The organism is uncultured Tyzzerella sp., from assembly GCF_963558545.1.
GTDB lineage: Bacteria > Bacillota > Clostridia > Lachnospirales > CAG-274 > Tyzzerella.
In genome coordinates this window covers 1-57,671 of the sequence record NZ_CAUWHO010000008.1, presented here as the reverse complement: position 1 = coordinate 57,671, position 57,671 = coordinate 1, and the positions used below count along the sequence as shown (strand labels likewise).

Annotated in this window: 50 protein-coding genes, 1 tRNA gene and 1 riboswitch (1 of these 52 running past the window's edge); of the genes, 42 read left to right on the top strand and 9 right to left on the bottom strand. The window is 27.5% G+C overall.

Translation table 11 applies throughout. The features are described 5' to 3' along the window. From R5Z65_RS01980 to R5Z65_RS01955, 6 genes are all read right to left on the bottom strand, one after another. Positions 1–34, bottom strand: the start of a protein-coding gene (locus R5Z65_RS01980; RefSeq protein ID WP_317366731.1) for an ATP-binding cassette domain-containing protein. The gene continues 1,589 nt to the left of window position 1, outside the view; only the first 34 of its 1,623 coding nucleotides appear in the window; the start codon lies at positions 32–34; its stop codon lies beyond the left edge, outside the window. Positions 35–48: 14 nt separating this feature from the next. After that, positions 49–387, bottom strand: a complete 339-nt coding sequence (locus R5Z65_RS01975; protein ID WP_317366729.1) for a zinc ribbon domain-containing protein YjdM — start codon at positions 385–387, stop codon at positions 49–51. Positions 388–402: 15 nt separating this feature from the next. Next, positions 403–894, bottom strand: coding sequence for a DUF1877 family protein (locus R5Z65_RS01970; protein ID WP_317366727.1), 492 nt, complete (start codon positions 892–894; stop codon positions 403–405). A 1-nt stretch (position 895) separates the two neighbouring features. After that, positions 896–2,821, bottom strand: coding sequence for a YgiQ family radical SAM protein (locus R5Z65_RS01965; RefSeq protein ID WP_317366751.1), 1,926 nt, complete (start codon positions 2,819–2,821; stop codon positions 896–898). 4 nt (positions 2,822–2,825) lie between these two features. Beyond that, on the bottom strand, positions 2,826–4,187 hold the full coding sequence (locus R5Z65_RS01960) for an RsmB/NOP family class I SAM-dependent RNA methyltransferase (protein ID WP_317366726.1): 1,362 nt from the start codon (positions 4,185–4,187) through the stop codon (positions 2,826–2,828). Positions 4,188–4,294: 107 nt separating this feature from the next. After that, positions 4,295–4,900, bottom strand: a complete 606-nt coding sequence (locus R5Z65_RS01955; protein ID WP_317366725.1) for a transglycosylase SLT domain-containing protein — start codon at positions 4,898–4,900, stop codon at positions 4,295–4,297. A 109-nt stretch (positions 4,901–5,009) separates the two neighbouring features. Between R5Z65_RS01955 and R5Z65_RS01950 the strand changes: the two genes are divergently transcribed. The 13 genes from R5Z65_RS01950 to groL all read left to right on the top strand — a co-directional run bounded on the left by R5Z65_RS01950 (position 5,010) and on the right by groL (position 20,099). Beyond that, the gene (locus tag R5Z65_RS01950; protein ID WP_317366724.1) at positions 5,010–7,391 is read left to right on the top strand and encodes an endonuclease MutS2; all 2,382 of its coding nucleotides are present in this window, start codon (positions 5,010–5,012) and stop codon (positions 7,389–7,391) included. A gap of 98 nt (positions 7,392–7,489) precedes the next feature. Then, on the top strand, positions 7,490–8,176 hold the full coding sequence (locus R5Z65_RS01945) for a response regulator transcription factor (RefSeq protein WP_317366723.1): 687 nt from the start codon (positions 7,490–7,492) through the stop codon (positions 8,174–8,176). A gap of 102 nt (positions 8,177–8,278) precedes the next feature. Then, a complete protein-coding gene (secG, locus tag R5Z65_RS01940; RefSeq protein WP_317366722.1) occupies positions 8,279–8,785 on the top strand; it encodes a preprotein translocase subunit SecG in 507 nt (168 codons plus the stop codon). A 161-nt stretch (positions 8,786–8,946) separates the two neighbouring features. Next, positions 8,947–11,106 carry a ribonuclease R gene (gene rnr, locus R5Z65_RS01935; protein ID WP_317366721.1) on the top strand — a complete coding sequence of 720 codons (2,160 nt, stop codon included), beginning with the start codon at positions 8,947–8,949 and terminating at the stop codon, positions 11,104–11,106. 184 nt (positions 11,107–11,290) lie between these two features. Further along, on the top strand, positions 11,291–13,366 hold the full coding sequence (locus tag R5Z65_RS01930) for an N-acetylmuramoyl-L-alanine amidase (RefSeq protein ID WP_317366719.1): 2,076 nt from the start codon (positions 11,291–11,293) through the stop codon (positions 13,364–13,366). Positions 13,367–13,540: 174 nt separating this feature from the next. Next, positions 13,541–13,619 (top strand) — tRNA-Leu (locus R5Z65_RS01925). A gap of 197 nt (positions 13,620–13,816) precedes the next feature. Further along, complete coding sequence (locus tag R5Z65_RS01920; RefSeq protein ID WP_317366750.1) at positions 13,817–15,271, top strand: TrkH family potassium uptake protein; 1,455 nt, start codon at positions 13,817–13,819, stop codon at positions 15,269–15,271. A gap of 13 nt (positions 15,272–15,284) precedes the next feature. Further along, on the top strand, positions 15,285–15,938 hold the full coding sequence (locus R5Z65_RS01915) for a TrkA family potassium uptake protein (RefSeq protein ID WP_317366717.1): 654 nt from the start codon (positions 15,285–15,287) through the stop codon (positions 15,936–15,938). Positions 15,939–15,944: 6 nt separating this feature from the next. Next, positions 15,945–16,733, top strand: coding sequence for an RNA methyltransferase (locus R5Z65_RS01910; RefSeq protein ID WP_317366716.1), 789 nt, complete (start codon positions 15,945–15,947; stop codon positions 16,731–16,733). 34 nt (positions 16,734–16,767) lie between these two features. Continuing rightward, positions 16,768–17,004 carry a hypothetical protein gene (locus tag R5Z65_RS01905; protein WP_317366715.1) on the top strand — a complete coding sequence of 79 codons (237 nt, stop codon included), beginning with the start codon at positions 16,768–16,770 and terminating at the stop codon, positions 17,002–17,004. A gap of 58 nt (positions 17,005–17,062) precedes the next feature. Then, complete coding sequence (locus R5Z65_RS01900; RefSeq protein ID WP_317366714.1) at positions 17,063–17,929, top strand: DNA glycosylase; 867 nt, start codon at positions 17,063–17,065, stop codon at positions 17,927–17,929. A gap of 237 nt (positions 17,930–18,166) precedes the next feature. Next, positions 18,167–18,451 (top strand): co-chaperone GroES, encoded by a 285-nt coding sequence (gene groES, locus R5Z65_RS01895; protein WP_317366713.1) that lies wholly within the window; start codon positions 18,167–18,169, stop codon positions 18,449–18,451. A 28-nt stretch (positions 18,452–18,479) separates the two neighbouring features. After that, on the top strand, positions 18,480–20,099 hold the full coding sequence (gene groL / locus R5Z65_RS01890) for a chaperonin GroEL (protein WP_317366710.1): 1,620 nt from the start codon (positions 18,480–18,482) through the stop codon (positions 20,097–20,099). A 130-nt stretch (positions 20,100–20,229) separates the two neighbouring features. Here groL and R5Z65_RS01885 read toward each other — a convergent pair whose 3' ends face one another. Beyond that, positions 20,230–22,119 carry an ABC-F family ATP-binding cassette domain-containing protein gene (locus tag R5Z65_RS01885; RefSeq protein WP_317366709.1) on the bottom strand — a complete coding sequence of 630 codons (1,890 nt, stop codon included), beginning with the start codon at positions 22,117–22,119 and terminating at the stop codon, positions 20,230–20,232. Positions 22,120–22,251: 132 nt separating this feature from the next. On the opposite strand from R5Z65_RS01885, the gene R5Z65_RS01880 reads away from it, so the two are divergent. Next, positions 22,252–22,890, top strand: coding sequence for a redox-sensing transcriptional repressor Rex (locus tag R5Z65_RS01880; RefSeq protein ID WP_317366708.1), 639 nt, complete (start codon positions 22,252–22,254; stop codon positions 22,888–22,890). A gap of 291 nt (positions 22,891–23,181) precedes the next feature. On the opposite strand, the gene R5Z65_RS01875 is transcribed toward R5Z65_RS01880, so the two are convergent. Continuing rightward, positions 23,182–23,574, bottom strand: a complete 393-nt coding sequence (locus R5Z65_RS01875) for an SseB family protein (protein WP_317366707.1) — start codon at positions 23,572–23,574, stop codon at positions 23,182–23,184. A 20-nt stretch (positions 23,575–23,594) separates the two neighbouring features. Further along, positions 23,595–25,703, bottom strand: a complete 2,109-nt coding sequence (locus tag R5Z65_RS01870; RefSeq protein WP_317366706.1) for a leucine-rich repeat domain-containing protein — start codon at positions 25,701–25,703, stop codon at positions 23,595–23,597. A 639-nt stretch (positions 25,704–26,342) separates the two neighbouring features. On the opposite strand from R5Z65_RS01870, the gene R5Z65_RS01865 reads away from it, so the two are divergent. From R5Z65_RS01865 to R5Z65_RS01730, 28 genes are all read left to right on the top strand, one after another. Continuing rightward, on the top strand, positions 26,343–29,369 hold the full coding sequence (locus R5Z65_RS01865) for a copper amine oxidase N-terminal domain-containing protein (RefSeq protein WP_317366704.1): 3,027 nt from the start codon (positions 26,343–26,345) through the stop codon (positions 29,367–29,369). A 327-nt stretch (positions 29,370–29,696) separates the two neighbouring features. Further along, positions 29,697–31,943 carry a methyl-accepting chemotaxis protein gene (locus R5Z65_RS01860; RefSeq protein WP_317366703.1) on the top strand — a complete coding sequence of 749 codons (2,247 nt, stop codon included), beginning with the start codon at positions 29,697–29,699 and terminating at the stop codon, positions 31,941–31,943. A gap of 256 nt (positions 31,944–32,199) precedes the next feature. Next, on the top strand, positions 32,200–32,970 hold the full coding sequence (locus R5Z65_RS01855; protein WP_317366702.1) for a CAP domain-containing protein: 771 nt from the start codon (positions 32,200–32,202) through the stop codon (positions 32,968–32,970). A 146-nt stretch (positions 32,971–33,116) separates the two neighbouring features. Then, positions 33,117–33,503 (top strand): hypothetical protein, encoded by a 387-nt coding sequence (locus R5Z65_RS01850; RefSeq protein WP_317366700.1) that lies wholly within the window; start codon positions 33,117–33,119, stop codon positions 33,501–33,503. A gap of 54 nt (positions 33,504–33,557) precedes the next feature. Further along, on the top strand, positions 33,558–35,039 hold the full coding sequence (locus R5Z65_RS01845; RefSeq protein ID WP_317366698.1) for a stalk domain-containing protein: 1,482 nt from the start codon (positions 33,558–33,560) through the stop codon (positions 35,037–35,039). Between the two features lie 105 nt (positions 35,040–35,144). Next, positions 35,145–35,918 carry an RNA polymerase sporulation sigma factor SigG gene (sigG, locus tag R5Z65_RS01840; RefSeq protein WP_317366696.1) on the top strand — a complete coding sequence of 258 codons (774 nt, stop codon included), beginning with the start codon at positions 35,145–35,147 and terminating at the stop codon, positions 35,916–35,918. 8 nt (positions 35,919–35,926) lie between these two features. Beyond that, positions 35,927–37,174 (top strand): pitrilysin family protein, encoded by a 1,248-nt coding sequence (locus R5Z65_RS01835; RefSeq protein ID WP_317366695.1) that lies wholly within the window; start codon positions 35,927–35,929, stop codon positions 37,172–37,174. Continuing rightward, positions 37,164–38,390 carry a pitrilysin family protein gene (locus tag R5Z65_RS01830; protein WP_317366694.1) on the top strand — a complete coding sequence of 409 codons (1,227 nt, stop codon included), beginning with the start codon at positions 37,164–37,166 and terminating at the stop codon, positions 38,388–38,390. The genes R5Z65_RS01835 and R5Z65_RS01830 overlap by 11 nt, the downstream gene beginning before the upstream one ends. 22 nt (positions 38,391–38,412) lie before the next feature. Next, the gene (lgt, locus tag R5Z65_RS01825) at positions 38,413–39,306 is read left to right on the top strand and encodes a prolipoprotein diacylglyceryl transferase (RefSeq protein ID WP_317366693.1); all 894 of its coding nucleotides are present in this window, start codon (positions 38,413–38,415) and stop codon (positions 39,304–39,306) included. Positions 39,307–39,313: 7 nt separating this feature from the next. Further along, entirely contained in the window at positions 39,314–39,457 is a 144-nt protein-coding gene (locus R5Z65_RS01820; protein ID WP_317366692.1) for a Spo0E family sporulation regulatory protein-aspartic acid phosphatase, read from the top strand. A gap of 127 nt (positions 39,458–39,584) precedes the next feature. Next, positions 39,585–39,845 (top strand): 30S ribosomal protein S15, encoded by a 261-nt coding sequence (rpsO, locus tag R5Z65_RS01815; RefSeq protein ID WP_317366690.1) that lies wholly within the window; start codon positions 39,585–39,587, stop codon positions 39,843–39,845. A 206-nt stretch (positions 39,846–40,051) separates the two neighbouring features. Continuing rightward, a riboswitch (TPP riboswitch) is annotated at positions 40,052–40,163 on the top strand. Between the two features lie 134 nt (positions 40,164–40,297). Then, positions 40,298–40,603, top strand: a complete 306-nt coding sequence (locus R5Z65_RS01810; RefSeq protein ID WP_317366689.1) for a thiamine-binding protein — start codon at positions 40,298–40,300, stop codon at positions 40,601–40,603. Further along, the gene (locus R5Z65_RS01805; protein ID WP_317366688.1) at positions 40,575–41,330 is read left to right on the top strand and encodes an ABC transporter permease; all 756 of its coding nucleotides are present in this window, start codon (positions 40,575–40,577) and stop codon (positions 41,328–41,330) included. The genes R5Z65_RS01810 and R5Z65_RS01805 overlap by 29 nt, the downstream gene beginning before the upstream one ends. Positions 41,331–41,338: 8 nt before the next feature. Next, positions 41,339–42,373, top strand: coding sequence for an ABC transporter substrate-binding protein (locus R5Z65_RS01800; RefSeq protein ID WP_317366686.1), 1,035 nt, complete (start codon positions 41,339–41,341; stop codon positions 42,371–42,373). Between the two features lie 21 nt (positions 42,374–42,394). Next, entirely contained in the window at positions 42,395–43,141 is a 747-nt protein-coding gene (locus R5Z65_RS01795; RefSeq protein ID WP_317366684.1) for an ABC transporter ATP-binding protein, read from the top strand. A 58-nt stretch (positions 43,142–43,199) separates the two neighbouring features. Continuing rightward, a complete protein-coding gene (locus tag R5Z65_RS01790; protein ID WP_317366682.1) occupies positions 43,200–44,012 on the top strand; it encodes a hypothetical protein in 813 nt (270 codons plus the stop codon). Positions 44,013–44,186: 174 nt separating this feature from the next. Next, positions 44,187–46,418 carry a bifunctional (p)ppGpp synthetase/guanosine-3',5'-bis(diphosphate) 3'-pyrophosphohydrolase gene (locus tag R5Z65_RS01785; protein ID WP_317366679.1) on the top strand — a complete coding sequence of 744 codons (2,232 nt, stop codon included), beginning with the start codon at positions 44,187–44,189 and terminating at the stop codon, positions 46,416–46,418. A 9-nt stretch (positions 46,419–46,427) separates the two neighbouring features. After that, a complete protein-coding gene (gene dtd / locus R5Z65_RS01780; protein WP_317366678.1) occupies positions 46,428–46,877 on the top strand; it encodes a D-aminoacyl-tRNA deacylase in 450 nt (149 codons plus the stop codon). Between the two features lie 9 nt (positions 46,878–46,886). Then, complete coding sequence (locus R5Z65_RS01775) at positions 46,887–47,528, top strand: MBL fold metallo-hydrolase (RefSeq protein WP_317366676.1); 642 nt, start codon at positions 46,887–46,889, stop codon at positions 47,526–47,528. Positions 47,529–47,542: 14 nt separating this feature from the next. Continuing rightward, on the top strand, positions 47,543–48,988 hold the full coding sequence (gene hemZ / locus R5Z65_RS01770; protein WP_317366674.1) for a coproporphyrinogen dehydrogenase HemZ: 1,446 nt from the start codon (positions 47,543–47,545) through the stop codon (positions 48,986–48,988). Further along, the gene (gene hisS / locus R5Z65_RS01765) at positions 48,989–50,245 is read left to right on the top strand and encodes a histidine--tRNA ligase (protein ID WP_317366673.1); all 1,257 of its coding nucleotides are present in this window, start codon (positions 48,989–48,991) and stop codon (positions 50,243–50,245) included. A 16-nt stretch (positions 50,246–50,261) separates the two neighbouring features. Continuing rightward, positions 50,262–52,043 (top strand): aspartate--tRNA ligase, encoded by a 1,782-nt coding sequence (aspS, locus tag R5Z65_RS01760; RefSeq protein ID WP_317366672.1) that lies wholly within the window; start codon positions 50,262–50,264, stop codon positions 52,041–52,043. A 185-nt stretch (positions 52,044–52,228) separates the two neighbouring features. Beyond that, complete coding sequence (locus R5Z65_RS01755; RefSeq protein ID WP_317366671.1) at positions 52,229–53,263, top strand: rod shape-determining protein; 1,035 nt, start codon at positions 52,229–52,231, stop codon at positions 53,261–53,263. Positions 53,264–53,268: 5 nt separating this feature from the next. Then, entirely contained in the window at positions 53,269–54,039 is a 771-nt protein-coding gene (flgF, locus tag R5Z65_RS01750; RefSeq protein WP_317366670.1) for a flagellar basal-body rod protein FlgF, read from the top strand. Positions 54,040–54,051: 12 nt separating this feature from the next. Then, the gene (gene flgG / locus R5Z65_RS01745) at positions 54,052–54,861 is read left to right on the top strand and encodes a flagellar basal-body rod protein FlgG (RefSeq protein WP_317366669.1); all 810 of its coding nucleotides are present in this window, start codon (positions 54,052–54,054) and stop codon (positions 54,859–54,861) included. Between the two features lie 15 nt (positions 54,862–54,876). Then, entirely contained in the window at positions 54,877–55,245 is a 369-nt protein-coding gene (locus R5Z65_RS01740; protein WP_317366667.1) for a rod-binding protein, read from the top strand. Positions 55,246–55,332: 87 nt separating this feature from the next. Further along, the gene (locus tag R5Z65_RS01735) at positions 55,333–56,562 is read left to right on the top strand and encodes an exonuclease subunit SbcD (RefSeq protein WP_317366666.1); all 1,230 of its coding nucleotides are present in this window, start codon (positions 55,333–55,335) and stop codon (positions 56,560–56,562) included. Continuing rightward, on the top strand, positions 56,549–57,671 hold a 1,123-nt coding region (locus tag R5Z65_RS01730), incomplete at its 3' end, for an SMC family ATPase (protein WP_317366665.1). The genes R5Z65_RS01735 and R5Z65_RS01730, both read left to right, overlap by 14 nt.

Below are 57,671 nucleotides of genomic sequence, written 5' to 3'. Positions count from 1 at the left end.
CAAGCCTTAAAGTTACATTATTAACAGTTAACATTTTAAAACCTCCAATTATGCTTTTTTAACAACAGAAGATTTTAGCTTCATAGCACCAAAACCGTCTATTTTGCAATCTATATCGTGGTCATCAGGAGCATCATATATAAGACGTATATTTTTTACCTTTGTACCAACTTTTATAGAAGATGATGCACCTTTAACTTTTAAGTCTTTTATAACTATAACGCTATCACCGTCATTTAATACGTTTCCGTTAGCATCTTTTATAACATTTTCTTCTTCTACCATATCTTTATTCCATTCGTATGCACATTCTGGGCATATAAGTAAGTTACCGTCTTCATAAGTATATTCAGAATTACATTTTGGGCAATTTGGTAAATTTTCCATTTTTTTATCCTCCATTTACATAATAGTAATTAGTATATTTTTATTTTTGTTGTTTGCTTGTATAAAAAAGTTTTTTAGCTCATCAAAAGCCATTTCTATTTCTTCAAATAAAATCTCTTTATCTTCTTTAAGCCACATATTAGGAAATATTTTATTTTGGTCAAATATTTTTGGGTCAAAATTAAAGTCATTAATATTTATTTTTTCTATTTCTTCAATAATTTTAGATAGTTCATCTTTTTTTATATAAGATATATATTCTTTTGTGTTAAAGACTATATCGCCAAATATGAAAGCACTTTTTGCATAATCTTCAAATAAACCTTTATCATAAATAGGGTCTTTTTTGGAAGATATAAGAAAATAAAGTCCGTTCCATATAGTATCTATATCACAACAAGGGTAAATATCATCATTATCTAGCATATATTCTATTTTGTTGTATATATTGGCATTATTTAATTGTTTTAATAAAAAGTCATCTATAATAAAATAATTAGCTATCATTTTATTTACCTTTCTTTTTATGAACGTTTCTTATTGTTTTTTTATTTTTTAAATTTTGTTTTAAATCTTTAGATTTTTTATTTTTTGTTACAGAGTTTTTCTTATAAAACTCTTTTTCGCTAGCACTTTTTCTAGGTCTTATAAGACAATGTTTATCAAAACCTACTAAATCCATACGGTTAGCTTTTTTTAAAGCCTCTAGCACTAAATCATAGTTTTTAGGCATTCTATATTGCATTAGAGCTCTTTGCATAGCTTTTTCGTGAGGATTTTTAGGTACATAAACAGGAGTCATATTTCTAGGGTCTAGCTCTGTATAGTACATACAGGTAGATAGTGTCATAGGAGTAGGATAAAAATCTTGCACTTGCTCTGGCATATATCCCAAATCTCTTAAATATTCGGCAAGCTCTATTGCAGCATCTAAATCACTACCAGGGTGGCTACTCATAAGATATGGTACAAGATATTGGTCTTTTCCTACCTGATGGTTTACATCGTAGTATTTTTTAACAAATTTTTCGTAAACATTTTTAGATGGTTTGCCCATTTTAGATAAAACTTTATCAGATATATGCTCGGGAGCAACTTTTAATTGTCCACTAATATGATGCTCACATAATTCTTCAAAAAATTGTTGATTATTTTTATCGTGTATAAGATAGTCATATCTAATGCCAGAGCGTACAAACACTTTTTTTACTTTTGGTATTTTTCTAAGTTTTTGTAAAAGTTTTAAATAATCTGTATGGTCTATTTTAAGTTTTTTACAAGGCTCTGGGAAAAGACATTGTTTATGAGTGCAAGCACCTTTATCAAATTGTTTGTCACAGGCAGGGCCTCTAAAATTTGCAGTAGGACCTCCTACATCGTGGATATATCCTTTAAAATCTGGCTCCCATACTAATTTTTCTGCCTCTCTAATAATAGATTGGTGGCTACGTCCTTGCACAACTCTGCCTTGATGAAACGTTAAAGCACAAAAATTGCAACCACCAAAGCAACCACGATTTGATATAAGGCTAAATTTAACTTCTTCGATAGCAGGCACACCGCCATCTTTTTCATAAATAGGGTGATAGCTCCTCATATATGGCAGGCTATAAGAGTTATCAAACTCGCTTGTTGTAAGAGGCATAGTAGGTTTGTTTTGCACAACATAAACATCGTTATAAGGTTCTATAAGCATTTTAGATAAAACAGCGTCTGTATTTTCATATTGTTTTAAAAAACTTTTTGCATATACAATTTTATCTTCACATACTTCTTTATAAGAAGGTAGCATTATATAATCTTCATATATATTTTCTAATGTTTTTGTTTTATAAACAGTACCTTTTATATAGGTTATTTGTTCTATTGGTATACCACTATCTAGGCTTTCTGCAAGCTCAACTATTTGATGCTCACCCATACCAAACATTAGTATATCTGCTTGAGAATCTAAAATAATAGAGCGTCTTACTTTGTTATCCCAATAATCATAATGAGATAATCTTCTAAGGCTTGCCTCTATACCACCTATTGCAATAGGTATATTTTTAAAAGCCTCTCTTATTTTTTGGCAATATACTATTGTTGCTCTATCTGGCCTAAGACCACTTTTACCACCAGGGGAGTATAAATCTTTTTCTCTTCTTTTTTTAGCAACGCTGTAATGGTTAACCATAGAATCTATGTTACCACCTGTAACTAAAAACGCAAGTCTAGGTTTTCCTAATTTTTTAAAGTCATCAGTATTTTTCCAGTTTGGTTGAGCAATTATACCTATTTTAAAGCCTTTACTTTCTAAAAGTCTAGCTATTATAGCAGCACCAAAGGAGGGGTGGTCTACATAAGCATCTCCAGTAACAAGTATAAAGTCAAGCTCGTCCCAACCTCTTTTTGTCATATCTTCTTTACAAATTGGTAAAAAGTCCATATTAATCTCCTTAAATTCTCCAACCAGATAAATATTTATTTTTTAGTCTGCCTTTTTGTACTTTACCCCAACCAATAGGGTACTTATCTATACAAATAAGATGCCAACCATCTTTTTTTGTATCTACTTGAAAGCTTTCTCCTTTTAAATATCTAGTTAAGTTTTCATCGTTTATGTTAAATGAAATTGTATATTTTGCATCATCTTTTTTTAACCCCATAGCAAAAGCTTGAGATGGCTCAAAACGTTTTGTCTTTAGCTCACCTAAATAAAAACCACTTCTTACAACTCTAAGACCACTTAAATCTATTCCGTTAGGTATAGAAAACACACTTGTTTTATGTATTTCTATATTTTCATACATAGGGATATTTAAATTTTCTTTAAAAAATATTTTCATATCTATAAGCTCTTTTTTGTTAGTTTGTTTTATTTTAACTATATCTTGATTTTGTGGTGTTCCTTTTTTTCTAAGTAGGGCTAAAAAATGACCTTCTCCTTTTATTTTATACGGCATAAGACGCCCTGTTTTTTCTATATCAGGCACAATATTATTTTCGTTTATCCATTCTTTTCTACCATTTTCAAATCCAGATGATTTATCAAAATCTATAAGTTCAAAATCTGTATTTTGTAATAAAAATTCATTTATCATTTGTTCATTTTCTTCTGGTGCAAAAGTGCAAGTAGAATAGGCTATTATACCACCATTATCTAGCATATCTTTAGCATAATATAAAATCTCTCTTTGAAGGTTACAACAAAAGTCTGTCTTATGTGTTTCCCAGCTTTTTATAGCCTCTTTATCTTTTCTAAACATACCTTCTCCAGAGCAAGGAGCATCTACTATTATTTTATTAAAGTATCCTTTAAACTTTTTGGCTAAATTTTTAGGTGTTTCATTAGTTATGATAGCATTATACACTCCACTTATTTCTATATTTTTAAGAAGTGCCTTGCACCTTGTAGCACTAATATCGTTTGTAACTAAAACACCAGTACCGTTTAGCTTGCCTGCTATTTGGGTGCTTTTTCCACCAGGAGCAGCACACATATCCAATACTTTGTCATTTTCTTCTATAGGTAACATAGCACCAGTAGACATAGCGCTAGGCTCTTGTATGTAAAACAAACCAGCATTATAATAAGGGCTTTTAGCAGGTCGATTATCTTCATAATAAAAGCCTGTGTTACACCAAGGTATAGGCTCTAAATCAAAGTTTAATAAGTGTTTTAAATCGCTAGGGTTAATTTTTAAAGTGTTAGCTCTAAGCCCTTGATAGTTTTTATCTTTAAAGCTTTTAATATATTTATCAAAATCATCTTTTAAAAGATTTTGCATTTTTTCTATATATTTTATAGGTAAATCCATTTTTTCAATCCTTTTGTGAAAATATTTTTAAAATTAGTATGTAAAATGTGCCTTAGTGTAATAGTAATAATTGCCTATGTTTTAAACATAGGCAATTAATAAAATGTTTATATTTTTTTATTTTTATTATATTGCTGTAGCATATAATCTTTTTGGTAGCCTAAAACTTTTGGCACATAGTTTTGAGTTTCTTTAAAAGGTGGTATACCATTATATTTATTAACGTTACCAGGGCCTGCATTGTATGCTGCTAAGGCAAGCTGTGTGTTATTGTCAAATCTATCTAGTTGTTTTTTAAGATATTTTGTACCACCATCTATGTTTTGCTCTATATCATAAGCATTAGTAACTCCAAGTCCAGAAGCTGTTTTTGGCATAAGCTGCATAAGACCCATAGCACCAGATGATGATGTAGCGTTAGGGTTAAAGTTACTTTCTTGGCGAATAACAGCAGCGATAAGGCTCTCATCTATACCATATTTTGCAGAAGCTTCTGATATAGCATCTTTTATAGCTTGAGAAACATCGCTTTTTGGTATACCATTTTGTTGATAATCATCTAAAATTTGTGTAAAAGATTTTTGTTCTGATTTACTTTTTTCTTCATCTATGTTATTATTGTAATAATATGTTTTATTTGTAATAGGGATAGGTATTTTAGATTCTATATTGGAAATAATTTCGTTATAGATACTAGACACATTAATATTCATAATAATCTCCCTTCATTATTTTTTTAAGCATATATTTTAATTGTAATACAAAATTGTAAAAAATTCAACTATAAATTTATGTATTTGTATAGGAAAAATAGAGGTAAAAATGAACGAGAAAGCTTTAAAAACTTTAGAATTTGATAAAATAATAGAAAAGATAGCTAGTTTTGCAAGCTCTTTTGTTGGAAAAGAAAAGGTGAGAGCTTTAAAACCTAGCGATGATATAAAAGAAATAAAAATTTGGCAAAAAGAAACCTCTCAAGCTGTTAGTATGATATTAAAAAAAGGTTCTTTAAAAATAGGTGGGCTTAGAGATATAAATCCTTTTTTACAAAGGACGGCCGTAGGAGGTAGCTTAAACTTTGAAGAGCTTTTAAATGTTGCAGATTTTTTAAGTGCTTGTAAAAGGGCAAAAGATTATGCTAAAAGTGAAAATAAATACGATGTATATGATGCTTTAGAGCCTAAATTTGAGGTGATAGAGCCAATAGAAAGCTTAGATAAAGAGATAACTAGATGTATAATATCTAATACAGAAATGTCTGATGATGCTAGCCAAAAGCTAAGAGAAATAAGACGAGATATAAAGATAGCTAATGAAAGAGTAAGGCTAGAGCTTAATAAAATAATACAGTCTAGCACATATAAAAATATGTTACAAGACCCTGTTATCACAGTAAAAAGCGATAGATATTGTATACCAGTTAAGGCAGAATATAAAAATTCTTTTTCTGGTATGGTACACGACCAATCGGCAACAGGTGCTACTGTTTTTATGGAGCCTACAAGCGTTGTTATGCTCAATAATAAAATAAAAGAGCTACATTCTGATGAACTACAAGAAATAAACAGAATACTTAAAAAATTATCTGAAATGGTAAATGAGCATAGGGATATTTTACTTAGCAATTTAGTTGTTTTAACAGAGATAGATTTTATATTTGCAAAAGGGGAATATTCTATAAGTATTAATGGTACAGAGCCTATATTTAATGAAAAAGGATATATAAATATTAAAAAGGCAAGACACCCTTTATTAGATAATAATAACGTTGTATCTACCGATATTTACCTTGGAGATGAATTTACTACTCTTCTTATAACAGGGCCTAACACAGGAGGTAAAACGGTATCTTTAAAAACAATAGGGTTATTTACATTGATGGGGCAGGCAGGGCTTCATATATCAGCTTTTGATAATTCAGAGCTTGCTGTTTTTGATAATGTATTTTCTGATATAGGTGATGAGCAAAGCATCGAGCAAAGCCTTAGTACATTTTCTGCTCATATGACAAATATAGTGTCTATATTAGATGAGGTAACAGATAATTCGCTTGTTTTGTTAGATGAGCTTGGAGCAGGGACAGACCCAACAGAGGGAGCTTGCCTTGCTATGTCTATTATACAATATTTACACGATAGGCAAATAAGAACAGCTGTTACAACACATTACAGCGAGCTTAAAGTTTTTGCTATATCAACTAAGGGCATATCAAATGCTTCTTGCGAATTTGACGTAAAAACACTTCGCCCTACTTATCGTCTTTTAATAGGTGTGCCTGGTAAAAGTAATGCTTTTGCTATATCAAAAAGATTGGGTCTTCCTGATTATATTATAGAAGATGCTAAAAATATGCTTAGTAAAGAAGATACTAAGTTTGAAGATGTTATTACAGACCTTGAAATAAACAAAAAATCTTTAATGATAGAAAAAGAAAGAGCCGAAAGTTATAGGCTAGAGGCAGAAAAGCTTAAAAAAGATGTAGAAAACCAAAAGAAAAAAACAAGAGAACAAAAAGAAAAAATACTTTTAAAAGCTACAGAAGATGCAAAAAGAATATTAGCTAAGGCTAAAATAGATGCAGATAATGCTGTAAAAGAGATACAAAGATTGGCTAAAGAAAAAGCAAGTCAAAATGATATTAATAGCCAAAGACAAAAATTAAAAGATAAACTATCTAAATTAGATGAAAGAATAGATAAATTTAATAATAAAAATTCTCAAAAGCGTGTTATACCTAAAAATCTTAAAAAAGGTGATAGAGTTTTTATACATTCATTAAATCAGTCTGGCACTGTAACAAGTGAACCTAACCAAAAAGGTGAGGTAATGGTTATGGCAGGTATTATGAATATAAAAACAAATTTAAAAGATTTGTCAATAGATACAACCTATGTAGAGCCTAAAAAAGAACATATAAAACCTAAAAAGACAAGTAGCTTTAAAAATAATAAAGCACAAACTATATCTTATGAAATAGACCTTAGAGGGCTTTATGTAGATGAGGCAATAGAAAAAGTTGATAAATTTATAGATGATGCTTTTTTAGCAGGTATGGACACTATAAGCGTTATACACGGCAAAGGAACAGGTGCTTTAAGAACAGGTATACACGAATATCTTAGAAGACATAGCAGAGTAAAAAAATATCGTTTAGGAGAATTTGGCGAGGGAGATGCTGGTGTTACTATTGTAGAACTTAAATAATATTTTTACAATATCTATAAAATTAAAAAAATATTCATTTTTACTTAAAATTTGAATAGTAAAATCTTTATAAATAGATTTTAAAGGGGAGAAATTTTATGAGTAAACTAAAAATATTAGTTGTAGATGATGATGAGCATATTGCAGAGCTTATAAGTTTATATTTAAATAAAGAAGGCTATGAAACAAAAGAAGTATATAGTGGTAGAAAAGCTATAGAAGAATTTTCAAACTTTTCGCCACATTTAGTTTTACTAGATATTATGTTACCAGAGATAGATGGTTATCAAATATGTAGAGAGATTAGAAAAATAAGCTCTGTACCTATAATAATGCTTACAGCTAAAGGAGAGATATTTGATAAAGTTTTAGGGCTTGAGCTTGGAGCAGATGATTATATAGTAAAACCTTTTGATAGCAAAGAGCTTGTTGCTAGGGTAAAGGCTGTTCTTAGAAGATTTGATAATAAAGATGATAGTATACAGTCTAACCAAATAGTTGTACCTAATATGACTATAAACCCTTCAACATATGTAGTAACATACCACGGCACACAGCTAGAGCTACCACCAAAAGAATTTGAACTGTTAAACTTTTTAGCACAACACCCAAATCAAGTTTTTACTAGAGAGCAACTACTTGATAAAATATGGGGATATGAATTTATAGGAGATACTAGAACAGTAGATGTGCACGTTAAAAGGATTAGAGAAAAAATGCCTTATGAAGATGTATGGAGCTTAAAAACTGTTTGGGGTGTTGGGTATAAATTTGAAAATAAGTAGAATTTTATAACAATATAACTAGAACCTTTTGTAAAATTTTTATTGATATATATCTTTTAGTATGATAAAATAAAAAAAGTGATTTTTTTAGGAGGTAAAAAAATGAATGATAATGTAGAAAATAACATAGAAGAAACAACAGCAGATAATAGCCAAGAAAATAGCTCTGAAAATACACAACAAGAAGAATTATCTATTGAGCCTAGAGTTGTAGAGGAAACAAAAGAAAAACAAGTTGGTATAGAAGGAGAAATTTTACCAGATGAAACAAGCGAAGCTACAACAAGTACAGAAAATAGCACTGTTGTAGATGAAAGTACAGAAACAACTACATTAACAGAAACAGCTAGCAAGCCTGACAGTATGAGTATACCTTTTATAGGACTTTCTGTTATACAATGTATAGTTGCATTTTTACTTATTGTTGTTGTATTACAACAATCTAAGTCGGCATCGGGTATAACATCAAGCTCTATTGTAGGTGGGGATAGTCAGTCTTATTGGAACCAAAATAAAGGTAGAAGTAAAGAAAGCAAATTAGCTAGACTTACTATTATACTAGGTGTAATATTCTTTATTGTAACAATTGCTTTAGGTTTTGTTAGATAAAAATAATTATAAAATTATTATTGCCTATTTAAGATTATCTTAAATGGGCATTTTAAATATATAAAATTAAAAAATTTATTAAGTGTTGTAAAAATTATAAAAAGATTGTATAATACTTATAGAATTATATAAAATAAAAATAACACATAGGAGGTGTTAAAATGATAGATATAGATAGTAATATTTTAGATGAAAAAAAGGCAAAAATATTAGGTTTTGTTAAATCTAAGGAATATAAGCCTATGAAAATAAACGATATTATGATGTTTATGGAAGTGCCTGTTAAAGATAGAGATTTATTTGAACAAATAGTAAATGAGCTATTGGTAGATGGGAAGCTTGTTTTAACCCAAAAAGGTAAAATAATGCTACCAGAAAGCTTAAATATGGTATATGGTACTTACACTAGTACATCTAAAGGTTTTGGATTTGTTGTAGTAGAAAATGATGACTTATATAACAAAAGAGATATATTTATACACGAAAAAAATACTAATGGAGCTATGCATAAAGACAAGGTGCTTTGCCAAATAACAGAAGAAGAAACAGGCAAAAGGCCAGAAGGTGTTATAATAAAAGTGTTGGAAAAAGGATTTAAACATATAGTAGGAACATTTGAGCAAAGCCAAAGCTTTGGATTTGTTATACCAGATGAAAAGAGAATGTATAAAGATATTTTTATACCTAAAAAATACACTATGGGTGCAGTTACAGGACATAAGGTTGTTGTAGAAATAATAAAACAAGCAGAAGAGGGTAAAAAACCAGAGGGAAAGGTTACAGAAATAATAGGACATATAAATGACCCTGGTGTAGATATTTTATCTATTATAAAACAATTTGAACTACCAACAGATTTTGATGACTTAGTTTATAAGCAAATAGAAAATATACCTAGTGAAGTACTAGAAGAAGAAAAAATAAATAGGCTTGATTTAAGAAATTTACAAACTGTAACTATAGATGGAGAAGATGCTAAAGACTTAGATGATGCTATAACTATACAAAAATTAGAAAATGGACACTATAGCTTGGGTGTTCATATAGCAGATGTTACACATTATGTAAAAGAAGGTACTGCTCTTGATAGAGAGGCAATAAAAAGAGGCACAAGTGTTTACCTTGTAGATAGAGTTATACCTATGTTGCCACATAAATTATCTAACGGTATATGCTCATTAAATGAAAAACAAGACAGATTGGCTTTAAGCTGTATAATGGAAATAGACCAAAATGGTACTATTTGCAATCATCAAATAGCAGAAACACTTATAAATGTAGATAAGAGAATGAGCTATACTATTGTAAATGATGTTTTAACAAACGAAAATAGTCCTTATTTAGAAGATAATAAAGATTTTTTAAATATGTTTAAAACTATGGAAGAACTTAGAAATATACTACTGCAAAAACGTATAAAAAGAGGGGCAATAGAGTTTGATTTTGAAGAAGCTAAAATTATTTTAAATGAGGATAGACAGCCAATAGAAATAAAGCTATATGAAAGAAATGTTGCTACAAGTATAATAGAAGAATTTATGCTTGTAGCTAACGAAACAGTTGCAGAGCATTATTATTGGCTAGAGTTACCTTTTGTTTACCGTTCTCACGAAGAACCAGATGTAGAAAAAGTAGAAGAAATGGCAGAATTTATATCTAAATTTGGATATAAACTAAAAGGGAGCAATATACACTCTAAGGCCTTTCAAAAGTTACTTGATAAAGCTAAAGGAACACCAGAGGAAATGGTTATAAGTAGGATAGTGCTAAGAAGTTTTAAGCAGGCTAGATATACTTTTAGAAATGAAGGACATTTTGGTTTGGCAGCAAAATATTATTGTCATTTTACATCTCCTATAAGAAGATATCCAGATTTACAGATACACCGTATTATAAAAGAAAATATAAATGGAAATTTAAATGAAAAAAGAGTAAATACACTAAGTAAAAAATTACCAGATATTTGCCTAAAGTGTTCTAATAGAGAGCGTGTGGCAGAAGATGCAGAGAGAGAAACTTGCCTTGTTAAAAAAGTTGAATATATGCAAGATAAGATTGGACAAATATTTAAAGGTGTTATATCTGGCATAACTAGTTGGGGTATATATGTAGAATTACCAAACACTATAGAGGGTATGGTATCTCCTAAAAATATTGAAGATGATTATTACTATTATGATGAAAAAAATATGCAATATTTTGGAGAGAAAACAGGTAAAAGATATTCTTTAGGTAATGTAGTTACAGTTAAGCTTATATCTACTGATATGTATGAAAGAACGATAGATTTTAAATTTGTTTTAGAAAATGAAGAAGAATAAGTGTTAAATATTATAATAACAAAAAGTATCTATATAATTTTAGATACTTTTTGTTATTATATACGATTAGGATACTTAAAAATAAAGATTATTACATTTTTATTTCAAATATGCGTAAGTATTGTAATTATATAAAGAAATTTGTTATAATATAAAAATACAAGAAAAATAATGGAGGCTACTTATGTTTAAACAAAAAAATTTTCTATTAGTGTTTTTTACTATGATATTTGTTTTAATGATTAATATTTGTACATTTTCAGCGCCATATGTAAATTTTAAAATAACATATGATAACAAAACATATACATATAATAAAGAACGTGTTTATTTATATGTTAATTCTAAAAAAGTGGAAGATTTACCTCTAGAGCCTATTATAATTAATAATTATACACTTGTGCCAGCTAGAGAAAGCTTTGAAAAAATAGGAGCAAGTGTTACTTGGATAAAAGATAAGGAGCAGGTACAAGTAGTATATAAAGATATGGTTGTTCTTATGAAGATAAATGATGTAAATGCAACAGTAAATGGACAACTATTTAAGATGAGTATCCCACCTAAACTTATAAATAGTAAAACTATGATACCTGTTCGTTTTGTAAGTGAGGCTATGGGACTTGATGTTGTGTGGAAAAATGATGAAAGAATAATAGATATTAAAGAAAAAATATTACAAGATACAACAACAGAAACAACTACATTGGAAACAACTACAATATCTAATCCCCAAATAAATATTGAAGGAATAAATATGCCAGATTCTGACGAAAGAACTTTTAGTATATATTCAAATAAAAAAATTGAAAAGTTTGAACAAGTAATACTAGATAATGGAGCAGTTGCTATAGATATATATAATTCTAAAAATAATATAAACCAGACAAGCATTGATAGTATAACAGAATTTATATCTAATGTTACAATAGAAAATAAAGATAATAACATAACAAGATTTATTTTTAAAACAAAAAGCTCAGTTTTAAACAATAACTTTTTATCAGAAGATGGAAAGACATTATATGTAAATTTTGGAGGAAATCCAATTAAAAAATTAGATATGTATAATGACGGTGTTAATGATATTTTAAAAATATATGGAGAATTTGCACCAGATGTTAACATAACTAAAAATGAAGCTAAGGATAGATTAAATATAGAAATAAAAAATGCAGCTCTTGTAGGATTAACGGAAAATATACAAAAAACAAAGTATATCAATAATTTGGATTATAGTAAAAGTACAGGAGTTAATATTAACATAGAAGCTACACTTAATGAAGATATTAAATTTTCTCACAAAAAGCAAGAAAATACAACAGTAATAACAATATATAAGGAAGAAAACAATAGTAACATTGACACTAACAATGAACTTAACAGTAATATTACATCTAATAGACAATTTAAAATAGAGAAAAAATCTAGTGTGCCTATTAATATAAATAATATTAAACATACAGACAACTATTTAAATAAAGAATATATACTAACATTTGATACAGATATAACACCTTTAATAAATATAGGCGAGCATAGAGTTGATAATGAGCTTGTAAACAAAATAACGGTAGAAAATGTATCTAATAGGACACAAATGATAATAGATTGTAAAAAAATAACAGCCATTAATGTAACAGAAGATATCAATTATATATATATTAATATGCTTTTACCAAAAGAAAAATATAAAAATGTAGTTGTTGTAGACCCAGGACACGGTGGAGAAGCACCTGGTACTACTGGAAATGGGTTAGTAGAAAAAGATATAAACCTTGATATTTCTCTTATATTAAATCAATTATTTGAACAAAACCATAATATTAAAGCTTATTTTACAAGACTTGAAGATGTAAACCCAAGCTTTAACGATAGAACTAATATGTCAAATGAAGTTGGAGATATGTTTGTATCTATACATCAAAATGCGTCAGGAAAAGGTGAACCTGGGCCTAATGGTACTGAAGTATATTATTTAAACCCTAATACAAATGACACTGGACTTACAAGTAAAGATATGGCAGATATTTTGCAAAAAAATTTACTAAAAGAACTTGGTACATTAGATAGAAAAGTAAAAACATCTAATTTAATTGTGCTTAGAAATAATAAAATACCTGCTGTTTTATGTGAAATAGGATTTTTAAGTAACCCTGCAGAAGCAGCAAGAATAAGTACACCAGAATTTAAACAAAAAGCAGCTAAGGCTATTTATGATGGTATTTTAGAAATAACAGAAAAGTTTCCTAGCAAAAGGTAAATTTTATAAAACAAAGATAAGAAAGTATAAGTATAATATTACACTATCTTATCTTTGTTTTATATATTTTTATTATATACATATTATTTATAAATAAGCTTATTTAAAAAAACTAACAAAAGTATTGACATATATATTTATATATGTTATCATATACAAGAAAGTTAAGGATTTGCGGACATGGCGGAATGGCAGACGCGCTAGACTTAGAATCTAGTTCCTAGGAGTGTGGGTTCAAGTCCCACTGTCCGCATAGTTTAAGTCACTATTAATAGTGGCTTTTTTTATTTATATCAATTACGGTATGACTTATATTTTTAAAGAGGAAATATACACAGGGATTGTATTAATCTTTATAAATAAATATATTAATATATATTCTTGAATACAAATTATCCAAAAAAATAATTTATAGCTTTAAAAATAAATATACATAATTATTAAAAAAATATTGCCTTATATTTTAAATATGTTATAATAAAATTGCTAAAGAAAGGGAGAGATAGAGTGAAAACCAAAGAAAAAAGTTTATTTCATTTTAAGCCACCACATATTATAGCTTTTAGTTTTTTTATTGTAGTAATTATAGGGGCTTTTTTATTAAATTTACCAATAGCTAGCCAAAATGGAAAAAGTATTGGATTTATAGATGCACTTTTTACATCAACATCAGCCGTTTGTGTTACAGGGCTTGTTGTAGTAAATACACTTTATCATTGGAGTTTGTTTGGAAAGATTGTAATATTGCTTCTTATACAAATAGGTGGACTAGGATTTATGAGTTTATTTACCATAGTATTAGTATTTTTGGGCAAAAAGATAACATTAAAAGAAAGAATATTAATACAAGAATCATTTAATCTATCAACTTTTAAAGGTATGGTAATGTTTTTAAAAAAAATAATAAAAGTTACATTTATTATAGAGGGCATAGGAGCAATAATATTATCTTTAAGATTTATACCAGAGTACGGATTTTTTGGAGGAGTTTTTAGAGGAATATTTCATTCTGTATCAGCTTTTTGTAATGCAGGTTTTGATATATTGGGGGAAAATAGTCTTGTTCCATATGCTAGAGATTACACAATAAATATAACTATAATGTTACTAATTATATTAGGTGGTTTAGGTTTTACCGTTTTAATAGATATTAGCAAGTATACTAAATATAAAATAGCAAAGTTTAGAAAGAAAAAAGTAGAATTATTTACTATGACAGTACATTCTAAATTGGCATTAACTATGACGTGTATACTAATATTACTAGGTGCTATATTAACATTTGTTATAGAATATAATAATCCCAAAACTTTATCAAATTTTAGGTTTGATGAAAAAATTTTAGCATCTTTATTTCAATCTGTTACACTAAGGACAGCAGGATTTGATGCAATAGGACAGGCAGATTTAAGCTATGGCTCAAAATTTTTAGTAATTATATTAATGTCGATAGGAGGGTCGCCTGGTGGTACAGCTGGTGGTATAAAAACAGTAACTATAGGTGTATTAGCACTAGCTGTTATATCTGTTATAAAAGGTAAAGACTGTATAATAGCTTTTAAAAGGAAAATAAGTGTATCTACTATACAAAAAGCATTGTCTATTATTATGATGATGATGACATTAATTTTTATTGCAACTATAATTTTGACTATGACAGAAGATGGTATAGGTGTAAAATATGAATTTATAGACCTTTTATATGAGGTTTGCTCTGCCTTAGGTACAGTGGGATTATCTACTGGTGTTACTCCAACTTTATCTTTTGCAGGAAAGATTGTAATAATATTATGTATGTTTATTGGTAGATTAGGGCCTATAACAATTGTACTAGCATTATCATTTAGAAAACCTAATAAAAAAAATGTTATACATTATCCAGAAGAAAAGATAATAGTAGGATAATACGGAGGGAAAAATGGGAAGAAATAGACAATTTGCAGTGCTTGGTTTAGGAAGGTTTGGACAAAGTTTAGCTAGAACATTAATAGAAAATGATTGTGATGTTTTATGTTGTGATAAAGATATAGAAATAGTAAATGAAATGGCAAAATATGGCTGTCATTCTGTACAAGCAGACGTTACAGATGTTCACGTTTTGGACCAATTTGGTGTAAATAATTTTGATGTAGTAATAGTTGCTATAGGAGAAGATATGGAAGGGAGCATATTGGCAACTATGATGGCAAAAGAGCTAGGTGCAAAGTTTGTAATAGCTAAAGCTAAAAATGATATACAAAAATCTATACTACAAAAGGTAGGTGCAGATAGAGTTGTTTTACCAGAAAGAGATATGGGCGCTAGAATAGCTAATACCTTAATTACAACAAATATTATAGATTATATAAATTTATCTGATAAATTTGCTATTGTTGAGATTCAACCAGAAAAAAATTGGGTTAATAAATCTATACTAGATAGTAATGTGCGTGCTAAACACGGTCTTAATATAGTAGCTATAAAAAGAGAAAATACAGTAATAGTATCACCTCTACCAACTGAAGTTATAAAACAAGAGGATATTTTAGTTGTTGTAGGTGAAAATGATTCTATACAAAAAATAAATAATTAATATTAGGTGAAAAAATTGATTACAAGTGATAAAAACCAAACAATTAAAGACATAATAAAATTAAAACAAAAAAAAGAAAGAGAAAAATTGGGTAAATTTTACATAGAAGGAGAAAGAATTATAGATGAAATACCAGATAGTGTAAATATAGAAATGATTGTTTTCTCTGAAAAATTTTATAATGAAATAAACCAAAAAGATAAATATAAAAATATACAAAGTTTAGTTGTATCAGATAGTGTTTTTAAAAAGATAAGTGATACAATAAACCCACAAGGGATAATGGCTATTTGTAACATACCTAAAAATTGTATAGAGGATATAAAAATAACAAGTAATAATTTTTTTGTAATATTAGATAGAATATGTGACCCAGGTAATATGGGGACTATTATAAGAACAGCAGAGGCTTTAGGTGTAGATACAATATTTTTATCTAAAGGGTGTGTAGATTTATATAATGACAAAGTTATAAGAGCAACCATGGGTTCTATATTCCATATTAAGGTTATAGAACAATGTGATTTATTAAGTTTAATAGACTATTTAAAAGATAATAAAGTAAAAATTGTTTGCACTCATTTAGAGGGTAAAAAAGCTCCATATAATATAGATTTTAAAAAGTCCATAGGTATATTAATTGGTAATGAGGCCAATGGTGTTTTAGACGAATATAAAGAAAAATCAGACGAGCTTGTTAAAATACCTATGGTAGGAAATGTAGAATCTATGAATGCTTCTATTTCATCTGCTATTATCTTTTACGAAGTATTAAGCCAAAGATTAAACAAATAATATAAAGTTTATATTATTATATAAGGAGTACATTATGAACAAAATAACAACAACTATTTTTGAAAGAGCATATCAATCTTATTTATGTGGTGGAGATACTTATACATATAGATTTGAGTCTAAATCTCCACTTATGACAAAAAAATATACAGAAGCAATAAAATACTTAGAAGATAATGAGCTAGTTATTGTAAAATTTATGTCAGAGGATAAGGTTAGATTAATACTTACAGATAAAGGTATAGAACACGGCAACTCAATGTCAGTATAAAAGTAATTTTATTATTTTTTGCATACCTTTATTTATATTGTTAAAGTAAGGAGAAAAAATGAAGTACATTGAAGAAGAAAATAAAAAAATAATAATGACAGATTTTGACAGTTTTAATATAGAAGAAATATTGGAATGTGGCCAATGCTTTAGATTTGAAAAAATAGAGCATATGCATTATATAATAATTGCCAATAGTAAAGTTTTAAATATAAAGCAAACTAAAGACAAAGTGGAATTTTATCCTTGTACTATAGATGAATTTGAAAAAATATGGATAAATTATTTTGATTTAAACACAGATTATAATAAAATAAAAGAACAGTTAAAAAATGATGATATTGTAAAAAGAGCTATAGAATATGCAGAAGGTATTAGAATTTTAAATCAAGAGCCATTTGAATGTTTAATTTCATTTATAATATCACAAAATAACCGTATACCTATGATAAAGCAAGTTATAAAAAATATATCAGAAAAATATGGTGTAAAATGTGATGAATATTATCTTTTTCCTACAATAGAACAATTAAAAAAAGCAACTCAAGAAGAATTAAAGCTTTGTAAAACAGGATTTAGAGATAAGTATATTTTAGATGCAATAGAAAATTTAGAAAATGGCAACATAAATTTACAAAACTTATATAACATATCGTCTTTAAGTGCAAAAGAGGAACTTTTAAAAATAAAAGGTGTAGGTACAAAAGTAGCAGATTGTGTATTATTATTTTCATTAAAGAAAAATGATGTTTTTCCTACTGATGTTTGGGTAAAGCGTGTTATGGAATACTTTTATTTTGATGAAAAAGATACACCTATAAAACAAATACATAGCTTTGCAAAAGAAAAGTGGGGACATTTAGCAGGGTATGCACAACAATATTTATTTTATTATGCAAGAAGTGAGAAGATAGGTACAAAATAAAAGATATTAAAAGAAAGCAAAAGAAAATAAAAGATATTAATACATAAAATTAGCAAAATTGGATAAAATAGTTTAATATGGACATTGCATAAAAGTATATATTAAATTAGTATATAGTTATGCTTAGCACTCTTGTTAAATGAGTGATAATAAAAAAGTGATATGTATATGGTATAATTTATTTATATAAACATAAATATAATAATGCTTATACATAATAATTATGGAGGTAAAAATATGAATATCAAACCATTATCAGATAGAGTTGTATTAAAACATTTAGAAGCAGAAGAAAAAACAAAAGGTGGCATAATATTAACAGCTGGGGCTAAAGAAAAACCACAAGAAGCAGAAATTTTAGCAGTAGGTCCTGGTGCTACTGTTGACGGAAAGCTTGTTCCTATGCAAGTAAAAGTTGGTGATAAGGTACTTTATTCTAAATATTCTGGAACAGAAGTTAAAGTTGATGGGCAAGAGTACATTATAGTTAAAGAAAGTGATATATTAGCTATTGTAGAATAATTTTTTAATATTTTAGGAGGATATAAAAATGGCAAAAGATATTAAATATGGTGTTGATGCTAGAAAAGCTTTAGAAGCAGGTGTTAATAAACTTGCAGATACAGTAAAAGTTACTTTAGGTCCTAAAGGTAGAAACGTAGTTTTAGATAAAAAATTTGGTACACCTTTAATTACTAATGACGGTGTTACTATTGCTAAAGAAATAGAACTTGAAGATGTTTTTGAAAATATGGGTGCTCAGCTTGTAAAAGAGGTTGCTACAAAAACAAATGATGTAGCAGGAGATGGTACTACAACAGCAACTGTTTTAGCTCAAGCTATGATACAAGAAGGCCTTAAAAATATTGCAGCTGGTGCAAATCCAATTATTTTAAGAAAAGGTATGTCTAAAGCTACAGAAAAGGCAGTAGAAATTATTAAAGAAATGAGCCAAAAAGTAGATGGTAAAAACCATATTGCAAAAGTTGCATCTATATCAGCAGCAGATGAAGAAGTAGGGTCTATGATAGCAGATGCTATGGAAAAAGTATCTAATGATGGTGTTATTACAGTAGAAGAAAGTAAAACAATGAATACAGAGCTTGACCTTGTAGAAGGTATGCAATTTGATAGAGGGTATTTATCAGCTTATATGGCAACAGATATGGATAAAATGGTTGCAGAGCTTGAAGACCCATATATTTTAATAACAGACAAAAAAATATCTAACATTCAAGATATATTACCAATATTAGAAGAAATTGTTCAAACAGGAGCAAGACTTTTAATAATAGCAGAAGATATAGAAGGAGAGGCTTTAACTACTCTTATTGTTAACAAATTAAGAGGAACGTTTAATTGTGTTGCTGTTAAAGCACCAGGTTTTGGTGATAGAAGAAAGGCTATGCTTGAAGATATAGCTATTTTAACAGGTGGTACTGTTATATCAGATGAGCTAGGGCTTGATTTAAAAGAAACTACAATGGATATGCTTGGACGTGCAAAAACAGTTAAAGTAGATAAAGAAAATACAATAATTGTAGATGGTGCTGGAGATAAAGGCTTAATAACTAGTAGAGTTAATCAAATTAAAGAGCAAATAGAAGCTACTACATCAGAATTTGATAAAGAAAAATTACAAGAAAGACTTGCTAAGCTTGCAGGTGGTGTTGCAGTTATAAAAGTTGGAGCAGCAACAGAAATGGAGCTTAAAGAGAAAAAATTGAGAATGGAAGATGCTTTAGCAGCTACTCGTGCAGCAGTAGAAGAAGGTATTATAAGTGGTGGTGGTTCTGCTTATATACATTGTATACCAGAAGTATCTAAGGTTGTAGAAGGTCTTGTTGGAGATGAAAAAACAGGAGCAAATATTATACTTAAAGCTTTAGAGGCCCCTCTCCGTCAAATAGTAAACAATGCAGGGCTTGAGGGTTCTGTTATTGTTAGCCAAGTTAAAGGTAAAGAGGCTAATTATGGCTTTAATGCTTTAACAGGTGAGTTTGTAAATATGATAGATGCAGGTATATTAGACCCAGCTAAAGTTACAAAAAGTGCATTATTAAATGCAAATAGTGTAGCATCTACTGTATTGACAACAGAAGCAGTTGTAGCAGATATAACAAAAGAAGAACCAATGATGCCAGGCGGCAATCCTATGGGAATGATGTAATAAAAGTTAAATAAAAAAATACCTCAATATTGGGGTATTTTTTATTTATATAAAAAAGATATTCCTATATCTGTTTTTGAATACAAAGTATTAAAAAAATTGATTTTTAACAAATATAAAAGGTATATAACTAGGCCATATTTTCCCATTCATCGTATAATATAACAAGCTCGTCTTCTAGTTTAGTTTTTTCTTCAAAGATTTCTTTAGATTTATATGGATTTGTATAAACTTCTTCTAAAGTTAACTGTTCATCAGCTTGTTTAATTTTATTTTCTAATATTTCTATTTGCTCTTCTAGTTTTTTTATAGCGTTTTGTTTTTTTCTTGCTTCTGCTTGAGCTTCCTTTTGAGCTTTCCAGTCCATTTTATTATCGGATATTATTTTAGGTTGTATATTTTCTGTTGTAGTATCTTTTTGTTGACATTTTTCCAGGTAATAATCATAATTTCCAAGATATACATTCATTTTATTTTTAGTAAGCTCAATAACTTTTGTTGCAGTATTATTTATAAAAAATCTATCGTGGGATATATATACGCAAGTGCCAGTATAGTTTTTTAGTGCATCTTCTAAAATTTCTTTTGATACCATATCAAGATGGTTAGTAGGTTCGTCTAATATAAGAAGATTTGCATTAGAAAGCATAATTTTAGCAAGAGCAACACGTCCTTTTTCTCCACCACTTAGTGTAGATATTTGTTTAAAAACTTCGTCCCCTGTAAATACAAAAACGGCAAGAGCATTTCTTATTTCTTCATTTTTTAAATTAGGATAGGTATCAGATATTTCATCAAATATAGTTTTATCTAAATTTAAGTTTTGCTGCTCTTGGTCGTAGTAGCCTATTTCAACATTTGAGCCAAGCTTTATAGAGCCACTATCAATAGAAGTTTGTCCCATTATCATTTTTATAAGGGTAGTTTTACCTATACCATTAGCACCTATAAGAGCAACTTTTTCTCCTTTTTTTATATCAAAGTAAATGTTGTTAAACAGGTTAAAATTAAAGCTTTTAGATAAATTTTCTACCATTAAAACATCGTTTCCACTTTCTTTTTTAGGGGATAAGCTAAGACGCATCTGTGCTGGTAGGTTATCTGGTTTTTCTATTTTTTCCATTTTATCCAAAAACTTTTCACGGCTTTCAGCACGTTTTATAAATTTTTCTCTATTATAAGAGCGAAGTTTTTTTATAACTTCTTCTTGTTTTTTTATTTCTTTTTGTTGGTTTAAATAATGTTTTAGCATTATTTCTCTAGCTATGTGCTTTTTTTGTGAGTAGTCGTTATAGTTTCCATTGTATATAGTTGCTTTAGTGTTTTCTAGCTCTATAACTTTAGTTACTATTTTATTTAAAAAATATCTATCGTGAGATATAATAAATAGGGCTTTAGGATATGCCTTTAAGAAATTTTCTAGCCAGTTAATAGATAATATATCAAGGTGATTAGTAGGCTCATCTAATAATAAAATATCTGGTTCTTCTAACAATATTTTACCAAGAGCAATACGTGTTTTTTGACCACCAGAAAGAAACTTTATTTGTTTATAAAAATCATCTTCTACAAAGCCAAGCCCTTTTAATACCCCTTTAATACGGCTATTATAGTTAAAAGAGTTATTTTCTGCAAGGTATGTAGATATTTTATCATATTCTTTAATAAATAAGTCAAGCTCATCATCTTTAGATATGCTCATTTTTTCTTCTAATTCCCTAAGTTTAAATTCCATATCTATTATATTAGAAAATACTGTTAAAAGCTCATCAAAAAGAGAGTTATCTTCATTAAGATTAAGTGTTTGAGAGAAATAACCAATTTTAGTATTTTTTGGGATATTTATATCGCCACTATCTTTAGATATTTCTCCTGTTATTATTTTAAATAAAGTTGACTTTCCGGCTCCATTAACACCAACTAAAGCAACTCTGTCTTTTTCATTTATATTAAAAGATATATTATGCAATATATTTGTTATACCAAATGATTTATTAATATTATTACAAGAAAGAATCATCTTTTGCCTCCTATAAAAAAATTACTTATAATAAGTATAACAAAAAATAATAATTTTTAAAAGACTAAACATTGACAAAAACAAAACAAAGTTGTATAATCTTGTTAAAACATTGTTAAAGGAGTGGTGTTAATGGACAAAAAAGTATCTTTAGCTGTGATTAAACGTTTACCTAGATATTACAGATTTTTAGGAAACTTATTAGATGATGGTATAACAAGGATATCTTCTAAAGATTTAAGTCAAAAGATGAATGTTACAGCATCACAAATAAGGCAAGATTTAAATAATTTTGGGTGTTTTGGACAACAAGGGTATGGATACAATGTAGAGCTTCTATATGAAGAAATAAAAGAAATACTAGGATTAAATAAAACCTACAATTTAGTTATATTAGGTGCAGGTAAGATAGGTCAGGCTTTATTAAACTATGTTGAATTTGAAAAAAGAGGATTTAATTTTATAGGTATATTTGATGTAAACTCTGATGTTATAGGTACAAAAATAAGAGATTTAGAAGTAAAGGACATAATAGAGCTAGAGCAATTTACAAAGGATAACATTGTAGATATAGCTGTTTTGGCTGTACCTGGTACTAATGCTTATGATTTATATAAAAATGTAGTATCTTATGGTATAAAAGGGATATGGAATTTTTCAAATACAGAGCTGACAAATAAAGACGGAGTTATAGTAGAAAATGTACATTTGACAGATAGCTTAATGACATTAGCATACAAATTTAATTCTAATGACTTTATAGAAGATTAAAGAGCCAAGTATTGTACTTGGCTTTGAGGTTGTAGACTTTGTCTACAACCTCTTCAAAAAAATAACAAGTTTATTTTTTTGAGATACTGTAAGAAAAAAGCCGATTTCTTCGTACAAGGGCTAAAGCACCTAGAAATCTGGCTTTTACACAATCCAAGGCAAAGCCTTGTCTTGTGATTAAAATTTTTATATCCTATAAATAGGATATAAAAATGAAAAAATTTATTTTAATATTATTTTTTTTTACAGTCTGAGAGCCAAGTATGTTACTTGGCTCTTTTTGTATAAAAATTAAATAATAGTTTCTTTAGGGATAAACAAGGCATCATCACCTATGTTAATAACAAACCCTTTAGCATCTGTATCTATAGTAGTAAGCATATAATGAAAATCTTTAATTGTAGCTTCTATAGCTGTAAAAGGATTTTCTTTTTTAAATTTATTAAATTTTTCCCAGTCTGTAAAAGCTAAGAAAAGCTTAGTATTTTCTGAATCCTCGATATGTATAAAGGATACATCAGAATTTTGTAAAGTACTATCAGCATTTTTGTTTAATATAACAACAGGGGATAAAAATTTTGTATTATTAATTTCTTGCTCAAATATTTTAGAATTTTCATCTGTTTGATTTTGTAATAAATTTTTCATAGCGTTTAAAAAGCTATCTGTAGAAACATTAGACATATTGTACACCTCATTTATTATTATTTTTTATTATTATTTTGTTGTACAGGTGGCTTATATTCTTGTAAAAGATTTTGCCAGTTACCAACATTAGAATCTAATAGGTAAGATTTATAATTGTTATAGCTATTTATAGGTACAACAATTTTTTGCAAGTTATTAGAGCCTATAAACATATTATATCCAAAAGACTCATTTTGTAAAGCATTAAATTGAACATTTTTTAAATTATTGCAATAAGCAAAAGCTAAATCTCCAATATTTTTTAATGTAGACGGTAATACAACATTTTGTATGTTAGTACCTTTAAATGCCTCGTTGCCAATATTAGTTACACCTTCTTTTATAGTAATGTTACTAACAGATGAGTTTAAAAAGGCTTGATTTTTTATATTTTCTACATTAACTCCAATTGTAAGGTTAGATATATTAGCTTGTTGGAATGCACGTTCTTCTATAGTTTTTGTTTTATCTGGTATAGTAAAGCTATTTAAAGATTTTCCAGTAGGGTATTTTATAAGTACAGTTTGGTCTTTATTAAACAAGATGTTATTGTAAGAAGAATAGTTGTTATTTGTATTATCAACTGAAAAGCCGTCTATTTTAGGGGTATTATCAAAGGCATTATTACCTATTTTTTCTACATTTTTTTCTAATTTAATAAAGCCATATAGGTTTTCTGCATTAGCAAATGCAAAAGGTTTTATTTCTTTAACAGAGTAAGGCACATTAACATTAACTAAAGATTTTTTTGGTGGAAACTTAATTAATACATCTTTATTTTTATTGTATAATATACCGTTTTCTGAAGAAAAGTTTTCGTTTTTTTCTTCAACATTAATTGTATCTATAGAGTATGCAATATTTAGAGCATCACCTTTAATAGATGTAGTTTCTTGTGGTATGTTTATATAAGGTATTTCTCTTTTAGGTGGTACATAAACAAGCTTTGTTTTGTCATTTGTAAATAAAATATTATCTAAAGTTTTAAAATGTGAGCTTTTATCAGAAGAAACATTAGCTATATTATTACACCCATAAAAAATGTTATTACCTAAATTTTTTAAATCTCTAGTAAAGTCAAGTTTTGTTAAAGATGAGCAATTTAAAAATGCTTCATCTTGTATAGACTGTAATTTTGCATTAAAAGTTAAATTTTTTAAATTTTTGCAGTTTGCAAAGGCTTGAAAATCTATAGATAGTAGATTTTCTGGAGCAGAGAAGCTCTCAATCCCAGAGTCTGTAAAGGCAAAACGTTCTATATTAGAGAGAGTGTCTTTAAAAATAACAGTTTTTAAATTTTTTGCACCATAGAAAGAATACTCTGGTAAAGATTTTATTCTATAAGGTATTTCTATTTTTTTTATGTTACTTTTATAGAAAGTAGCTTTTCCCATTTTTTCTAGATATGTAGAAAGGGATATATTTTCTATAGAAGAATTTGCAAAAGCATAATCTCCTAAAGTTTTTAGCTTAACTATGCCAGACACTTCTTTTAATTTTTTAGTTTTATAAAAAGCATAAGGGCCTATCTCCTCTAAGCTAGAGTTTGTTACAAAATGCTCTAAGTTTTTATTGTTATAAAAAGCACCTTCTTGTATTTTTTTTACATCAAAAGGCATATTATATGTTTTATCAAGTTTGCCTGCAGGGTATGTAATAAGGGTATCTTTGTTAACATTAAAAAGAACACCATTTATTGTTGCATATTTATTGGCACCTGGTATAACTTTTATTTCTTTAAGGTTTTGGCAATCTGTAAAAGCGTGAGAACCGATATTTTTAATAGTATTAGGTATAGTAACTTTTTCTATAAAGTTATTTTGATAAAAGGCAGAAGGCTCTATATTATCTACATAATAATTTTTACCTTGATAAACAACATTTTGTGGTATAACAAGCTCTTTTTCTTTAAAGTTTTTACCACTAATTATAGAAACATATCCTTTTAATGTTTCTTTTGGAGATTGTGTAATGCTATATGTTATACCATTTATAATAAAGCTATTTTCTTTTTTTGATTCTGTATGCTTTATAGGTAGATTTATATTTAAAGGGGTAGCAAATACAGATAAAGAATAAGGAAAGCTAAAGGCTATACATAAAGCCAAAGCGACATATTTTTTCATATTAACACCTCGTTTGTTTTTATATTAATTAAAGTTTTTAAACTATAATTTTTAAACTATAACATAAAAATATTATAGCATATATAATGTAATAACACAATGATTTAGACTTAATAATAAAATGAAAATTTGCTTAATTTTATTGATATATACACATAAGAAAATTATATTTTAAATAATATTTTTATAAAGATATTTATACGTTATATTATTTTAAGGGGATAGGCAAAACAGGATATTATAATGAAAATATGATAAATACTAGAGTTTTAAATGTATAATTATTACGAAAATATAACGAATATTACACATAAATTACAAATAGCCTTAACCTATTGCAAAAAGATTTGATAGGTGTTATATTATATACAAGCAAGGCAAACAAATAAAAAATTAGATAAAACCTAAATTTAAAAATTAAGATTTAAAACATATATAACAACAGTTTTAATATTTTTAAAAATTAGTTTTATAGGGGTTAGGTATAACCTTAAAACATTATTATATTACAAATATTACAATAATGTTACATCTCATTAAATGATATTGACTAGATAAGTTTGCAATGCTATAATGTAAGCACAGTGGTTAACTAATAAAATTAGTTATTAACTTGAATTATTTAGGAGGAATTTTAAAATGAAAAGAAAAATTGCTATATTATTATCAGCTATGATGGTTACAAGTGCAATGCCTATGACTGCAAGTGCAGCTCAATTAAAAGCTGATGGTGTATTAAACACTACTTTTGCTAAAGCAAACGAAACTATCGATGCAGAAGCAAGCAAATACACTTCTTACAAAACTGTTGATGAGTTAAAAAGTAGAAAAAGCGTTGTTAAAGTAGCTCTTAACAATGACGGTACTAACAATATTGGTGATAAAGTTACTTTTAAAGTAGAACTTGAAAACGGTACTTTTGATGAAAATCACAAAGAAAGATATGAATATAAAAACAGTAACAGTCTTAAAGCAGTAGATTATACTACAGCTATGAAAGGAGCATCAGATTTAAAAACTGTTTATACAAATATAGGCAAAACTGATGTTAACAATGCAAGTGTTACAATAGGTAATGATAAAGAAATTGATACAGCACCAGGCTATGAAGGGCTTAGAGATGCTATAGCTAGTCTTAAAGAAGAAGACTTTAAACTTGGTGGTGGAACAATTGAAGATAAAGCTACTTTTATGGCACACGAAAAAATTGCTCCAGCTATAGCTAATCTTAAAAAAGCTATAATAGAAAAAGAAACTAAATATGTAGCAGAATTAGCTCATATTCCTTATGAGATAGAAATTAATAACCCAACAACTGCTACAATTACAGTTCCTAATTTAAATCTTAGTGATGCTGATAAAGGCATAACTATGGAAAAATCTAAAATTGTAAAAGAAAGTAACATTGATATTAAGTTTAAACAAAATTCTGGTACTGAATTACAAGACAGTGATTATACTTGGTTAAACTTGAAAAACAGTGGAACTAAAGAAATTAAAAAAGTTGATGTTACAAATGATGCAGTTGAATCAAACGACAAGATTAAAGTAGAAAATCCTTATGTTGCTTTACCTTTAGGTGCAGTAATAGCTGATGGTAATGCCCCTGTTAAAGCTAAAATTACTTCAGATTATAATGATAAAGTTGTAGGTGGAGAATATACTCTTACTTCTTCTGTACAAGAAGGTGACACTCAGTTAGTATATAGCAGCAACAACATTAAATCTTTTGAAGATTATGGTAAATTAGGTCCTATCGTTATTAAAGAAAACGTTAGAAATACAATTGGTACAACATCTTCTAAACACGATGAAGCTACTTTAACTTTAAGAGTTAATGGTGGATTTAGATTTAAAACAGGTGCTAATGCAAGTGATTCTGTTGAATTCTTTAATGACAAAACAGGTGAAAAATTAACTGCAGATATTAAATCTACTGGTTATGGATTTAGCGGTAACGATTCTGTTCTTAAAGTTAAAGTAAGTGGATTAGGTGAAAATCGTGCTTTACCAACAGGTATTAGAATTGACGGTTTATTTGTAGAAGCGAATAATAGCAAAAACTTTGGTGATGTAGAACTTTCTGTATCTGGTGATGGTATCACTAGCCAAAACAAAGTTGTTGCTAAAAGAGCAGAGTTAGGATTTAAACTTGAAACTTTAAAAGATCCTATGGAAATCATCTCTGGTAGACACTACAAAAAAGATGAAACAAATATGTCTGAAAAAGACAACACTACTGTAGAAGTTAAATTCTCAGAATCTATCCCTAATACTTTAGTAGAATCTAGAGCTTTAGATTTTGTTGTTCCAGAAGGCGTTAAAATCGTAGGTGCGGAAATTAGCAAAGAAAACAACTTTACTGAAAAACCAGAATCTAGTGATTTTGAAATCGTTGAAAATGGTAAAGTTTTAAGACTTAAAAGAGATTCTTACCAAGTTAAACAAAGCGATGCAAACACAAACATTTTAGCTAACTTTGTATTAAAACTTGACTTATCTGTAGACCCAGGTTTCAAAGGTGATATTAAACTTGGTGTAACAGGTGGTGGACAAAGCAATGTTGTAGAAACAGTTGTTGCTAAAGCAGTTGTTCCATTTGAAATTAAAACAACTACTACAAAAGCTAACATAGGTTACCAAGATTACAACACTGCAGATATCGTTATTACAGAAGCTAGACCAGGTATGTTCTTAGAAGATAGAATTGCTACTTTAGAACTTGCAGCTCCTTATGGTACTCAAGAATTAGGTTTCTCTAATGCTAAATTTGAAATAAGCGGTGGCGAATTAGAAGTTAAAGAAAAAGAATTTGGTGCTAAAAAAGGTGTAATTGAATTTAAAATTAACAAAGCTTCTTATAAAAACCCATCTACAATAACAATCAAAGATGTTAAAGTAGGTACTACACGTTCTGTACCATTTGGTGCTTATGACTTAAAATTAGGTGGTGCAGCTGTTATCAATAACTTTAACTCAGAAGTTAAAGATGATAAATCATTTGATATAACTTCTAAAAACGAAAATTTAGTTAACCAAGATAACGTAAGAACTTATGACTTTAAAGGATATTTAGATGTTATCACTGAACCAGGTACTTTTGACCAAGTAGTTAAAGTAAGTGTTGGTGAAAAAACTATCCTTCTTGGTGACCAAGCAATTGATATGGATGTAGCTCCTTATATCCAAGCATCAAGCAACAGCACAATGGTTCCTTTAAGATTTGTTTCTGTAGCTTTAGGTGTAGATACAGCTAATGCTACAAATGCAGATGAATCTAGCAAAATTGCATTTGATGCAAACACTAAAACTACTACAATCTACTACGGTGCAGGTACTGGCCAAAAAATTATTCAATTCCAAGCTGGTAGCAACATTATGACAGTAGATGGTACTAAAATACCTATGGAGTTCGGTGTTAAAGCTGAAATAAAAGACGGTAGAATGTTTGTTCCTTTCAGAGCTTTAGGTCAAGCTTTAGGTGTAACTGTTGATTGGGATGCAGATACTAGAACTGCTATCTACAACAAAGATCATGGTAGAAATGCTAAAATGACAGAAACAACTACTGAAAGTACAACTGCTTCTGATACAACAACAGAAACAACTACTGAAAGCACAACTGCTTCTGATACAACAACAGAAACAACTACTGCTAAAAACTAATTTAATCTTTTGATTAATTTTTAAGCCTCCCAAAAGGGAGGCTTTTTAATTGATATAAATTAATATATGACTTATTTTTTTAAAATAAAAAGGATAAATACGTTTCAAGTTTTATTTTTTATGCCGAAAAGATTTAGGAATACCTGTTTTTAGATACAAAGTATATAAAAAAGATTTACTTTAATTAATGGGGGTTATATTTAAATTTACTAATTAAAAAAATTTTTATTGATAAAATTAAAAAAAATGCTATAAATAGTTGAAAAATATAAAAAAAGGGTGTAAAATAGTAACATAAATAAAATATATTCTACAAGGAGAGGTATAATGAAAAAAATACGAAATTTAAAGCTTTATATTAAATTTTTAATTACTTTTGGGACAATATTAGTACTTGTATTAATATTAGGAATAACAGGTATAGTTACCTTAAATTCTACTAGTAAGACATATTACAATTCTATAACATCTAATGATGATGTTTTGGCAGAAGGTATGGACCTTACACAGAATATGGCAGATATGAGACGTTTAATTACTCTTATTGCATATAGAAATAGTTTGACAGAACAAGAAAATACACAGATAGAAACTTTATACCAAAATACTAAAACAGCAGGACAAAATTACTTAAACGAAATGAAACTTATAGAAGAAACTGGTAAAGATAGAACACAAAACATTGCTTCAATGGAAAATATATTAAAATCTTTAGAGCAGTATTATGCTTTATACGAGCAGATTAGAGAAGCGATATTAAGTAATAATGAGGTTTTAGCTAAACAGATACTTTCTGAAATGACAAAATTAGGAACAGAAATTATTGAGGGTGCTTATACAGCTCAAAGAGAAGCTTTTGATATCCTTATACAAGAAACAGAAGGTGTTAAAGAGTTTGCACGTTTTCAAACTATAATTTTATTTTTAATATTTATAGTTATAGTTATTGTAGGTTCTATATTTGGATTTACTCTTTCTCGTATTATTAGAAAACCGATAGAAAGATTAAGAGATGTTGCATTAGAAGTGTCTAAAGGTAATTTAGATGTGCAATGCAGCACTAATGCTAAAGATGAAATAGGGGATTTATCTAATGCTATATCAAATATGTCTACTACATTTAATGGTATATTAATGGATATAAATGAGTTATCTAGCCAGTTAGATAAAGGTAATGTAAATTATAGAATAAATGAAGATAGATATGAGGGTGCTTTTAAAGAAGCAATAATTTCTATCAATAATGCTACTAATAATTTAGTAGAAGATTGTTTATACATAGTTAGTGCAATAAAAGAATTTGGAGAAGGTAATTTTGACTTTAAAGTTAAAGATTTTCCTGGTGATAAAGCTATTATAAAAGAAGAAGTTTTGGCAGTGCAAAATGCTTTAAAAAGTGTATCAAATGATATATCAAATCTTATAAATGCTGCTAGTGACGGTAACTTAGAATTTAGATTAGACACTTCTAGTTATATTGGACAATGGAAGGAAACTACAGATTCTTTAAACCAATTTGTAGAAAATGTAGTTATACCTATTAAAGAAACTCAAAATGCACTTAACCAGTTCTCAATAGGTAATTTCTCTCACAGAATAACTAATGAATATAAAGGTGAATTTAATAATATTAAACAAACAGTAAATTATACTGCAGAGACTATTGGGTCTTATATATCAGAAATTTCTGATGTATTAAACGAAATGGCACATAAAAACTTTGACCTTTATATTGATAGAGATTATCTTGGAGATTTTGAGCTAATAAGAAAATCTGTAAATTTAATTATTAATAACCTTAATGTACTTACAAAAGATATTATAGTATCTTCAGAAAAAGTATCTGCAGGTTCTAAACAAATATCAGAATCTAGTATATCTCTAGCAGAGGGGGCTACTAAACAAGCAGAAGCAGTAGAACAACTTAACTCTAATATAAAATTTATATCTCAACAAGCTACAGATAATGCCGAAAATTCTGAAAAAGCTAATGAGCTTGCTTTACAGGCTAAAAATAGTGCCGATGATGGAAGTCAGCAAATGGATAATATGCTTATAGCTATGGAAGAAATAAATAATGCTTCTAATAGCATATCTAACATAATTAAAGTAATAGATGATATTGCTTTCCAAACAAATATACTTGCTCTTAATGCTGCCGTTGAGGCCGCTCGTGCAGGAGAGCACGGTAAAGGCTTTGCCGTTGTAGCAGAAGAAGTTAGAAACCTTGCTGCTAGAAGCCAACAAGCTGCTAGAGAAACAACTGAGCTTATAGGTAGCTCTGTAGAAAAAGTTGCAGAAGGCTCTAAAATAGCTAACAATACAGCTGAATCCTTAGTTAATATAGTAAAACAAATAGAAGAAATATCTTCGCTTATAGAAGCATCTACTAAATCTTCTAAAGAGCAAGAAAAATCTATAGATGAAGTTACTATTGGTATACAACAAATTGCTACTGTTACTCAAAATAACACTGCTACAAGTGAAGAGGCAGCAGCAGCATCTCAAGAACTTGCAACACAAGCAGAGATATTCTATTCTTCTGTTTCAGACTTTAAATTAAAAGAAGATTAATAAATTTTTTAATACAAAAATAAAAAAGTATTTACTTTATAGTAAGTACTTTTTTTATATTTTTATTACAAAATTTCCAATAATTAATTATTTACAATTATGTTACAATGTAGTATTATGTATATAGATAAAGAAAACAACAAAAATTTATACATAAAATATTGATTTTTATAAAGGATAATACATACTATATAGAGCAAATTGGATATATAAAAAGATATAATAACATAAATTACATATTGAAAGGATAATTATTATGAAAAGATTTTTATTAACAACTTTTGCTTTAACTTTATTTTCAACAGCAAGTGTATTTGGAGGTACTAACACTCTGAATAACGATATTTCAAAATTTTTAACTATTAACGGAAAACCAATTAAGAATTTTAGCTATAACGAACAAAATAATAATGTAAATAATAGTATTAATAATACAAATAATAATTGCACAAATAACAATATAAATAGCAATGTAGATAATAATACAAGTAATAATTGTACAAATAACAATTGTGTAAACAATAATATAAATAACAATAAAGATAACAACATAAATAATAACAATAACACAAATAATAATAACACAAATAGCAATAATAATATACAACAGAAACCTAATAAACCAACAGAAAATAATAATAATGTAAATAACTCTGTATCTAACATAGAACAAGAAGTAGTTAATCTTGTTAATGCAGAAAGAAAAAAGGCTGGCTTATCACCACTTAAAATAGACACAGAACTATCTAACGTGGCAAGACTAAAATCTCAGGATATGAAAAATAAAGGATATTTTTCTCATACATCTCCTACATATGGTTCGCCTTTTGATATGTTAAAACAATTTAACATTACATATAAAACTGCTGGAGAAAATATTGCTAAAGGACAAAAAACAGCACAAGATGTTGTAAATGCTTGGATGAACTCTGAAGGACATAAAAGAAATATACTTAGTAAGTCCTTTACTCATATTGGTGTTGGACATATATCAAGCCATTGGACACAATTATTTATATCTAAATAAACATTTTTTGTATAAGGTATAAACTAAATAGGCTCTAATATTAAAGTAATAAACTTTATATTAAAGCCTATTTTTTAGTATAAAATAAATTTAAAATTATATTTATAAAGAATAAAATGTGTGCTATAATTTTAATATATATTTATATGAAAGTTGGTGTTATTATGAAAAGTATAGAGTTTTTAAATTTTAGAGAGGTTATATTTTGTATAGTAATATCTTTTTTTATACTTATAATTTTAAAATCTTTTTTATTTTTTAGAAAATTATCGTTAGAATGTGAGTACCCTATAAAACTTTTTGATACTATGCTTAAAGAGTTTTATTTAATGTTCCCTAAAGAGGTTATAATGTTTAGGGGGGATATATATAAAAGAGGTATGTTTGTAAAAATTACTACTTTACATAAAAAAATATATGAAGGTGAATTTATAGGATTTAATGGAAAAGATATGATATGTATTGTTACAAAAACAGCAATAGTAACTAACCGTATAAGGAATATAAAAGATATTATATTAATAAAAAAATAAACTTATTAATAAGATATATCGTATATAATATTGATAAGTTTAGGAGGTATGAAAATGAAAAAAAATATAAAAATGTTTTTAATATGTACAGCGTTATCTACATTATTTTTATCAAATAGTGTTTATGCTTATGAAAATAAATATGTATCTGTAAATATAGATAATATGTTACAACCTGTAAAATCTAATGTTATAAATAAACAAGGGTATACATTAGTTGCTTTTAGAGATTTATTTGAAATGTTAGATGCAGATGTAGACTGGAACAATGTAAAAAGAAATATAACAGTAAAAAAAGGTGATAAAACATTAGTTATAAATGTGGATACTAATAAGACTAAATTAAATGATAAATACATAGATATGCCTATTTCTGTTGAAATAGTTAATGATACAACATATGTTCCATTAAGATTTATATGTGAAGCATTTGGTATGAAAGTAGATTGGGACAGTGAAAAACAAAAAATATCAATAGATACTGGAAATGATGAATATATATATTTGGATAAGCTATATATAGATGATAATTCAAAAATAATATCTATGGAAGAGGCAGTTAAAACTGCTCAAGCTAAAAGCTCTAGTATAAGAAATCTTAATGATGCAATAGAATATACTAAAAAAGTGTCATTAGATTTAAACAATAAAATTGTAGGGCAAAACTATTATGACCCACAAATAGAACAAATCTTAAAAAATATTAATAGCTTAGATGCTCAAGTTCAAGATAAAGATATTAACCAAAAAATAATAGAAGATAGTATAGAGCTTAGTGTTATTAGTGCTACTGCTAATATAAAAACAACTAAACTTAATATAGCTACTCTACAAAAAACTATAGAAGTTAATGAAAAAAATACAAAAGCTCTAGAATTAAAATATCAACACGGAATGATTTCTGAAAGTGAATTGAAAAAAGCTAAAGACACCCAAAATAATAATAAATTAAATTTAGAGGCATTAAAAAATTCACTAAATACACAACAAAAAAATTTAAATAATATATTAGATAAAGACTACAACACTAATATAAATATATTATTAAATGATAATTTTGATGATATAGATAAAATAGATATAGATTCTTATATAACTAGAAATAAAGAAGATGATATATCTATACAACTTTTAAAAAAGAATTTAGAAAGGGCAGAAGATATAAGAAAAAATTATAGCCATACAGCATCAGAAGAAGAAAAAATAAAATTAGATAATGATATAAAGACTGCTCAAAGAAAGCTATCAGATGCTAAAATAGATATGGAAAATAAATTGAGAAGTAGCTATGATAATTTATTAAAAATGAAAGATACTGACAAAAGTTTAAGATTAGAGCTTAATAAAGCAGTAGATGAATACAATAAAGTTACAGCTAATTATATTAATGGAAATGTAACATTAAATCAAGTAGAGCAAGCTAAATTGGGAATATTAAATATAGAAAAGCAAATAGAGCAAAATAAAATAAACTATTCTGTAGCATTATATAGTTTTGGAAAACCTTATTTAAATGTGGGAGGATTTCAAGGTTAATCTACATTTAAACAATAATTGTAATAAATTAGAAATTAAATAATGTATAAATTTAATACCTTTGGAAAATATCTTTATATAAGGAATTTTTCGGAGGTGTTTTTTATGTTAGGGTATAAAGTGGAAATATGCGGAGTTAATACTAGTAAATTGCCAATACTAAAAAATGAAGAGCAACAAGAACTTTTTAAGCGTGTGCAGGCAGGAGATAAAAAGGCAAAGGAAGAGTTTATATATAGCAATTTAAGGCTTGTTTTAAGTGTTATAAAAAAATTTGCAAACCGTGGAGAAAATATAGATGATATATTTCAAGTTGGGGTAATAGGCCTTATAAAAGCTATTAATAATTTTGATGTAAATCAAGGTGTAAAACTTAGCACATATGCTGTTCCTATGATTATAGGAGAGATTAGAAGATATCTTAGAGATTATAATTCTATAAGGGTTAGCAGGTCTTTAAGAGATATAGCTTATAAGGCATTACAAATGAAAGAAATGCTTATTAATAAAAATTGTAAAGAGCCGACAGTAGAAGAAATAGCTAAAGAGCTTGGCATAGAAAAAGAAGAGATTATATTAGCATTAGATGCCATACAAGAACCTATATCATTGTTTGAGCCTGTGTATAACGATGGTGGAGATTCTATTTTTGTTATGGACCAAGTAAAAGACGATAAAAATAATGATAATCTTTGGATAGAAAACATTAGCCTTAATGAAGCTATGAAAAAACTTAATGAAAGGGAAAAATATATAATAAACCTTAGATTTTTTGAAGGTAAAACCCAAATGGAAGTAGCAGAAGAAATAAATATTAGTCAGGCACAAGTAAGTAGGTTAGAAAAAAGCGCTTTAAAAAATATGCGTAAATATATGTAGGAGATTGTATGATAGATAACGGTATAAATGTAAAGGTTATAAATACTAATAAATTTAAAACTATATGTGTTGCCTTTCTTTTAAGGCAAAGTTTAGATAAAGATTATGTAACTTATAATGCAATTTTATCTAAGATTTTGACTATGGGGTGTAAAAAATATAAAACAATAAAAGATATAAACTTGAAAACAGAAGAAATGTATGGTGCTTATATCCATAGTGATATTTTAAAAAAAGGTGATAACCAGATAATAGAAATTTTAATGGAGTTTATAGAAGATAAAGTTTGTATAGATGGAGTATTTTTATTGTTTAAGGAAATAATATTAAATCCTTTAGTAGAAGATGATGGATTTAATGTAGAGTATTTTAATAAAGCTAAGGAACAGGTTAAAGAAGACATATATTCTAGACAAAATGATAAGAAAGAGCTAGCAAAAGATAAATGTGTAGAAATTATGTGTAAAAATGAAAAGTTTGGTATTTTAGCATATGGATATATAGAAGATTTAGAAGATGATAAAATAAATAATAAAAATCTTTATAGCCATTATAAAAATATTTTAAAAACATCAGAGATAGATATAGTTATTTTAGGAAATGTAACAGAAAACATAGTAAATAAGCTTGTAAAAGAATATTTTAGCATTGAAGGAAGAAATTATATTCCTATAAAAACAGAATTTATATATAAAGATAAGCATAAAGAAAATACAGTTATAGAAAAGTTTAATATAACTCAAGGAAAGCTTTGTATGGCATTTAGAAGTAACATATCTGCCGATAATAAAAATTTTATAGGACTTTTAGTTGGAAATGAAATATTAGGTGGTGGCTCAGGTTCTATGCTTTTTAATAACGTAAGGGAAAAAGAAAACCTTTGTTATTATATAAGCTCATTTATATACATTTTTAAAGGAATAATATTTATAGAAAGTGGCATAGATTCTAATCAATATGAAAAAGCAAAAGCTTGTATATTAGAAAATATTGAAAATATTAAAGAAGGTAATTTTAACGATGATAATATAAAAATTGCTATAAATAATTTATGCAAAAAATACAGAGGTATAGTAGATTACAATACAGCTACAATAGATTACTATTACACTAATTATTTAGCTAGTCTAGAAATAAGCATAGATGAAATGATAAATAGTATAAAATCTACAACAAAGGAAGATATAAAAAAATCTTTTGAAAATATATGGCTAGATACTTGCTATTTTATGAAAGGTGATGAAATTGATAGATAATATTATATATGACAATATAAATGGGACAACATTAGTATTTATACCTAAGAAAAATTTTGAACAAAAACAGGCTATGGTTTGTTTTAAATATGGCTCTATCCATAATAATATAATAATAGATAAAGAAAAAATTTGTTTACCACCAGGGATAGCACATTTTTTAGAGCATAAAATGTTTGAAAAAAACAACTATAATATTTTTGATGTATTTAATAAACTTGGTGGAAGTGTAAATGCTTATACCAATTTTTTATCAACAGCATATTACTTTAATTGTGTTGATTATTTTTATGAAAACTTTGATGAATTGTTAAAACTTGTTAGTAATCCATATTTTACAAGAGAAAATGTGGATAAAGAAAAGCCAATAATAGAGCAAGAAATAAAGATGTATGATGATGACCCTTATTGGAGGGTATTTTTTAACCTTATGTGTATAATGTATGGTAAAAATAACCCTATATCTAATGATATAGCAGGAAGTGTAGATGATATAAAGCGTATCAATGAAGATATGTTATATAGTTGCTATAACAATTTTTATACTAAAGATAATTGTGTAATTATTTGTTGTGGTGATATAGATGATAAAACAAAAATAGAAGATAGTATTTTAAAAAATTTGAATATAAATGATAAAAAAACAGGATTAATACAAAAATATGAAGAAAACAATACAAATAAATCAAAATATGTAGAAAGAAAAATGTGTATAAATCAAAAAATTTTTAATATAGGCTTTAAAAATTTACAAAAAGATGTTACAATATTTGATAAAATGATATTTAATAAAATGCTTTTAGATATTATTTTTGGTAAAAGTTCATTATTTTATGAAAAATTATACACAAAGGGTATTATAGATGATACTTTTGGGTTTGATTTTAATAATTTTAATGAAAAAGCATCATATATATTTTCTGGTATATGTAAAGAGCCTAAAGAAATTATAAAATATATAAAAGAAGAGATAGAAAAGTTTAAAAATAAAAATATTTCAAATGAAGATTTTGAAAGGATAAAAAATAAGCATATAGGTAATTTTATAAGAAAATTTAATGTTATAGACAACATAGTTTCTATGGAGGCAGATTATTTTTCTAATGGTTTTTTTATAAAAGATTATTATAAGTCTTTAAAAAATATAAAGCTAGAAGATATACAAAAATCTTTAAATTATTTTGATAATGATGCATATTTAAGTATTATAAACTAAAATAAAATTAGGGGGGATTATAGTGGAACCAGAAATATGGTTTGTAAATTTAGGTATAAAAATAAATCACTTAGATAGGGTAGCTTTTAATGTATTTGGCATAGATGTTTACTGGTATGGAGTTATTATAGGCTTTGGTATGCTTTTTGGGCTTATAGTAACTTTAAAAGAAGCTAAAAGAACAGGACAAGAAACAGACTTTTATATTGATACAGTTATGATATCTTCAATTATTAGTATATTATTTGCAAGGCTTTATTATGTAATATTTTCTTGGGATTATTACAAAAATCACATTAATGAAATATTTTCTATAAGAAATGGTGGTATAGCTATATATGGAGCTATAATAGGTGCAGTTTTATCAGGATTAATAATATGTAAAATAAGAAAAAAAGACTTTTTTAAGGTTGCAGATACATTTTCTTTTGGAATTTTAATAGGCCAGATAATAGGAAGATGGGGAAATTTTGTAAATAGGGAGGCTTTTGGAGGGTATACAGACTCTTTATTTGCTATGAGGTATATAAAAGACCAAGCATCTAACATACCTAAAGATGTACTTGATAAAGTGGTAAATATAAATGGTGTAGAATATATACAAGTACACCCAACATTTTTATATGAATCTTTGTGGAATATAGGCGTATTAATAGTATTGTTTATTTTTAGAAAACATAAAAAGTTTAATGGGCAATTAATGGCCCTATATTTTATAGGATATGGTTTAGGCAGATTTTGGATAGAAGGTATGAGAACAGATTCTCTTATGATAGCAGCTACTAATATAAGAGTTTCACAAGTTTTATCTATTATACTTGTAGTATCATTTACAATATATCTTATAATACAAACTAAAAAATATAAAGATAGAAGTGATATGGATATACTATTAGAAGGGAATGAAATAAAATAGAAGTGATATGTTAGAAAAAATTGAATTTATTAGAAAAAAGTTAAATAATCAAATAAAGAATGATGACAAAAAGGAAAGAATACTAAAAACAAGTACTAAACTAGATGATTTGATTAATAAATATTATACATATATTATTAAAACAAAATAATTACAATAAAATACTTGCAAATAATATGTTTTTGTGGTAGTATTTATGTAGCCTATGTTCAGAAAATGGATACTCCAACCTTTTTCTTAGCATTAGGAGTTTACTTATTTTATGGAGGAATTTTAAAATGGAATTTAACAAACAAGAAATAGTTGCAAAATTTGGTAGAAATGCAGAAGATACTGGCTCTCCAGAAGTTCAAGTAGCTTTATTAACTGCTAGAATTAACCACTTAACAGACCACTTAAGAACTCATAAAAAAGACCACCATTCTAGACGTGGACTTTTAAAAATGGTTGGTCAAAGAAAAGGTCTTTTAAACTACATCAAGAATAAAGATATAGTTAAATATCGTGAGCTTATTGCAGAATTAGGCTTAAGAAAATAATTTATATTTAATATAAAAAGACAAAGTTATTACAATATTTATAGCTTTGTCTTTTTTATGTATGTTATACTGTATAGCTGTAATTTATAGCATATATACTTACATTGTATGCTAAGCTCAGCTATAATTTGGTTAATATACTTAAAATAAATAAACTATTAATACTTGACAATATAAAATAATTTGTTTATACTTAAAATTAAGTTAATACTATTCAAGGGTGCTAAGTTTTCTTGGCTGAGAGGGTGTTAATAGATACATCTAACCTTTATACCTGAACTGGATAATGCCAGCGTAGGAAGAATATAATTGTATTTTATGTGCAGTGGTATTTTTCCATTGCACTTTTTTATTACAATTAAGATATTATTTATATCTTTAAATACAAAGTATATAAAAAATTATTTTTCCTAAAGTATTAACTAAAATAAATTACACAAAGGAGAATAAAAATGAATAAAAAATATGAGGCAAGTATGGCAATACAATTATTACCAAGATTACCAGAAAAAGATGAAAACATAAGGGTTATTGACAAGGTAATAGAACATATAAAGAGTAAAGGTCTTAATATGGTTGTAGGTCCTTTTGAAACAGTTGTAGAAGGCCAGTTAAATGAAATATTAGATATATTAAAAGAAAGTATATTAACAGCTGAAAAAGAGGGTGCTAAAGATATATTAACATATATAAAAATATCATATAGTCCTTCAGGAGTAATGAGCATAGATGAAAAAATTTCAAAACATAATAAATAAAAATATAAGTGCACTAACAGTCTTACTAATAATTATACTATGGCAAGTAATAAGTTATACAGAGCTTGTTCCTAAGTTTATGCTACCTAGTCCAGTAGAGGTAGTGTTAGCTTTTATAAAAGATTTTAAATTAATATTTAGCCATATATGGATTACTCTTTTAGAGGCTGCAATAGGGCTTTCTATAAGTATAATATTTAGTTTTATACTAGCTATTATTATGGATAAATATAAAATTTTTGATAGGGCTATATATCCTATTTTAGTAATTAGCCAAACAGTACCAACAGTAGCAATAGCACCTATTATTGTACTTTGGTTTGGATTTGGTATTATGCCTAAAATATTACTTATATTTTCTACTTGTTTTTTCCCTATGACTATAAGTATACTAACAGGGTTTAAAGATGTAGATGAAGATATGCTAAAGTTAATGAAGTCTATGGATAGTAGTTACATAAAAACTTTGTTTATTGTAAAGATACCATTAGCTATGCAAAGCTTTTTTTCTGGGTTAAAAATAGCTGCAACTTATGCAATAGTTGGTGCTGTTGTATCTGAATGGCTAGGAGGAGAAAAGGGTATAGGAGTTTATATGACAAGGGTAAAAAAAAGCTATGCTTTTGATAAAATGTTTGCAAGTATTATAATAATTAGTTTACTTAGTTTGTTACTAGTATGGGTTATAAGAATTTTGGAAAAGAAAATAATATATTGGAAAGAATAGGTTAAAAAATGAAGATATTTAGTAAAATTTTATGTATATTTTTAATATGTAGTTTATTTGTAGGTTGTGGTACAAAAAACCAACAAGTTAGTACAGAAGAAGTTAAAAATAGTGAACAATCTGAAAATACAGAAGAAAAGGAGAATGACAAAGTTAGTTTTTTATTAGACTGGACACCTAATACTAATCACACAGGTATATATGTGGCTTTAGAAAAAGGATTTTATAGTGAAGAAGGGATAGACTTAGAAGTATTAAATCCACCAGAAGAATCTACAACAGCTTTAGTAGCTGCTGGTAAAGCTGACTTTGGGGTTTCTTTTCAAGACACTATGGGTACTGCTATAAATGAAAATGATAATTTTCCTATAATGGCAGTTGCATCTATTATACAACATAATACATCTGGTATTTTATCTTTAAAAGAGAAAAATATAGATAATTTTAAAAACTTAGAAGGAAAAGTATATGCTACTTGGGATAGTGAGCTAGAACAAGCTACTATAAAACAAGTTATGGAGAATGAGGGCGGAGATTTTAATAAAGTGGAACTTTACCATAGTTCTATAACAGATGCTGTATCTGCTATACAAACAAATGTAGATGCTGTATGGGTATTTGAAGCTTGGGATACTATGATGGCAAAGGTTAAAGGGATAGATTACAACTTTATAAAATTTAAAGATGTAGACCCTAATTTAGATTTTTATACGCCTGTTATAGTATCTAGTGAAAAATATTTAAAAGAAAATGAAGATACAGCTAAAAGATTTTTAAAAGCTACTAAAAAAGGATATGAATATGCAATAGAAAATCCAGAAGAAAGTGCAGAAATATTACATAAATTTGCACCAGAGTATGAACTTGATATGCTAATAGAAAGCCAAAAGTACCTTGCTAATGAATATAAAAGTGAGGTAGAAAGATGGGGATATATAGACTCTGATAGATGGAATAGATTTTATGACTGGTTATATAAAAAGGGCATAGTAAAAAAAGATTTAAAAGATAAAGGCTTTACAAATGACTATTTACCAGAATAAGATTAAATTAAAGGAGAAAAAATGGACTATATAAGATTAGAAAATATAAGTAAATCTTATGACAATATAGGAATAATAGACGATATAAATTTTTCTTTTAAAAAAGGTAAAATAGTATCTTTTCTTGGTAAAAGTGGGGTTGGTAAAACAACCCTTTTTAATATACTAGCAGGTTTTGAAAAAGCAGATACAGGAAAGATATTTTTACAAGGAGAAGATATTACAAATAAAAAGAAAAATATAAGCTATATGACACAAAAACATTTGTTACTACCATACCTTAATGTTTTAGACAATGTTTGTTTATCTTTTAAAATAAAGGGAATAAATAAGAAATTAGCTTACGAAAAGGCTATACCTATATTAGAAAAATTTGGGTTATCACAACATATTAATAAATATCCTAATGAGCTATCAGGTGGTATGAAACAAAGGGTATCTTTTATACGAGCATATTTAAAAGAAAGCGATTTAATGCTATTTGATGAGCCTTTTTCTGCACTAGATAGTATAACTAAAGAAAGTATATATGAATGGTTTAAACAAATGATTAAATATGAGAATAAAACAACGGTATTTATAACTCACGATATAAACGAGGCCATATATTTATCTGATAAAATATATATATTATCTAAAAAACCAGCTAATATAGTACTATCTTTAGATATAAATAACAATGTAGAAAATTTTAGGACAAGCAATGAATTTTTATTATACTATAAGGAAATAACAGATTGCCTAAAAAAATATTTAGAAGAAAACTAAAAAATAATTAATAATTGACGATATACAAAATACAAAATTAATTTTGGAGAGTGTATCGATGGCTTATAATGATAAGAAAATAAAATTAGACGCATCTGAAAAAGATATAAACGAAAAATTTAAAAATGAAATAGAAAATATAGAAGAAAAAATATACTGGTATATAAAATTTAGCTTGCCACTTGAAGAAGAAAGTGTATCTAAAAAAACTATGAAGGTGACGGATACAAAAGGTTATATTTTTAAAACAGATATAATATATAATAAAGCGTTAGAACTAATAGTAATAGAAACTTTGGAGCCTTATAAAGAGGAAGAATATTATATACTTCAAATAAGCAAAGATGTTAAAGCAGAAAATTTAAAAACATTAAAAAAAGATGTTAATATATTATTTAAAATAAAAGGTGGCGTTGTTGAGGAGTACAAGGTGTTAGGTGATAATGTAGTTGTGCCTAAACCTAAAAAAAAGCTAAAGTCAAAGAAAAATAGGACAAGGTCTAAAGTGTACAGTTTTCAAAAGGAAGATAACCAAATGGCACTAGGAGGAGATAGGCTTTCTTATATAAGGATAAAATTTAACCCACTTTTAGCAATAGTTGGTGTACCATTATTTTTAATAGGTATTTTTTTAACTAGTAATGCTATAATAGCCTTAGGTGGCGTAGTGTCTTGTTTAGGATTTTTTCATATATTATCACAGGTATTAAACAGAAATTTTAGGTCTAATTTATACTACAATTTAGGTGTTGTTAGCTTTAATAAAGAAAAATACAAAAAAGCACAAAAAAGATTTAAAAAATCTATTACAATTAACAGCTACAATGAGTATTCGGAATATGCTTTAAACAAGGTGTCGTTTTTTTTATAAAATTAGTTAGTTTTTAGAGATATTATATAAGGAAATTAAAGGGTATTGTAAAAAACACAGTACCCTTTGTTTTTATACTAATAAAAATAGCTAAAAATTTGTTTTTACTTGAAATTATATTAAAAACTTAATATAATAGTAATTAACATAATTAATTTTGGAAGGAGGATGCTTATGGAAGAATGTGAACTACTTTATAATAAGTTAATAGAAAAGGTGAAAAAATACCATCCAGTAACAGATTTTAGTCTTATAGAAAAGGCATATATATTAGCAAAAAAAGCACACGGAGAACAGCTTAGAAAGTCTGGAGAGCCTTATATAATACATCCTCTTTGTGTTGCTATTATATTAGCAGAGCTAGAGCTAGACTTAGAATCTATTGTAGCAGGTATTTTACACGATGTAATAGAAGATACTAAATATTCTTTTGAAGACTTAAAAAATCTTTTTAGTGATGAGATAGCAAACATTGTAAGTGGTGTTACAAAGCTTGATAAATTTACTTACTCATCTTCATCTAAAGAAGAATTGCAAGCAGAAAATTATAGAAAAATGTTTCTTGCTATGGCAAAAGATATAAGAGTAATATTAATAAAAGTGGCAGATAGATTGCACAATATGAGAACACTACAGTTTATGAGCAAAGAAAAGCAGAGAGAGAAAGCTCAAGAAACATTAGATATATATGCACCATTAGCTACAAGGCTTGGTATATTTAAAATAAAAATAGAACTTGAGGATTTATGTCTTAGGTATTTAGACCCTACGGCATACTATGATTTAGCAGAAAAGATAGAACGTAAAAAACACCACAGAGAAGAATATGTAGAGAGAATAGTTAAAGAAATATCACAAAAATGTGAAGAGGATAATCTAAAATGTGAAATATATGGAAGACCTAAACATTTTTTTAGTATTTATAAAAAAATGCTTAATCAGGATAAAACATTAGACCAAATATTTGACCTTTTTGCAGTAAGAGTAATAGTAAATAGTATAAGAGATTGTTATGAGGTTTTGGGAATTGTTCACGAAATGTATAAACCTATCCCTAGTAGGTTTAAAGATTATATAGCTATGCCTAAGTCTAATATGTATCAGTCTTTACATAATACACTTATAGGCCCAGAGGGATTGCCTTTTGAAATACAAATTAGAACATTAGAGATGCACCGTATAGCAGAATATGGTATAGCAGCTCATTGGAAATATAAATCTGGTAACCAAAATGTTAAAGAATCTGCAGAAGAAGAAAAACTTACTTGGCTTAGACAAATATTAGAATGGCAAAAAGATATGTCTGATAATAAAGAGTTTATGGATACTATAAAAACAGACTTAGACTCTTTTAATGAAAATGTGTACTGCTTTACACCAACAGGAGAGGTAAAGAGCTTGCCTTATGGTTCTATACCAATAGATTTTGCTTATTCTATACACAGTGCAGTTGGTAATACTATGGTAGGAGCTAGAGTAAATGGTAAAATAGTAACATTTGATTATATTTTGCAAAATGGAGATAGGATAGAAATAATAACAAGCCAAAATTCTCGTGGACCTAGTATGGACTGGATAAAAATGGTTAAAAGTAGTGAAGCCAAAAATAAAATAAACCAATGGTTTAAAACTATAAATAAAGAAGAAAATATACTAAGAGGAAAAGAAATGCTAGAAAAAGAGTCTAAAAGAAAAGGCTTTATTTTTAGTGAATTAGCTACACCTTTTAGAATTAAAAGAGTTTTAGAAAGATATGGTTTTAGAGATTGGGACGCTATATGTGCAGCCATTGGACACGGTGGGTTAAAAGAAGGGCAAATAATAAATAGGCTTATAGAAGATTTAAAAAAGGATATAAATAAAAATAAAACTGCTGAGGAAATATTAAAAGAAACAGCAGAAAATATATCAAATGCTAATACAAATAATCAATATAAAAGAAAATATAAAAATGATTCTGGTATAGTGATACACGGTATAACTGGACTAGATGCTAGAGTATCTAAATGTTGTAGCCCTGTACCTGGTGATGAAATAGTAGGATTTATTACTAAAGGTAGAGGTGTATCTATCCATAGGACAGATTGTATAAATATAATAAATCTTTTAGAAGATGATAGAAAAAGGCTAGTTGAGGCAAACTGGAGCTTGAATAATAGTAAAAATAAAGAGTTTTTAGCAGAAGTAAGAATAACAGGTGAAGATAGGCTAGGACTTTTAGTAGATATAACAAAGGTATTTACAGATGAAAAGCTATCTCTTAAAAATATTAATGCAAGAACTACTAAAACAGAGTTTATTATAGATGCAACTATAACTATAAGTGATAAAACAGAGCTAGAATATGTATGTAAAAAAATAAAAAATGTAAAAGGTGTATATGATATACAAAGGATTACAACATAGGAGGATAATATGCGAGTTGTTTTACAAAGAGTAACAAAGGCAAAAGTAGATATAAATAAACAAACAGTAGGTAAAATAGATAAAGGTATAGTTGCTCTTGTTGCTGTTAATGACACAGATAATGTAGAAACATTTAAGTATATGTGTGATAAAATTATAAATATTAGAATATTTGAAGATGATGAGGATAAGCTTAATTTATCTATAAAAGATTTAAATTTAGGATTATTAATAGTACCTAATTTTACAGTTTATGCAGATGCTAGAAAAGGACGCCGTCCTAGTTTTGTAGGTGGTGCTAAGCCAGATGATGCAGAAAAAATATTTAATGATTTTATAGATTATGTTAAAAATAATTATGATAAAGTAGAAACAGGTATATTTAGAGCAGATATGCAGGTAGAGCTTATAAACGATGGTCCTATTACTATACTTTTAGATAGTGATAAATTATTTTAGGAGGCTAATATGAAAGTAAAAGTTGAAATAGTTGGTGGAGCGATGATGCAAAATTGTTATTTTGCAATAGAAGATGATACAAACAATGCTATAATAATAGACCCAGGTGCAGATTCGGATAGGCTTATAAATGTAATAGAAAAAGAAAAACTAAATGTGAAATATATAGTTTTAACACACGGACATTTTGACCATATAGGTGCTTGTAAAGATATAAAGGAAAGGTATAACACACCTGTTGTTATATGCCAAGGAGAAGAAATATTGATAGAATACCCAGAGAATAACCTTTCTCATATGATAAATGCTAAAATATCATTAAAAGCAGATATAGCTTTAAAAGATAATGAAGTGTTTAAATTTGGGGATAGTTTATCCTTTAAAGCCTTAAAAACTCCAGGACATACGCCAGGAGGTATGTGTTTATATTTTGAAAAAGAAAATATACTTTTTTCTGGAGATACTTTATTTTATGGTTCTGTTGGTAGAACAGACTTTCCTTATGGAAACTCATCAGATTTAATAAAATCTGTTACAAGGCTTAAAGATTTACCAGATGAAACAGTAGTTTATTGTGGACACGGCGACAAAACTACAATAGGAACAGAAAAAAATATTAATCCTTATATGGGAAATATGTACGAATATTAGAAAGTTGGTTTTATATGTATTATATAGTGGAGCATAAACATTTAGATGAGGTGCTTTCAGTTATTCAATTATTTTATTTTGGAGAAAAAATAACACAAGTAGATGATATTTTAGATGATAATATAGTTATAAAAAGTAGTGTTAAAGATAATATATCTATTTGTAAAATATATAAAAATAAAGAAGAAATAGTTTGTAAAGAAAATAGCTTGGAAAATATAAAAGAAGATGGATTTTCTAAAGAAGAATCTAGAATAATAAAGCTTACTGTTTTTCAAGCTATACAGGAAATAAGGCCTTTAGATATGCCTTGGGGAATATTAACAGGTGTTAGGCCTACTAAAAAAATAAATGAGCTTTTAGATGAAGGTTTTTCCGAAAATAGTATTAAAAATATGCTAAAAGAAAAATACTTAACGACAGATGAAAAAATAGATTTAGCAATAGGAATAGCTAAAATAGAAAAAAATATATTAAAAAATAATAATAAAAATAAAATATCTATATATTTAGGTATACCATTTTGCCCTACAAGATGTGTATATTGTTCTTTTACAGCTTTTAACCTTAGTCAATATACTAAAAAAGTAGATTTGTATTTAGATTGTTTAGAAAAAGAAATACTAGCTATGAAAGATTATGTTAATAGCTATGAAATAGAAAGCATATACATAGGTGGAGGTACACCTTCTTCTTTAAATGAAATTCAGTTTTATAGATTTTTAAAAATGATAGCAGATAATTTTAAAAAGCCTTTAGTAGAATATACAATAGAGGCAGGTAGAGCTGATACCATAACTAGAGAAAAGCTTAAAACAATGAAATATTTTAACGCTAGTAGAATATCTATAAACCCTCAAACAATGAATGATAAAACTTTAAAACTTATAGGAAGAAACCATTTAGAAAAGGACTTTTTAGAGGCATTTTATATGGCACGAGAAGAAGGGCATAACAATATAAACACAGATATTATTTTAGGACTTACAGATGAAACATCTAAAGAAGTTTTATACACTATGGATAAGATTTTTAATTTAAGCCCAGAAAGTTTAACTGTCCATACCCTTGCTTTAAAAAGAGCATCTAGGCTTAATGAAAACATAGATAGTTTTAACCCTAGCTCTTTTTACGAAATGGAAAAAATGATAAGTATAACAAAAGATTATGCTAGAAAAATGGATATGTACCCTTATTATATGTATAGACAAAAAAATATGATAGGTAATTTTGAAAATGTAGGATACTGTAAAGAAGGATTAGAATGTTTTTATAACATACAAATAATGGAAGAAAAACAAACTATTATTTCTTTTGGGGCTGGTGCTACAAGTAAATTTTATTTTGAAGATAAAAATCTTATAAAAAGAGCTTTTAATGTAAAAAGTGTAGATGATTATATAAGCCGTATAGATGAAATGATACAAAGAAAAAAAGAAATAATAGAGGAGTGCATATAAATGAAAATAAAAAGGCCAAAAGGGACTAATGATATTTTTTGTGAAGAAGCATATAAATGGCAGTTTTTAGAAAATGAAATAAGACAAGCTTGTAAAAATTTTGGAATACAAGAAATAAGAACACCTATTTTTGAATATAAAAGTCTTTTTGAGCGTGGTGTTGGAGAAACAACAGATGTTGTACAAAAAGAAATGTTTACATTTAAAGATAGAGGCGAACGTGAATATTCTCTCAAGCCAGAAAGTACAGCAGGTACAGCTAGAGCTTATTTAGAAAATGGACTTAATGCTGGTGTACAACCTACAAAGTTATATTATATATCACCAACTTTTAGAGATGAAAGAAACCAAGCAGGTAGATTTAAACAGTTTCATCAATTTGGTGTAGAGATATTTGGGTCTTTTGATGCTAGTTGTGATGCAGAGGTTATATCTTTTGCATATGAGCTTTTGAAAAACCTTAATATTAAAGATGTAACCCTAAAATTAAATAGCCTTGGTGGTAATGAGTGCAGAAAGGCTTACAACCAAAAGCTTAAATCTTTTATAGAAACTAAGCTTCATTTTTTATGTGATGATTGTAATCAAAGGTATGAAAAAAATCCACTTAGAGTTTTAGACTGTAAAAATAATAATTGTAGGGAGGCTTTAAAAGAAGCTCCAACAACAATAGATAGCTTAGATGAAGAATGTAAAAATCATTTTGAAAATTTAAAAAAATACTTAGATATAATGAATATACCTTATGAGATAGACCCTAAAATAGTTAGAGGTTTAGATTATTACACAAAAACAGTATTTGAGTTTGTTTGTAAATCTGAAAAATTAGGCTCTCAAAGTACCATATGTGGTGGTGGAAGATATGATAACCTTATAAAAGAATGTGGAGGACAATCTACTGGTGCAGTTGGATTTGGTATGGGTATGGAGCGTGTACTTATGCTTATGGAAGAACAAGGCATACAAATTGAAGATAAAAACAGACCTTTAATATATATTGGCTCTATGGGAGAAATTGGTTTTACAAAAGCTCAACAAATAGCTTATAACCTTAGACAAAAAGGTGTATATGTAGAGTACGACATAGTTAAAAGAAGTGTAAAGGCTCAGTTAAAATATGCGGATAAAATAAATGCTAAATATGTTATAATAATTGGAGATAATGAGATACAAACAGATAAAGTAAACTTAAAAGATATGGACAAAAGTGAAGAAATAGAAATAAGTTTATCAAATTTAGAGGCAGAAATTTTATAATTAATGGAGGGTAAAAATGAAAGGTTTTAAAAGAACAAACTATTGTGGTGAAATAAAAGAAAATATGATAGGTAAAGAGGTAACTCTTATGGGTTGGGTTAGTCGTAAGCGTGTATTTAGTCATTTTTCTTTTATTTTATTAAGAGATAGAACAGGAATTTTACAAGCTGTTGTTAACCAAGATACTAATACAGAAGATGTTATAAAAAAAGATAAAGAGCTTAAGCCAGAATATGTTGTAGCTATTAAAGGTAAAGTTGTGGCTAGAACAGAAGAAAATATTAATCCAGAAATGGAAACAGGTAAAGTAGAAGTTTTAATAGATGAAATGGAAATTTTATCAGAATCTGAAGTTCCTCCTTTTCAAATTGAAGATAGTGTAAATGTAAGCACAGATTTAAGGCTTAAATATAGATATTTAGACCTTAGAAGACCTAGCGTTGCTAAAAATTTAATATTAAGACATAATATTGCTCAATCTGTTAGAAGATTTTTAGACAATGAAGGTTTTTTAGAGATAGAAACGCCATTTTTGACAAAATCTACACCAGAAGGTGCTAGAGATTACCTTGTACCAAGCCGTGTACACCCTGGAGAATTTTATGCACTTCCACAATCTCCTCAAATTTTTAAACAGCTTTTAATGTCTTCAGGATTTGATAAATATTTTCAAATAGTAAAGTGTTTTAGAGATGAAGATTTAAGAGCAGATAGACAGCCAGAATTTACACAAATAGATATGGAATTATCTTTTGTTGATGAAGAAGACATAATAAGCTTAAATGAAAGGCTTATGCAAACTATATTAAAAGAAACAAAAGGTATAGATATACAAATACCATTTGAAAGAATTTCTTATAAAGATGCTATGGAAAGATTTGGCTCTGATAAGCCAGATGTTAGATTTGGTATGGAGCTTACTAATATTACAAATATTGTAGCTGGTAGTGAATTTGGTGTTTTTGAAAATGCTATAACTACTGGTGGTAGTGTTAGAGGGATAAACGTTAAAGGCTCTTGTGCTATGCCAAGAAAACAAATAGATAGCCTTGTAGAACTTGCTAAAACTTATGGTGCTAAAGGTTTAGCGTGGTTAGGGTTAAATGAAGACGATACGTTTAAAACAAGTATAAGTAAGTTTTTTGATGATGACAAGCTTAAAGAAATAGCTAATGCTTTTGGTGCAGAAAAAGGAGATTTAATTTTAATTTGTGCTGATAAAGACAATGTTGTTTTTGATGCTTTAGGAGCTTTAAGGGTGGAAATGGCTAAAAGACTTGAGCTTACTGATAAAGATGATTATAGATTTTTATGGGTTACAGAATTTCCACTTTTTGAATACGATGAAGAAGAGGGAAGATATGTTGCAAAACATCACCCATTTACTATGCCTATGGAGGAAGATATTAGTTTACTAGAAACAAGCCCAGAAAAAGCAAGAGCAGTGGCTTATGACTTAGTTTTAAATGGTTATGAGCTAGGTGGTGGTAGCCTTAGAATATATCAAAGTGATTTACAAGAAAAAATGTTTAAATGTTTAGGTTTTAGCCAAGAAGATGCAAAAGAAAGATTTGGATTTTTAATAGAGGCATTTAAGTATGGTACACCTCCTCACGGTGGACTTGCATTAGGTCTTGATAGAATGGTTATGCTTTTATCTGGTAGTGATAGCTTAAGAGATGTTATAGCCTTTCCTAAAGTAAAAGATGCTTCTTGTCCTTTAGCAGATGCACCTAATTTTGTAGATAAAAAACAATTAGATGAGCTTATGATAGATATTATAAAAGAAGAAAAATAAATAAGTTAATACTTAGTTATAAATAGCTAAATTTTACAGCTATTTATAACTTTAGTATTAAAAACATAAAAATATTAGAAAACTACAAAATTTATTAAAAATATAAAAAAAACTTTAAATTGCAACAAAAATATGATATAATTATGGTGTTATATATAAATATGTAGTTAAAAGGAGAAATATTAATGTTTAGTTCTGATATAGGAATTGATTTAGGCACATCTAGTGTACTAATATATATAAAAGGACAAGGCATTGTTTTAAAAGAACCTTCCGTTGTTGCAATAGACAGGTATACTAATGAGGTTATTGCTGTAGGTGAAAAGGCTAGACAGATGATAGGTAAAACTCCTGCAAATATTAATGTAATAAGACCTCTTAGAGAGGGTGTTATATCTGATTATAACGTTACTGAAATTATGTTAAAATACTTTATAAAAAAAGTACTTGGTAAAAGTTCTAGGCGTCCTAGAATAGCTGTTTGTGTACCATCTGAAATTACAGAAGTAGAAAAAAAGGCTGTTAAAGATGCGACAAAAGATGCTGGTGCTAGAGAAGTTTTTGTAATAGAAGAACCAATAGCTGCTGCTATAGGCTCTGGGATAGATATAACAAGGGCCTGTGGTAGTATGATAGTTGATATTGGCGGTGGAACAACAGATATTGCTGTTATATCTCTTGGAGGAGCAGTTGTAAAAAGTTCTTTAAAAATAGCTGGGGATAACTTTGATGAATCTATAATAAAATATATTAAAAATAAATATAACATTCTTATAGGTGAAAAAAGTGCAGAAGACCTTAAAGTTAACATTGGTACTGTTTACAAAAGAAGTGCACCTTTAAATATGGATATAAGAGGAAAAAACCTTGTTACAGGATTGCCTAATACTATAAATATTACATCTGAAGAATTATACGAGGCATTAAAAATACCAACTAATGTTATTATAGATAGAATAAGAAAAGTGCTAGAACAAACACCCCCTGAACTTGCATCAGATATTTACGAAAGAGGAATAGTTATGACAGGTGGTGGAGCTTTGATATACGGATTAGATAAAGTTATAAAAGAAGCAACAGGTATAAACACTGTTTTGGCAGAAGATTCGTTATCTTGTGTAGTATTAGGTACAGGAAAATATATAGAGTATAACAAAAAATTTGAAAAAGATAAAAATGTTTTTTTTCAGATAATATCAAAACTATTTAAATGGAGATGATTTGATTGAATAGAGGTTTATATACATCAGCTATAGGAATGATGACTCAGATGAATAACCTAGATGTTATAACAAATAATATAGCAAATGTTGATAATACAGGATTTAAAAAAGATATGAATGTTGTGCAATCTTTTTCTGAAGAGCTTATGAAAAGATTTAATGATCCTGAAGAAAGCCTTGTTAAAGTAGATAATAATATAGGAAGTGTATCACTTGGTAACTTTGTAGCAGAAGTTAATACAGATTTTTCAACAGGCTCTATGAAAAAAACAGGTGGAACATATGATTTAGCTATAAATGGTGATGGTTTTTTTGCTATAGAAACTATGGATAATGGTAATATAGTAGAAAAATATACAAGAGATGGCTCTTTTACAGTTAATAGCAATAACGAGCTTATGACAAAAGAAGGTAATTATGTATTAGGAGAAAATGGACGAATTGTTATACCAAATGGTAAAATAACTATTAGTGAAAATGGAAATATATATTCTAACAATGAGTTTGTAGACAAGCTAAAAATAGTAGATTTTGAAAATAAAGAGACCCTTAGAAAATATGGAGATAACTTATATAATAAAATAGATGAAAGTGTAGAAAAGCCTTTTACAGGAACTATATTACAAAGCCAAATAGAAATGTCTAATGTAAATGCTGTTCAAGAAATGGTAAAAATGATAGCAGTATCTAGAGCTTATGAGCTTAATCAAAAAATGGTACAATCTCACGATGCAATTTTGGGTAGAGCTGTTAATGATATAGCCAAAAAATAGGAGGTAAAAATTATGATGCGTTCTTTATGGACTGCTGCATCTGGTATGGGTGCACAGCAATTAAATGTAGATACAATATCTAATAATATATCTAATGTAGATACAAATTCTTATAAAAAAGAAAGACTGGAATTTAAAAGTTTATTATATCAAACTATGGAAAGGGCATCTTTAGATGAATCAAATACTGGGAAACCTGTAAATTTACAAGTAGGACTTGGTGTAAGACCTATAGCTACAAGTAGAATGTTTTCTCAAGGGAATTTAGAAAGAACAGAAATAAAAACAGATTTAGCCATACAAGGTGAAGGATTTTTTATGGTAAAAACTGGTGAAGATGAAATATCTTATACAAGAGATGGTAGCTTTAAAATAAGCTTAGGTGATGGAGAAAATAACCTTGTTACATCAGAGGGATATTATGTATTAAATTCTGATGGAGAGCCTATATCTTTACCTGAGAGCATACCTGTAAAAGATATTATTATTTCAGAAAATGGCGCTGTAAAATATATGCAAAACGGAGAAGAACAAGATACAGGTACAAGTATAGGTGTTGTTCAGTTTGCTAACCCACAAGGATTAGAGGCTATTGGTGGTAATTTATATGCTACTACTGCAGCATCTGGAGAGCCTATTTTAGAAACAGATTTAGAATCAAACAAAAGTAAAGTATTACAAGGATTTACAGAACTATCTAATGTTAATATAGCAGAAGAAATGGTTAATTTAATTGTTGCACAAAGAGCTTATGAGCTTAATTCTAAAGCGATAACAACATCTGATGATATGTTACAATTAGCTAATAACCTTAAAAAATAATAAGAGGTGAACAAAATGAGCTTAAATAGTATAGTTGGCATAAACTCTAAAAATATATCAGATATAAATGTCGCTAAAAAATCTATTATAGAAACAGATAGCTTTAAACAAAAATTTGATAATGCTATACAAAATGGGCAAGATAAAGAGCTTAAAGAGGCTTGTGTACAATTTGAAAGTTATTTTTTAAGTATGATGTTTAAATCTATGAGAAAGACTACTGTATCTAATGGTGGTATTTTTGGTAAAAGTAATGCAGAAAAGATTTTTCAAGATATGTTAGACGAGCAAATGACAGATAAAATGGCTAAAGAAGGCGGAATAGGTTTAGCAGATATGATGTATAAACAGCTTTCTAAACAAAATGTAGATATAGAAGTATAATATATGAATAACAATTTTATTAAAGGCTGAAGATATTATCTTCAGCCTTTAGAAATTTAAAAAAATAAATATAAAAGAGGTGATTTTTTGAAAATTTTACATACGTCTGATTGGCATTTAGGCAAATATTTAGATAAATATTCTAGAATAGAAGAACAAGAAAAATTTATATACGAATTAGAAAATATATGCAATAGTGAAAAAATAGATTTAATAATAATAGCAGGAGATATATACGACACAACTAACCCACCTATATTAGCAGAGAAATTGTTTTTTAAAGCTATGAAAAGATTATCTTTAAATGGTAAAAGGCCAATTATTATAGTTTCTGGGAATCACGATAGTGCTAGCAAGCTAATATCTCCTAGCCCTTTAGCATACGAATTTGGAATTATTATACAGGGTATGCTAAATACAGTTGCTAATGTAGCTAAATATGAAAATTTTGAAATAACAAAATCTGGTGAAGGTTTTTTTGAAATAAAAATTAATGATGAAAAAGCAGTTTTTTTAACACTACCTTATATTACAGAAAAAAATATTAATGAAGTAATATTTAAAAGTGATGAAGAGATAGATATGCAAAAAGATTTCTCTGATAAAATAAAAAGTATATTTAATGATTTATCTAAAAATTATGGTGAAGATACTATAAATATTATTGTTACACATTTATTTGTAAAAGGTGGTATAGAAACAGATAGTGAAAGAAAAATACAATCTATAGGTGGAACTTACGCTATAGACCCTAGAATTTTTCCAAAAAATACTCAATATGTAGCTTTAGGCCATTTACATAGGTGCCAACAGGTAAAACAAGCAGACTGTTTAGCTTATTATTCTGGCTCTCCTATTAGATATAGCAAAAGTGAAATAGGATATGAAAAAGTGGTATTAGTTTTAGATATAAAGCCTAACCAAGAGCCTATATTAAAAAAGGTACCTCTTACAGACTACAAACCAATAGATGTTTTTAAATGTGATAATTATCAACAAGCTCTACAATTTTGTGAAAGTGTGTCAGATAAAGATAGTTATGCTTTTATTGAAATATTAACACAAGATTTTATAACAGGGGAACAAATAAGAACTTTGAGAGAAACAAAAAAATATATTGTAAGCATAGTGCTAAAGTCTTATATGGAGGAAAAAGTTATATACGAAACAGAGGAAGAAAAAAGTATTTTAGAACAATTTAAATCATTTTATACATATAAAAAGGGAAAAGATGCTCCAAATGAAATTTTAGATATGTTTTTAAATATTTTAGATGAAATAGAAACAGAGGAGGTGAAAATAGATGAAACCACATAATCTTAAAATATTAGGTATAAATAGCTTTAATGAAATGCAAGAAATAGATTTTTCTAAAATTTTAGAAAAAGGGTTATTTGGTATATTTGGAGATACAGGTAGTGGAAAATCTACTATAATAGATTGTATAACACTTGCTTTATATGGAAAAATTGTACGGTATAATGGTAGTAAAAATAAAAATGGGGATTTTTTAAATCTTAATAGGAATAATGCTAAAGTGGAGTTTATTTTTTCTATAAAAGATGGAAAAGATGAAGTTTTTTATGAAGTAGTTAGACAATTTAAAAGAACTAGTAAAGGAGAGATAAAATCCGATATAATAAGGTTATCTGTTTTTCAAGGTATAGAAAAAAATATTATAGCAGATAAAAAGATAGATGTAGAAAATAAAATAATAGACGTAATAGGTCTTAGTTATGAAGATTTTACAAAGGCAGTTGTTTTACCTCAAGGTAAATTTAGCGATTTTTTAATGATTGAAAATACAGATAAAAGAAAAATGTTACAGAGAATTTTTGGGTTAGAAAAATATGGGGATAAATTAAAAGATAAAATAAATGAAAAAAAGTATAACCAAGAAAATTTAGTAGTCAATTTAAAAAAAGAAATAGAATTATATGGAGATATATCCAAAGAAAACATATATGAACAAAAAAATATACTTAAAGAAAAAGAAGAATATTTACAAAATATAAATATTCAAATGAAAAAAACAGAAGAAGACGAAAAATACTTTATTAATATTTTAAAGTTAAAAAATGATTATATATTTTATAATGATAAATTACAAGAGTTAATACCATATAAAAATACAGTTTTAGAATTTGAAACTACATTAAAAGAAATATTGGAAGCAGAGAAAATAGCACCTCATATATTAGAGGTAGACAACATAGTAAATGAAAATAAAAATATTTTAGATAATGTAAATGTAATAAAACAGGACCTTGAAAATATAGAAAATAATTATAAAAATATAGAAAATAATTATAATTATTATAAAAATAAAAAGGAAGAAGAAAAGCCTAAACTAGATAAAATAAAACAAGATTTAGAGCAATGTATAAACTTTATTAATGAAAAGAATGTATTAGAAAAAGACATAT

What these genes read in the sequence shown, in the direction of transcription:
- R5Z65_RS01975 (WP_317366729.1), bottom strand. Translation starts at nt 387, where the DNA reads ATGGAAAATTTACCAAATTGCCCAAAATGTAATTCTGAATATACTTAT.
- R5Z65_RS01970 (WP_317366727.1), bottom strand. Translation starts at nt 894, where the DNA reads ATGATAGCTAATTATTTTATTATAGATGACTTTTTATTAAAACAATTA.
- R5Z65_RS01960 (WP_317366726.1), bottom strand. Translation starts at nt 4,187, where the DNA reads ATGGATTTACCTATAAAATATATAGAAAAAATGCAAAATCTTTTAAAA.
- R5Z65_RS01955 (WP_317366725.1), bottom strand. Translation starts at nt 4,900, where the DNA reads ATGAATATTAATGTGTCTAGTATCTATAACGAAATTATTTCCAATATA.
- R5Z65_RS01950 (WP_317366724.1), top strand. Translation starts at nt 5,010, where the DNA reads ATGAACGAGAAAGCTTTAAAAACTTTAGAATTTGATAAAATAATAGAA.
- R5Z65_RS01945 (WP_317366723.1), top strand. Translation starts at nt 7,490, where the DNA reads ATGAGTAAACTAAAAATATTAGTTGTAGATGATGATGAGCATATTGCA.
- secG (WP_317366722.1), top strand. Translation starts at nt 8,279, where the DNA reads ATGAATGATAATGTAGAAAATAACATAGAAGAAACAACAGCAGATAAT.
- rnr (WP_317366721.1), top strand. Translation starts at nt 8,947, where the DNA reads ATGATAGATATAGATAGTAATATTTTAGATGAAAAAAAGGCAAAAATA.
- R5Z65_RS01930 (WP_317366719.1), top strand. Translation starts at nt 11,291, where the DNA reads ATGTTTAAACAAAAAAATTTTCTATTAGTGTTTTTTACTATGATATTT.
- R5Z65_RS01915 (WP_317366717.1), top strand. Translation starts at nt 15,285, where the DNA reads ATGGGAAGAAATAGACAATTTGCAGTGCTTGGTTTAGGAAGGTTTGGA.
- R5Z65_RS01905 (WP_317366715.1), top strand. Translation starts at nt 16,768, where the DNA reads ATGAACAAAATAACAACAACTATTTTTGAAAGAGCATATCAATCTTAT.
- R5Z65_RS01900 (WP_317366714.1), top strand. Translation starts at nt 17,063, where the DNA reads ATGAAGTACATTGAAGAAGAAAATAAAAAAATAATAATGACAGATTTT.
- groES (WP_317366713.1), top strand. Translation starts at nt 18,167, where the DNA reads ATGAATATCAAACCATTATCAGATAGAGTTGTATTAAAACATTTAGAA.
- groL (WP_317366710.1), top strand. Translation starts at nt 18,480, where the DNA reads ATGGCAAAAGATATTAAATATGGTGTTGATGCTAGAAAAGCTTTAGAA.
- R5Z65_RS01885 (WP_317366709.1), bottom strand. Translation starts at nt 22,119, where the DNA reads ATGATTCTTTCTTGTAATAATATTAATAAATCATTTGGTATAACAAAT.
- R5Z65_RS01880 (WP_317366708.1), top strand. Translation starts at nt 22,252, where the DNA reads ATGGACAAAAAAGTATCTTTAGCTGTGATTAAACGTTTACCTAGATAT.
- R5Z65_RS01875 (WP_317366707.1), bottom strand. Translation starts at nt 23,574, where the DNA reads ATGTCTAATGTTTCTACAGATAGCTTTTTAAACGCTATGAAAAATTTA.
- R5Z65_RS01870 (WP_317366706.1), bottom strand. Translation starts at nt 25,703, where the DNA reads ATGAAAAAATATGTCGCTTTGGCTTTATGTATAGCCTTTAGCTTTCCT.
- R5Z65_RS01865 (WP_317366704.1), top strand. Translation starts at nt 26,343, where the DNA reads ATGAAAAGAAAAATTGCTATATTATTATCAGCTATGATGGTTACAAGT.
- R5Z65_RS01860 (WP_317366703.1), top strand. Translation starts at nt 29,697, where the DNA reads ATGAAAAAAATACGAAATTTAAAGCTTTATATTAAATTTTTAATTACT.
- R5Z65_RS01855 (WP_317366702.1), top strand. Translation starts at nt 32,200, where the DNA reads ATGAAAAGATTTTTATTAACAACTTTTGCTTTAACTTTATTTTCAACA.
- R5Z65_RS01850 (WP_317366700.1), top strand. Translation starts at nt 33,117, where the DNA reads ATGAAAGTTGGTGTTATTATGAAAAGTATAGAGTTTTTAAATTTTAGA.
- R5Z65_RS01845 (WP_317366698.1), top strand. Translation starts at nt 33,558, where the DNA reads ATGAAAAAAAATATAAAAATGTTTTTAATATGTACAGCGTTATCTACA.
- sigG (WP_317366696.1), top strand. Translation starts at nt 35,145, where the DNA reads ATGTTAGGGTATAAAGTGGAAATATGCGGAGTTAATACTAGTAAATTG.
- R5Z65_RS01835 (WP_317366695.1), top strand. Translation starts at nt 35,927, where the DNA reads ATGATAGATAACGGTATAAATGTAAAGGTTATAAATACTAATAAATTT.
- R5Z65_RS01820 (WP_317366692.1), top strand. Translation starts at nt 39,314, where the DNA reads ATGTTAGAAAAAATTGAATTTATTAGAAAAAAGTTAAATAATCAAATA.
- rpsO (WP_317366690.1), top strand. Translation starts at nt 39,585, where the DNA reads ATGGAATTTAACAAACAAGAAATAGTTGCAAAATTTGGTAGAAATGCA.
- R5Z65_RS01810 (WP_317366689.1), top strand. Translation starts at nt 40,298, where the DNA reads ATGAATAAAAAATATGAGGCAAGTATGGCAATACAATTATTACCAAGA.
- R5Z65_RS01805 (WP_317366688.1), top strand. Translation starts at nt 40,575, where the DNA reads ATGAAAAAATTTCAAAACATAATAAATAAAAATATAAGTGCACTAACA.
- R5Z65_RS01800 (WP_317366686.1), top strand. Translation starts at nt 41,339, where the DNA reads ATGAAGATATTTAGTAAAATTTTATGTATATTTTTAATATGTAGTTTA.
- R5Z65_RS01795 (WP_317366684.1), top strand. Translation starts at nt 42,395, where the DNA reads ATGGACTATATAAGATTAGAAAATATAAGTAAATCTTATGACAATATA.
- R5Z65_RS01790 (WP_317366682.1), top strand. Translation starts at nt 43,200, where the DNA reads ATGGCTTATAATGATAAGAAAATAAAATTAGACGCATCTGAAAAAGAT.
- R5Z65_RS01785 (WP_317366679.1), top strand. Translation starts at nt 44,187, where the DNA reads ATGGAAGAATGTGAACTACTTTATAATAAGTTAATAGAAAAGGTGAAA.
- dtd (WP_317366678.1), top strand. Translation starts at nt 46,428, where the DNA reads ATGCGAGTTGTTTTACAAAGAGTAACAAAGGCAAAAGTAGATATAAAT.
- R5Z65_RS01775 (WP_317366676.1), top strand. Translation starts at nt 46,887, where the DNA reads ATGAAAGTAAAAGTTGAAATAGTTGGTGGAGCGATGATGCAAAATTGT.
- hemZ (WP_317366674.1), top strand. Translation starts at nt 47,543, where the DNA reads ATGTATTATATAGTGGAGCATAAACATTTAGATGAGGTGCTTTCAGTT.
- hisS (WP_317366673.1), top strand. Translation starts at nt 48,989, where the DNA reads ATGAAAATAAAAAGGCCAAAAGGGACTAATGATATTTTTTGTGAAGAA.
- aspS (WP_317366672.1), top strand. Translation starts at nt 50,262, where the DNA reads ATGAAAGGTTTTAAAAGAACAAACTATTGTGGTGAAATAAAAGAAAAT.
- R5Z65_RS01755 (WP_317366671.1), top strand. Translation starts at nt 52,229, where the DNA reads ATGTTTAGTTCTGATATAGGAATTGATTTAGGCACATCTAGTGTACTA.
- flgG (WP_317366669.1), top strand. Translation starts at nt 54,052, where the DNA reads ATGATGCGTTCTTTATGGACTGCTGCATCTGGTATGGGTGCACAGCAA.
- R5Z65_RS01740 (WP_317366667.1), top strand. Translation starts at nt 54,877, where the DNA reads ATGAGCTTAAATAGTATAGTTGGCATAAACTCTAAAAATATATCAGAT.